Genomic DNA, 55,658 nt, shown 5'->3' on the forward strand with positions numbered 1-55,658 from the left:
GCGGACGCGAGCTGTGCGCAACTGCCCGAGGATGTCGACACGCTGCTTGTCAGCGGCGGCATGGGTGATGCGCTGGACCGGGCGCGCGCCGATCCTGCGCTGACGGACTGGCTGCGTGCCGCCGCACCCCGCGCCCGGCGCATCGGATCGATCTGCAACGGCGCGTTGCTGCTCGCCGAGACGGGCCTGCTCGACGGCTGCGAGGCGACGACGCACTGGAGCGACATCGCCGAACTGCAGCGGCGCTATCCATCGGTGCGGGTGGTTCCCGATGCGATCTACACCCGGAGCGACCGGATCTGGACCTCGGCCGGCATCACCGCGGGCATGGATCTCGCCCTTGCGATGGTGGCCGAGGACTGCGGCCTGCCGCTGGCCTGGAAAGTGGCCAGGCGGATGGTGCTGGCGACGCGGCGTTCCGGAGGCGACAGCCAACTCGGCCGCCTGCTGGCCGAGCTGGACCTGCCCGACCACTTCGCCGAACTGGCGCAGTGGATCCGTGCGCAGCTGCATGCCCGGCTCGACGTCGGACGCCTGGCCGAATGGGTGCACATGAGTCCGCGACAGTTCACCCGTCGTTTCCGTGCCGCGTTCGGGACGACACCGCAGAAGTACGTGGCCCGGTTGCGCATCGAGGCGGCGAGGGCACAGCTCGAACACACCGCCAAGGACCTCAAGCGGATCGCGGCCGACTGCGGCTTCTCCACGGAAGAGGCGATGCGCCGCAGCTTCGTGCGTGAGCTCGGCGTGCGCCCCGGCGAATATCGCCAGCGCCTCGCGCCGTCGCGGGTCTGATCTGTCCGGATTGGCGGGCGGAATGTCCGTATCCGCCGGCCCGCGCGTTTCAGACTGACGGCTCTCCGGTTATTGGAAACACCGCGATGGTGCGTGCATCGATCCGGGCGCTTGCGCTCGCGTTCCTGCTGTCTTCCCTCGGACTGGCCGCGACCGCGGATGCCGCGCATGCGGGGCGCGGCGCGGCCCCGGTGCGCGTAGGTATCGTGCTGTTCGATGGGGTCCAGATCATCGACTTCGCCGCGCCCTACGAGGTGTTCGGGCAGGCCGGTTTCAGCGTGGCGACGGTATCGCCCGACGGCAGGGCGGTGAGCACCGCGATGGAACTGTCCGTGTCCCCGGACCATGGCTTCGCCGATGCGCCCGCGTTCGATGTGCTGCTGGTGCCCGGTGGCGATGTCCACGCCGCGGCGGCGGACGAGGCCATCCTGGCTTTCGTCCGTGCGCGCAGTGCCGGGGCCAAGCACGTCCTGTCGGTATGCACCGGGTCGCACATCCTGGCAGCCGCCGGGATGCTCGATGGACTGACGGCCACGACGTTCTATCCCGCCGTCGGCCAGCTCGCCGCGGACTATCCGAAGATCCGAGTCGTCAGCGACCAGCGCTGGGTCGACAGCGGCAGGATCGTCACCTCGGCCGGACTGTCCTCCGGCATCGACGCCGCGCTGCACGTGGTCGCGCGCCTGCGCGGCGAGGATGCGGCACGAACCACCGCGTTGCACCTGGAATACGACTGGCGTCCGGACGACGGCTTCGTCCGCGGGCGCATGGCCGACCGCTACCTGCCCGGTCTGCGGGACGTGGCATGGCCGTCCGACATCGCCTTCGAGCGCCTCGTTGCGGTCGGCGACGAGGACAGGTGGCGCATGCGCTACCGCGTCGCCAGCCAGACGCCGCGGGAGAAACTGCTCTCGCGCATCGCCCACAGCATCGACGGCGACGGCGATGGCTGGCGGCGCGATCCGGACGAAGACGGTTACCGCTGGCAACGCAACGTCGATGGCCGGCGACTTGTCCTCACCGTTGCGACCTGGCCCGGGGAACGCGACGGCATGTTCGAACTGGAGTCCCGCCTCGTGATCGCTCAAGGCTTCGCGCAAGAAGGGCAGCCGGACAAGCCGGGCGCACGACGCTGACGCGCGTGCCACGAGCCGGCTGCCGGTGTGGTCATCGGATTCGCGTCGCCTGGCGCTCGCCACGCGCTTGAGCTATTCATCGCTGCCCTCGACCGGCGACGATGCCTGCTGGGAAGTCGACATCGCCACGCGTTCGGTCCGTCACTGGTCGGCGCTTTCGGTTGCCGACGCCGAGTACATCGCCGCGCTCGTTGCCGCGACACCGGCCGCGGACGTGGACGCGGTGGTGAATGGCCGGCAGGCGCTGGCGGATCCGCCCATGGGCATGGGCGGCGGCCAGGTGATGGCGCGCGCCTGGATGCTGGCACCCGGCTTGGTGTCCAGTTGGGCCGGCGAGACCCTGAGCCTGGCGCAGGGCTCCGAAGTGCGTGTGCTGAGCGACGCCTGCGCGACGGTCGCTTCGCCGGTGGCGATGCGCAATGGTGGTCAGTTGATCGTGGTCACGCGCAAGGACGGTCGCTTCGAGGCGATCCGCGTGCACGACGGACAGCATCGAGTGCATACGCTCGAGATGCCGGCGACGGCCAGCCTGCTGTCCGCGACCGTGGACGGACGCGTGTGGTGTCGGTTGGACGCGAACGATGGCAGTTGGCTCTACGTGGCCGGACGCGACGCATCCGACGTGACGTCACCGCTCGTGCTCAACCGGCATCTCGCTGAGATTCGCCGGCCACGTGCACGCGAAGTGGAACGGACCTCCTCGGACGGCAAGCGCCTGACCGGGGTGCTGATGACGCCTACCAGTACACCCGCGGGAACGCGGTCACCGGTGATCCTCTGGGCCTATCCCAATTCAGTGCCGCGTCTGGATGGCTGGTTGAGCCGGCTCAACGACGATTCAGCGATCACCTATCCGTTTCAGTATCTGCTGGCGCAGGGTTTCGCCGTGTTCCAGGCGCCGCTGCCGATGCTGGACCGGCCGGACGCTGCGGAACCGCTGGACTACGTCTCCGGCCTCATCCTGCCTTGGCTGGGCGTGCTGGACCAGCAACCGGAGGTGCAGGCCGGGCAGTACGGGTTCTGGGGGCATTCCGACGCCGGCTATGTCGCCCTGGCGTTGCTGGCGACGACCGACCGCTTCAAGGCGATCGCCGCGGCATCGACCTTTCCCGATCTTGCGGCAACACTGTATTCGGCGCGATTGCCATTCCAGACTTTGGACTGTGCGGCGCACCTGATCCAGACCGACCGCTGGTATTACGAGGCTGATACCCAGCGTTACCGCGTGGGCGGAAGCCTGTGGCGCAATACCGAGCGCTTCGTTCGCAACAGCGCGCTCTTTCGCTTGGAGCATGCGACCACGCCGACGTTATTGATGGTCGGCGAGTACGATGCCGTGCCGCGGTCGATGGAACAGGTCTACTCCGTCCTGCACGGGAAGGGCGTGCCGGTGGAGCTGGCCTACTACTGGGGTGAGGGGCACATGATCTCCAGTCCCGAGAACCTCCACGATCTTTGGACCCGCAGCGAGCAGTTCTTCCGGCGCAATCTCTGGCTGTCTTGACCCGATGCGGCCGCGTTCGCGTACCACTCGATACACGAGCACTCGAGGGAAGCAGCGACGGGTCCGTGCCCACCCTGACGATCTACCGACTGCGAGGCGAGATCGAAGGCGCAGAGCCGTGCATTTCATGACATATGTGGCCGCGCGGGTTCAGGTCGGCCACTTGCAGTGCATTAGGCATTAGGGCAAGAAGGGGCGGGAAGGTCGAGGTACCCACATTTCCCCATTGGACGCTCTTGTTGATCAGGAGCATCCTTGGGCGTGGCCGGCGCTGGTCGCGGCCAGGGATGACGGCCATCCACTCATCCATCCGCATGCCCCAGAGCTGGAAACACACGTTCCTGACTACGATGGCCTCCCTGCACGGGCGGCCGCTGCTGCGTTTCTTCGTTTCCCGGCTGCCCGACGCCGCGGAGGCCCCGGACATGGTGCAGGAGGTCTACCTGCGCCTGTTGCGTCTCAACCGGCCCGATCTGATCCAGTCCCCGGAGGCCTACCTGTACACCATCGCCGCCAACATCGCGCGGGAGCAGCGACTGAAGCTGGTGACTCGCCCGGCGAATATCGCGCTGGACGACGCCCCGGCCGAGGCATTGCCGGCCGATACGGATCCCTTCGCGGCCGCCACGCCGGAAAGCGCCGCCCTGAACGCGGATCGCCTGGAGCGGCTGCAAACCGTGCTGATGCAACTCTCGCCCAAGGCCCGCGCCTGCTTGGTCTGGCACCGCCGCGACGGCCTCACCTACAAGGAGATCGGCGCGCGGCTGGGCATTTCCACCAACATGGTCAAGAAGTACCTGTCCCAGGCGATGGCGCATTGCCACCAGCGCCTGGGCGCCGAGCAGGGAGGACCCGAGCGTGTCGCGTGACCCGCACGCCATCGCGCCGCAGATCAGCCAGGCTGCTGCCGAGTGGTTCATCATCATGCGTGAACCCGTGGTGTCCGAAGCCGACCGGGCCGCGTTCGCCGCCTGGCTGCAGGCTTCGCCCGTGCATGTGCGTGCCTACCTCGAAGTGACCCGGCTCTGGGGAGACGCCGCGCAGCTCGATCCGGAACTACCGGTAGCAGAGGATTTTGAACTAGCCGCCGCCAACGTGCTGCCGATGCGCGAAGCGGTGCAGCCACGCAAGGATGCCGCAACGGCCAGCCGCGAACCTGCATCCGCGGCGCCCCCGCGAAAGACACGCCGCCGACCCTTCGCTGTTGCCGCCTCCATCGCACTCATGGCTGGGTTGGTGGGCGCCGCCATTTGGTGGCAGTTCCATCAGCCGCCGACCTACATCACGGACGTCGGCGAACAGCGCGTCCTCACCTTGGAGGATGGTTCGATCATCCGGCTGAACTCCCGCTCCGAGGTCAAGGTGCGGATGCTCCCGACGCAGCGCCTGATCGAACTGGTCGACGGCCAGGCCCTGTTCGAAGTAGCCAAGGATGCACAGCGCCCGTTCATCGTGCGCAGCGGCAACGTCACCACGCGCGCAGTCGGCACCCAGTTCGACGTCTACCGCAAGCCGACCGGCACCGTGGTCACGGTGGTGGAAGGGCAGGTGGAAGTGCGCACCGAACCGGCCGTCCGGAAGGCCGATGCCGACATCGCAGGATTGGCATTGTCGGTATCCGTCAAGGCGGGCGAACAGGTGATCGTCGGCCGCGCCGGCGCCGTCGAGCAGCACAGGGACGCCAACGTCAACGCCGCCACCCGCTGGCTGCAGCAGGAACTGGTGTTCGAAGAGCAGCCGCTGAGCGCAGTGGTGGAGGAGTTCAATCGCTACCAGCGCATCCCCATCGTCCTCCACGATCCCGCGCTGGGCGAACTGCGCGTCAATGCCGTGTTCAACACCACCGGCCCCGAGCCCCTGCTGCGCTTCGTCGGTCGCATGGAGGATGTGCAGGTGGAACGCACTGCCCGGGAAATCCGAATCACCAGAAAACAATGAGGTACCCACTTTTGCCGCGCGAACGCTCTTACTCCAGGTGACAGATCAATGACACGCCTCGGGCGCCTGCCTGCGGCATCACTTGGGGAGAAAGGTTTCATGATCAAGCGTTCCTGTCTGTGCGCAGCCCTGCTGCTGGCGTTGGCCGGCACAACGCCCGTGTTGGCGCAATCCGAAGCCCGGCATGCTGTTGAGCTTCAGGCGCAGGATCTGGGGACGGCGCTCAAGCTGCTGGCGCAGCAGACGAAGCTCCAGATCGTGTACTCGGCCGATCTGGTGCAGGGGAAGCGAGCGCCGGCACTCGATGGTTCGCTGACGGCGACAGAAGCCTTGAGCGAGCTACTGAGGGGGACTGGCCTCAAGTACGAGTTTCTGGATCCGCAGACGGTGACGTTGTCGCCGCTCGGTGCCGCTGCCCAGCGGCTCTCGGGAGGGGCAGGACAAGCAAGCGCCTCGGGCTCCGCCGGCGACGCAGAGAGAGGCGCTTCCGCCACACCGCCTGCATCAGCCCAACAGGATCAGCTGCAGCCTGCGACAGGAGGAAGAGACCAAGCGCTGGATCTTGAAAAGGTCGTGGTCACGGGAACGCGTATCCGCGGAGGTGCTACACCATCCCCAGTGATCGCCATCGGTTCGGAGCGGATCCGGGAAGAAGGCTTCACCGATCTCGGCGAGGTGATTCGCAGCGTGCCACAGAACTCATCGGGCGGTCAGAACCCAGGTGTCCTGATGGGGAACGTGATCGGAGCCGGCGTTCAGAACCAGAATCTGACCGGAGGATCCGCATTGAACCTGCGAGGCCTCGGCCCGGACGCGTCGCTGACGCTGCTCAACGGGCGCCGCATGGTTTACAGCGGTTTCGTGCAGGCGATCGATATCAGCGCGATTCCGATCGAGGCGGTGGAGCAGATCGAGATAGTTGCCGATGGTGCTTCCGCCATCTATGGCTCCGATGCGGTGGGTGGCGTGGCCAACGTAATTCTTAAGCGAGACTTCGATGGCTTCGCTTTGGGCGCGTCATATGGTGGAGCGACGGATGGGGGGCTAACGACACGCGAGTACACCGCAACGGCCGGCAGTGTTTGGGCCAGCGGTGGGTTGATTGCAACCTTTAAGGACGTCTCCATCGATCCGGTTTACGCGCGTGAGCGCGAGTACACCGCTCATCTGATGGATCCGCAAATGCTTCTTCCAAGCAGCGATTTGCAAAGCGGCTTGCTTAGCGCCTATCAATCGCTCGGAGACAGCGCCGAACTACGTTTGGATGCGCTGCGAACCGCACGTGAGCAACTGTATTACTTCTACGGAACTAGTCCAGCCTTCTACAACGTACTGACTCCGGAAACGACCACTACCTTGGTGTCCTCCAGTCTTGACTTTTTTCTGTCGAACGACTGGACACTCTCGATTGCAGGAGCGTGGGGAAAGGATGACTTCATCGAGAATCAATCTAGGTTCACTTTCGCAACAGGGGCAATAACGCCGTTGGTTTTCGGCTGCTATTGCAATCGGAGTCGTGCTTACGAAGTTGGTGCGGAAGGTCCCTTGTTTGAAACACCAGCGGGTGACGCGCGCTTGGCGGTTGGTGTTGGCTATAGGGAAAACGAGATCACTCTACCAAGCTATCTGACAAGCGGAGTAAGTACTCCGAGAGGAGATGAGAGCAGTCGCTTTGCGTATGCCGAAATGTACCTTCCGCTGATCAGTTCTGACGCGAGTATCGGCGGTGTTCATCGATTTGATATCACTGCGGCGGTACGTGGTGAAGATTACGATAGTTTCGGCAGAGTACGCACACCAAAACTAGGCCTGATCTATGGGCCAAGCGCTGATTTGACGTTCAAGACGTCATGGGGAAGGTCCTTCAAGGCACCCACGCTTCTTCAGATACTGCGTCCACACGCAGTTCAGGTCCGCCTTGCATCTAGCGTAGGCGCCGTTGGGTATCCCGCAAACGCGTTGGTGCTTGCTTCATTTGGTGGAAAGCCGGATCTAGACCCGGAGCGGGCACGGGTCTGGACTACTTCCATGGCGATTCATCCCAACGCAATACCTGGCTTGGAAGCGGAGCTGACCTGGTTCGACATCGACTACACGGACCGTATCGTCGAGCCAATTACTAACATTGTGCAAGCAATGAGTAATCCTGCATTCGCTGAGTTCATTCAGTTGAATCCGACGGCCCAGGAGCAAGCAGCGCTAATTGCCAGCGACTATGACGGAGTAATCTTGAATAGTACGGGCTTGTCTTACGATCCGAGAAATGTGGTCGCGATCGTAAATGGCAGATACATCAATGCAGTGAGGCAACGCATTAGGGGCCTTGATCTATCCGGATCGTACGGCATCGAGCTTGGCGTGGGACGACTTACGATCCGTGGATCGACGAGTTGGCTCGACAGCGCGCAACAAAGTACTGATACAACTTTTGATCTCGCTGGAACGCTCCATAATCCGACGAAGATCTCCAGTCGCATCGGAGCCATCTGGAATCAGGGAGGTTTGATTGCATCGGTCTTCGCGAACTACAAGAGCGGCGTGAGGAATGTGGTCGAAGACGAAAAGCTCGCATCTTTCACGACCGTGGATGCAACGATTCGCTACGCAGCTGATCGCAACAGTGGCGCTTGGTCCGATCTGGAATTTGCGTTGTCCGCGCAGAACCTGTTCGATCGGCCTCCTTCCTTGTACACCATTGCAGCGAATCGCCAGCACGTTCCGCCATATGATTCGACGAACTATTCGCCAGTCGGCCGCTTCCTGAATTTCTCCATATCGAAGCGCTGGTAATCTTTACCCGATCTTGGCTTGCAGATATGCGCCGACGGTACTGGAACAGGTTCATGGTAGCGAACAGAATCTCGAAACGGCTTCTGGCTGGCAGCTTGCTGGTCGCGTTGACCTTCCTATGGCAGGCGCAAGCAACGTCTCCGCGTGCGATCGTCGAGATGGTCGACTTCAACAGTCCGCTGGTTTCGCCAGATGGCAGCATGGTCACCTTTCGGACAGAGCAAGCTTCCATTGAACACAATCGCTACGAGGCGAATTGGTACGTGCAATCATTGGATGGTGCGCTGCCGCCGCGTCGGGTGGCTAGTGGTGGCGTTCCCCTGTTCAGTTCTGCTGGATTGCCATTGCCGGCTCATGCCGCTTGGTCGCCAGATGGGCGCTGGATCTATTTTCGCGCCATGGTGGACGGCAAGATCGACGTATGGCGGGCAGCGACAGACGGATCGGGTGCCGAACCCGTGACACTTGATCCTGCGGATGTCCAGGGTTTTCTGTTGGGCGTGGATGGGCAGGTACTGAAGTACAGCGTTGGCGCCACCCGCGAAGAGGTCACTGCAGCAGAACTGGCTGAGTACGACCAAGGCATCCACATCGATGAATTGACGCCGTTTGGACAAAACCTGTTTCGATCCGGCTACACAGAGGGACGGCTAGCAACACAGCGGTTAGGAAACTGGTGGGACCGGGTTCCGTTGCGGGCCGATGTGCCGGATCGCTGGAGGGCGGTTGACTTGACAACATGGACGAACCGGGAACTCGACCCATCTGATGTTCCGCCAAAGCCGCTGGTTGCCTCCGATCTAACTGAGCGGCTGGGCGAAGAGCCTTGGAAGTTGTCACCCGACATACATGGCGGGCGGATCGCCGTTCTGACGCGAGTCGGGAACCGTGCCAACTTCCGGGATAAACCCTATGCTGAACTGGCCATGCTACCAAGCAAAGGGCACCACGATCCGGTTAGATGTCAGGCCGAGTTGTGCACGGACAAGGCAATCACTGACATTCAATGGAGACCCGATGGTGACGAGGTGCTGTTCACAGTGACCGACCCCGATGAGGGGCTGGCGCAGTCGATCTTCCGATGGAATGTCCGGACGGGTGAGGTGCATCCTGTCGCCTATTCCCGTGGCCTGATCAGTGGCGAGATGCGTTGGACGCCCGGCATCTGTGGCGCGTCATCTGCGGCATTGGTCTGTGTGGCCGCAGAGGCAGATGGACCGCCGCGGCTGGAGCGAATTGATCTGGAAACGGGTGATCGGCAGGTGTTGTTCGATCCAAATGCTGCGCTCGCCCGGGACATGGAAAATACCGTACGAGTGCGACTTCTCCGCTGGGCGGATGCGGAGGGTCGGCAGTTCACAGGTCAGTACTTTTCGGCGCATCGCACCGGCGCTGCTCCAGCGCCGCTGTTCGTTAACTACTACAGATGCCTGGGTTTTCTGCGCGGTGGCGTGGGTAATGAGTGGCCTTTGGCGGCAATGGCAAGGAACGGCATCTCCGCCCTCTGCATCAATTCGTTGCCACATGACAACAATGCATCAGCGCGCTACGACGCGGGCCGTTTGGCCGTAGAGAGTGTAGTGGAGCTGCTGGCTGCGGAGGGTGAGGTCGACCGCACCAAGGTAGGTATGGGAGGACTCAGCTTCGGTGCAGAGACGACGCTATGGACGGTCATCCACTCCGATTTGATCACCGTCGCTTCAGTGGCGACGCCAGTGATTTCACACCTGTACTACCTGCTGGGTAGCATCAGGGGCGACACTTGGTTTTTTTCGCAACTGCAGCGTAACTGGCAACTAGGTGCTCCTGATGAGACACCTGAGCAATGGCAGAAGATTTCCCCGGCTATGAACTTGGACAAGATAAAAGCGCCTGTCCTGATGCAGCTGTCGGAGCAGGAGCTCTTTTTCTCGCTTGACTACGCTATTCCGTTGATTCGGAATCGTCGCGCGGATGTGTATGTCTTCCCGCACGAGCCGCATCAGAAGTTCCAGCCGCGACACAAGTTTGCCGTGTATCAGAGAAACTTGGACTGGTTTCGATTCTGGCTGCAGGGATTCGAGGACAATGATCCTCGCAAAGCCGAACAGTACACGCATTGGCGCACCATGCGATCACATCAGTGCAAGGATGCTGCGAGCATGGGCAATATACCTTGGTACTGTCAATCCAGAGAGTAGTGCGGATTCAACTGATAGAGTTTTGGGACTTAGCTAAATAGATCGCCAATTAGCTGCGTCCCATGAGATTGGGTCGCCGAGGCGTACCGGCACGTTCTCATCCCAGGCATTGACCTCAGTGGCAGGTTCCTCCAGCCAACAAAGGGGACGTAGCCAATTAAACCGTGCGTGTAGAGGTTAGGGGTGGGGCGATCGCCCTTGAGGCCGCCAGCGAAACCTGAAGCCTTTGGAAATATTTGCGTTCGTATCATGGTGCGTAGACGCCCGACCGCAAGACTGTCCGACGTTCAGATGGTGCGACAGGACGCGGTGCCATGGCTTACAGGGAGATCGAAGTTGCCGGCATTCACGTGTTTGCTATGAAGCATTCGCCACAGTGTGGTCAAAATAGGGTGGGGGGTTTTCCCTTCTTGTGCGTCTTATAGGGAAGCGGCGGCAGTTCTCTCTCTATCGCCGCTATTGCCCCCTTGAGTTGAAATTTGCGATCCCCGGCGTACCCCCGCCGGGGCTCTTTTTTTCGGGTTGCGCCGATGGTGACAGGGTCAGCGAAATGCTTGTGCGGGTGTTGACCGAGGCCAACGGGAATCGTTACCACGGGCTGCGGCTGGTCATGGCCCAGGAATGGCTGGCGCTGTCGAGTCCAGAGATCGTGCACGAGTTGGCGTTCTTCGCGCGTTTTGGCAAAAGGGGTTTTGGGCAGGGGCCCGGGATCGCTGCCGGTGGGCAGCCGGATGGTACTCGCGAAAAGAGGACACCGCATCGTCGGCAGCAAAGCGGCATCCCGTTGACAGGTCACGTGAACAGAAGGGGCATGCATGCAGTCGCTACTGCAGATCAGGTGTTTATCGGAGGCGGATGCTTCTGTGTACTACGCGTTGCGCAGGCGATCGACGGAAGGGCTGGTGGCCGCTGTCGAGGCACAGGTCTTCCGTGAAATCGAGGCCGGTCCCAACGGCATCGCCGCGAAACTGTCCGGCTACGTGTCCGAAGGCACTCGGGTTTGGGGCGCGTACAGCGGCGATACATTGATCGCCGCGGCTGCGCTGACGCGGGAATATCATGCGACGCATTGCGGTCTCGGTGTGCTGTGGGGCGTGTACGTGTTGCCGCGCTACCGGGGTACACCAGCATCTCGCATGCTGATGGAGTCAATTATCGATGACTGCAGGAACGACGGCGATATCCGACAGATCCGGGCGTCATGCAGCTACGACAATGTGGCCGGGCAGAGATTCCTGCAGCGCCTCGGGTTCGAGGCGACGACCGCGACGAAGGGTGATGCCTTGTGCGACGGGCCGCTGGGCATGTACTACTTGCAACTGCAGCGCCATAGCGATGAATCATGATTCCGCCCCAGGAGCAACGACGCGAGGTGAGTCCGCAGAACAGTTGCTGCTGGCAACGCTGGAACAGCAGATCCACCTGCTGGCACGCGGTTTGGCGTCAGACGATCTACGGGTAGGTTTTACTCCGCGCGAGTGGAACGTCCTCACCCAGCTTGTCAACGACTCCGGGCTTTCGTTGACAGCGCTTGCGGAGCGGACGGAACTGAACATGAGTACGGCATCCAGAATCCTGCAGAAGCTGGCAAGCCATGGCCTGGTCGACTGGAACAGGCTGCCGGAGAGCCAGCGGACGTATGCCATCCGGATCACTCCGGCCGGCCGCCAGAGATACGCCGCCGCGAAGCCAAGGGCGAGTACCGGAACGCGTGCCGCTGTCGAACAGCTGTCACGGGAAGAACTTTCGACGATAGTCGGGATCCTGGGAAGGTGCCTTGAGCGGCGGGTTCCGGACAGGTAGCCGACAGCTGGCGGTTCAGGCTGAAGGGCGATTTTTGGTGCTATCAGAAGGCCGGATGGGGGGAATTCCCTGTTCGCGTGTCTTACTGAAAATGGCCATTGAAATCATGGGTTTGTCGCGACAATAAGTGCTGGCACAGCCGCTTGCGCTGAGGTCATCCGTCGGCGTACGGTGCTGAGAATTGTTCCGCGCCCATGACGATGCCAGACACCCCGCCCGATGGCTTCACCCGGTTCGTTGCAGAGACCTGCCAGTCCCTGCGGCGCTACGTGCAGCGCTTCGTCGGTTCCTCCGTAATGGTGGAGGACATCGTGCAGGAAGCTTATGTGCGAACCTACGAGCAGGGCCGGAAAGTCGAACAGCCCAAGGCGTTCCTGTTCGTGACGGCGCGTAACCTTGCGCACAATGCACACCGGCACGAGCGCATTGCGGCGACCGATCTGGTGGGGGATATCGACTCGACCGGGGCCTGCTTCGATGAGGGACGGTCGCCTGAGGATGGACTGATCGCGGATGAGGAGGCGCGGTTGCTGCAGCAGGCAGTGGAGCGCTTGCCGCCACAGTGTCGGGCGGCATTCGCGATGAAGGTTTTCCAGGGATGTGCTTACAAGGAAATCGCCGGAGAATTGGGCATCTCGACCAAGACCGTCGAGAAGCACATCGCCAAGGGGCTGCGCGAGACGCACGCATTCATGAGCCGCCGCTACCAGCTTTCCGGCAAGGACCCGAGGCGGTCGCATGAGTGACATCCATCGATTGCCGGATGTGGAAACCGCGATGAGCGAGGCCAGCGAGTGGATTGCGCGGTTGCAGGCTGAAGACGTCAGGGTCGAGGATCGCGTGCGCTTCGAAGCCTGGCGGACGGCGCATCCCCGCAATGGCCGTGCCTATGCTGAGCTGATGGGCACTTGGAGCCGGTTCACGGCGGCTGGCCGCACCGTGCGTGCGGTATCGTTCGGAAATGCGATGCAAGGCGCCACCCGTGCGCGGCGGCGTCGCGGATTCCTGAGCATGGCTGCGGCCGCCATTGTGGCCGTCGTAGCCCTGGGGTGGTGGTGGCAACATCAGCCGCCTTCCAGCTTCGAGACAGGCATCGGAGAACACGCATCAATCGCGCTCCCCGATGGTTCCCGGCTGGAACTCAACAGCAACAGTGCCGTGCGTGTGGACTACAGCGATGCGGCACGGGTAATCCACCTGGCGCGTGGCGAGGCGTTCTTCACCGTGGCACATGCACCGGAGCGCCCGTTCTGGGTCGTGGCCGATCGCACCTGGGTGCGAGCGGTTGGTACAGCCTTCAACGTCTATCGCCGCGAGGATGGCGTGCGCGTGACGGTCAGCGAGGGTCGGGTCAAGGTAGCCACCGTCGCCAGCCGTGGAGCGCCGTCGGACGCAGTGCTCGAACGAGTCCCCGCGTCGCTGCTTGGTGCAGGCCAGCAGGCAGAGATGCAGGGCACACACGCCAGCGTGCGCGCGTTGCCGGCACCGGAGGTCCACCGTGAAGTTTCCTGGCGCAGCGGCACCGTCTATTTCGAGGATCGCCCGCTCGATGAAGTCATCGACGAGATCAGTCGTTACACCCCCTTGCGGATCGAAGTCGGCCCGCGGGCGCGGACGATGACTGTCGGCGGCACGTTCCAGACCAATCCACAGGGTGCCGAGATGCTGCTTGCCATGCTGAAGGAAGGCTTGGGGCTGGAGGTGCGCCGCGACGGCAAACAGCGCGTCTACGTAGATTAGGGATGGAACGGATCCGGCTGGGGGATTCGTGCTGCTCGCGGTTCGTTGTCAACGGGGCCAGTTCACGCAGGCCGCGGACAACCATCACCGGGGAAGAGACCAATGACGCAGCAGGCATGCACCACCACCCTACATAGGAGCATCGTCAAAGCATTGCATGCAGGTGCGCTTGTCGCCGCATTCGGTCTTCTGGCATCCACCACCGCATTCGCACAGACAGCCGAACCCATCGGATTCGACATTCCGGAACAACCGCTTTCCGCCGCCCTGAAGGCGTTTGCCGAGCAGTCCGGGATGCAATTGCTTTATCGGCCGGAATCCATCAACGGTGAAACCTCCCGGCCGTTGAGGGGGCAACTCGACAAACGTCAGGCGTTGCGGCAACTCCTTGCAGATACCGATCTGGAAGTGGTGTACAGCGCCGAGAACGCGGCAACGATTCGCCCGCGGGGGAAAGAGCCCGTCACCAAGGAGGGAAACACAAGCGAAGCAGCCACGGAGGTTGGCTCTGGCGTCCAGGGCGCCAATGTGGGCGATGCCAGCGACGTAGGAAACGAACAGCCAACGGCTTCGGAAAGAAGCGGGCGGGCGCAGGATCTTGAAACGGTGGTCGTCACGGGCACGCGTATCCGTGGAGGCGAAACGCCATCCCCGGTCATCACGATCGGATCAGAACGGATTCAGGAGGAAGGCTTCATCGACCTTGGTGAAGTGATTCGGAGCGTGCCGCAAAACTTTACGGGCGGGCAGAACCCGGGTGTCCTGATGGGGAATGTGGCGGGAGGCGGTCTCGCTAATCAGAATGTCACCGGCGGCTCGAGCCTGAATCTACGCGGGCTCGGCCCCGATGCCTCGCTGACGTTGCTCAATGGCCGCCGCATGTCCTATGGCGGCTTCGTGCAAGCAGTCGATATCAGCGCGATCCCAGTGGAGGCCGTCGAACGGGTCGAGATCGTCGCAGATGGCGCCTCGGCTATCTATGGTTCCGATGCTGTGGGGGGCGTGGCTAACGTAATTCTCAAGCGCGACTTCGATGGGCTCGCGTTGGGCAGCCGCTACGGCACTGCGACTGTTGGCGGACTGACGACACGCGAGTACACCGCAACGGCGGGCGCAGCGTGGGCAAGTGGCGGACTGATCGCGACGTATAAGAATGTCTCCACCGACCCAATCTATGCGCGTCAGCGCGACTATACGGATCAGCTGTTCGAGCCATCGACGATCTATCCTGGCAGCGGCCTGCGCAGCGGCTTGCTAAGCGCGTATCAGTCAATCGGGACCATTGCGGAACTGCGCCTGGATGCATTAAGAACCGATCGCGAGCAAGACTACTATTACTACTACGGTAGTCCGTCGCCCTACAACGTACTCACGCCGGAGAGTACGACGTCCCTCGTGTCTCCGAGCATTGAATTCTCACTGCCAAACGATTGGCTGATGTCGATCGCCGGGGCTTGGGGGCGGGATAGGTATACCAACGACCACGCGATAGTTTCCAATGAGAACGGACTGTCTACGCCATACTTGTATGAATGCTGGTGCAACGAGAGCCGAGCGTACGATGTGGGTGCTGAAGGCCCATTGTTCGCGTTGGGCGGTGATGTCGCGCGGCTGGCGATCGGCGTGGGCTACAGGGAAAATGAGTATGTCCAGAACAACTTTCTGACAGGCAGCATCGCCATTCAGGCCGATGAAGGCGTTCGTTATGCCTATGCCGAAGTCCATCTACCATTTATGGGCGCTGGGTCGAATATCGCTGGGATGCGCCGGCTGGCACTGACTGCGGCAGTGCGCAGCGAGGACTACGAGAGTTTCGGTAGTGTCACCACGCCAAAGCTTGGCTTGGTCTACGGCCCAAGCGCCGACTTCACGATCAAGGCATCTTGGGGGGAGTCCTTCAAGGCACCCACGTTGTATCAGCGCTACAACGCCATGATCGGCGTCGCCATTCATCCAAGCGCTTTCGGTGGAAGCGGGTATGCCGAAGACGACACGTTGCTCTTCTTGAACGGCGGAAGTAGAGATCTGGACGCTGAACGGGCGCGAACTTGGACTGCTTCGCTGGCCTTCCACCCCGATTCACTACCGGGCTTGGATGCGGAATTGACCTGGTTCGACATTGACTACACTGACCGCGTGGTGCAACCGATCACCACTGCCTTCGGTGCGTTGGACAACCCGATTTATGCCGAGTTCGTCGATCATTCGCCGACAGCCGAACGGTTGGTCGCGATAGTGTCCCGCCTGGACGCGTTCTACAATTTCACGGGTGCGCCGTACGACTCGGACAACGTGGTTGCAATCCTCGATGCGCGGTACGTCAATGCGACCCGACAACGCATCAAAGGCTTGGACTTGTCCGGTTCGTACCGTTTCGACCTTGGCACCAGCCAACTGACGATCCGGGGGGCGGCAAGCTGGCTCGATAGTACGCAGCAGACTGCGGGAGTTCCAAGTCCTTACGATCTGGCTGGTACCCTGCACAACCCTGCAAAAGTCAATAGCCGCATTGGCGCCGTCTGGAGTCAAGGTGGCTTCTCCACTTCGACCTTCGCCAACTACACGAGCGGTGTAACCAACACCGCTGATGGAGAGAAAAGTGCTTCGTTCACGACGTTCGACGTCACTCTGCGCTATGTGACGAGGGAACGCGATGACACATGGTCTGGAATCGAGTTCGGATTGTCGGCCCAGAATCTGCTGGACCGGGCTCCACCATTGTACTTGCCGACATCTCCCATGTACGTACCGCCGTACGATTCGACCAACTACTCGGCTATTGGCCGCTTCCTGAGCTTCACCATCTCGAAGCGTTGGTAGTTCCGGCTGGTATCAGTCGGAATTGGCAGCGCCAGGACAGTGTTGGTATGAGTCCACGGAGCCGCAGTAGATGATGATCTTCTTGAGGAATTCACTGGTGGTTACGGCGCTGCTGGTTGTAGGCGCATGCCCATCCGTTGCGAAAGCGATCACTCCACGTGCACTTGTGGAGGTCGTCGACTTCAATCAACCGGTTTTGTCGCCAGACGGGCGTAGTGTCGCGTTCCGGCTGGAGCACGCATCTGTTGAACGCAATTCTTACGACACCGCCTGGTATGTGCAGAATATGGACGGTGCGACGCCGCCACGGCGGGTCGGGGAAGGCGGATTTCTGCTGCGGGACTCGGCAGGCAATGCTTTGCCGACACCTGTCGCGTGGTCTCCCGACGGCCAATGGATCTACTATCGTGCTCTGCACGAGGGCAAGGTCAGCATCTGGCGCGCTGCCGCCGACGGCTCCGGGACCGAAGCGGTGACGAACGATTCGGCGGATGTGAGAGCCTTTTATCTGAGCGACGATGGCACAACCCTGAGTTATAGCGTCGGCGCGACACGGGAAGAGGTCGTCGCTGCTGAGCTGAGCGAGTACGATCATGGGATTCGCATTGACGAGACCGTTCCTGTTGGTCAAGGGTTATTCCGTTCGAGCAGGGTGGATGGGCGATGGGCAACGCAGCGTTTTAACGGTCTGTGGTTTCAGCGAGTTCCGCTTTTGGCGGATACGCCAGATCGTTGGAAGACTATTGATCTGTTGAGCATGGTGACACGGGATCTTGCATCGTCGGATGTGCCTTTCAGGCCGATGGCGGCCTCCGATCTTCCCGATGGGCTTCCTGAGCCTTGGAAGCTGGCAAGTGAACCGGGGGGTGATCGTATCGCCCTGCTGGAGCGTCTCGACCGCAAGCCCAGTTTGCACCCCGTTGCGCAACTATCGATGCTGCCGAGCATACGTTCCCATCGCATGGTCAAATGCGACGCGGATCCATGCACGAACGAACAGATCACCAGTATCGCGTGGCGGCGGGACAGCGACGATGTGTTGTTTACGGTGACGCAGCCTGAATTGGGGCATGCGCAGTCGATCTTCCGATGGAATGTCCAGACCGGTCTTGTACATGCTGTGGCGCACTCCCGCGGTTACATCGCTGGCGGAGAGCGTTATGCGCCGAGCGCTTGCGGCGTATCGTCCATAGCGCTGGCGTGCGTGGTCGCCGAAGCGGATCTGCCGCCGCGATTGGAGCGAATCGATATTGAGACCGGAAAGCGACAGGTTTTGTACGATCCGAATGCAGGTCTAGCTGCGGACATCGCGAACAGCGCCCCTGCACGCTTGCTTTCCTGGGTCGACGCGAGAGGCCGGATGTTTACTGGTCAGTACTTCGCAGCACGACGATCCAACGCCGATCCAGCACCGCTGTTCGTTACTTATTACTCGTGCCCAGGTTTCCTGCGAGGCGGGGTGGGCGATGAATGGCCGTTGGCGTCGCTCGCGATCCATGGCATATCCGCACTTTGCATAAACCAGTCTACCGAGTACGCCACCGATGCCGTCGAGCGTTATGGCCAAGGGTTGTCCGCGGTCGAAAGTGTGATCGATCACCTTGCCTCCAAGGGTGAGATCGACCGCGCCAAGGTGGGGGTGGGTGGGCTCAGTTTTGGCGGTGAGGTGGCGCTTTGGGTTGCCGTCGAATCCAGACTGATTTCTGCCGCATCGGTCAGTTCACCTGCGATTTCACCACTTTACTACCTGCTTGGCAGCCTGAAAGGCCAGCCCTTCTTTGACGAGCTGCACGCGACGTGGCAGTTGGGTTCGATGGAGGAGACCCCGGACCGTTGGCAGACTATTTCTCCCTCATTCAATCTGAACAAGGTGACCGCGCCAACTCTGTTCCAGTTGCCAGAGCAGGAGTACATGCACGCACTTGACTACACCATTCCATTGATTCGGCAGCGCCGTGCAGATGTGTACGTCTTTCCGAACGAGCCCCACATCAAGTTTCAGCCCAAGCACAAGCTGGCCGCATACGAGCGAAACTTGGACTGGTTTCGCTTCTGGTTGCAGGGCTTCGAGGACAATGATCCACGCAAAGCCGACCAGTACAGGCACTGGCTCGTCATGCGAGCCGCGTTGCAAGCAAATGACTGACGATGGCCACCAAGGCATGGTGGCAACACAGTTTCTCACCTTTTTCTTCCCGCCATAAATCCGAGGTACGGTCCCGCCGCGCTGTATCGTCTCTAGATTGAATGAGCAGAAATGGCGGCCAGTCCCACACGCGCCTGGCAGCGAGAAACGCGCTTGTATCGAAACCGCGGATGCTCTACACATGGACCATCTTTAGGCGGCGGCGACCGGAATGACCAACGGGCGCGACAATCTGCTGGACCTGCCGCCGCGCGCTCCGGAAGCGCCGGATGAGGCCGTGCCCACCCACTTCGAAAGCTTTCTGCAGCAACATTACAAGGGGCTCGTGCAGTTCCTGCGCCAGCGCACCGTCACGGAACAGGATGCCGAGGACGCGGCGCAGGAAAGCCTGGCCAGGCTGTTGCGCTACCGCGAGTCAGAGCCGGCCCGCGCGTGGAAGCCGCTGCTGTTCCGCATCGCCACCAACGTGGCTAACGACCATATGCGGCAGACGCGGACGCAGCGCCAGAAGGCCCACGTGCCGCTGGAGGAGCAGGATCTTTCCGCCATCGGCGACAGCAACGAACCCACGCCCGAGCAGCGCCTGGCCGACCAGCGACAACTCAAGCGGGTGCTGGCAGCCATCCGCAACCTGCCCGACAAGTGCCGCCACGTCTTCCTGCTCAGCCGCTTCCATGGCATGAACAACCATGCCATTGCCCTGCGCTGCGGCATTTCCGTGCGCATGGTCGAGAAACAGATCACCAAGGCGCTGGCCGCCTGCCGGGACAGGGTACGGGATCACGGCGCATGAACGTCTCTGATGACATGACTTCCGTAGCTGCCGGCCCCGAGGTACTAGCCGAAGCCGAACGCTGGTTCGCACGGCTGAAGACTAGCAACTGTTCGGCCGACGACCGCGCCGCGTTCGAGCGCTGGCATGCCGACCCCGGGCATGCCGCCGCCTACGCGCAGACAGAACAGTTATGGGAGGGCATCGGCACCCTGGCCGGCAATGCGGAACTGGAGGCGATGTCCGCGCAGGCCTTGCGCGCCACCGACCCGCGCAGTCGGCAGCAGCGCGCCGGCTGGCATATGCCGTTGGCGCTGGCCGCTTCGGTGGCGATGTGCGCGCTGGTGCTGGTGTTCGCGCTCGGCGTGTTCGACCGCGTGCCGCCGCCCGTCGTCTATGCCACCGGCCCGGATCAGCGCGATACCGTGCGGCTAGCAGACGGCTCGCAGCTCACGCTTAACGCCGACACAGTCGTGGCGGTGCGCATGGGCAACGATCGGCGCGCGGTCGTGCTGGAGCAGGGCGAGGCCATGTTCGGCGTCGCCCACGATCCGCGGCGCCCGTTTCGCGTCGAGGCGGGCAACGGCACCGTAACGGCTCTTGGTACTCGCTTTCAGGTGCGCCATGACCAGGCGCAGGTCACCGTGACCCTGCTCGAAGGCAGTGTGGCGCTGGATCGACCGGACAGTGGCGAGCACTGGCAACTGTCGCCGGGCGACCAGGCTACTTACAGCGATTCCGGCACGCCCGTCGCTTTGCGCATGGTGGATACGGAAGTGATCAGCAGTTGGACGCGCGGGCGCCTGCTGTTTCGTTCCACGCCTCTGGCGGAGGTTGTGGCGGAAGTGAACCGTTATGCCGGCACGCAGTTGCGGTTGGAAGATCCGTTGCTCGGCGCGCTTCCCGTCAGCGGCACCTTCCCCATGGGCGACAGCGAGTCCGTCGCCTTGGCCCTGCAGGCGCTGTTGCCGGTGCGCGTTGAACAGGGGGGCGACGGGTCGATCTCCCTGCATCGAAAATAGTTCCGTGGCCACTTCCCGGAAATCGGGGTTCGGTTGTGGCCTGATATCCCGTCTTGTCCCATGACACCGTCGCGAAAGCGCGGTGAACGCAGTGACATCGCATGCGTATCCCAACCGCGCGCGTCGTCATCAATCGCACCATGGCCAAGTGAACGGGGATAGCCGCCGATGACCGCTTCTTCATTGCATAAGGGCAGGGCATTCAAGCCGCTGCTGCTCGCCTTTGCCCTTTCCACCGGATTGCACACGGGGACGGCACTGGCGCAAACCGCGTCCGCGGCGCAGACCATCGACATCCCGGCCGGAAACCTGTCGCAGGCGTTGGACAGGCTGGGCGAACTGACCGGCGTTTTGATTACGTATGAGCCCGGATTGGTGCAAGGGTTCAACGCGCCGCGCGTGTCCGGTCAGCTCACGCCGGGCGAGGCGCTGCGCCGCCTGCTGAGCGGCTCTGACATTCAGGTGGAAGCCGTCAACGACAGGACGTTCGTGTTGCGCCGGCTACCAGCAACGAACCAGGTGCCGCCGGCGAGGGCTCCGCAGCAAAGTGCGCCAAGGCGCGAAACGCCGGATGAGCCCGAAACCCAGGATCTGGGCAGGATGACCGTCACAGGTAGCCGCATTCGCGGCGGCAGCACGCCGTCGCCGGTCATCACCATCGGAAGCGAGCGGATCCAGGAAGAGGGCTTCACCGATCTTGGGGGGGTGATTCGAAGCATCCCGCAAAACTTTGCCGGCGGGCAGAACCCGGGAATAGCCACAGGCGCGACAGGGGGAGGGATCGCGAACCAGAACATCACGGGTGGCTCAGGGCTGAACCTGCGAGGCTTGGGGCAGGACGCATCGCTGACGCTGCTCAACGGTCGGCGAATGTCCTACAGCGGCTACGTGCAGATGGTCGATATCAGCGCGATTCCGGTCGAGGCGGTGGAGCGGATGGAAATCGTGCCGGACGGTGCCTCCGCCATCTACGGATCCGATGCCGTAGGTGGCGTAGCCAATGTGATCCTCAAGCGTGACTTCGACGGGTTGACGGTGGGGACCCGCTATGGAACAGCTGCTGATGGTGGGCTGACCACCCGGGACTACACCGCCACCGCTGGTACCGCTTGGTCCACGGGTGGTCTGATCGCCACGTGGAAGAAAACCTCCAACGATCCGATCTACTCCAATCAGCGCCACTACGCGCAAGACATGTACCAACCGGCGACGCTCTATCAGGGAGGGGACCTGCGTAGTGGCTTGCTCAGCGGCCACCAGTCATTGGGGAACCTTGCGGAAGTCCGCTTGGATGTGCTCAGGACAGAGCGCGAAATCCTTACGGATGCCGCGTACCCGACCAGCTACTACCGTTACGAGCCGGAGACTACGTCGACCCTCGTCTCGCCTAGCGTGGAGTTCAATCTTCTGAATGACTGGACGCTCAATGTAGGTGCAGTCGTGGGAAAGGATGAATCCTTCTACTATCAAAGGCTCGTAGCGAGCGCGACGGGGGTGACATCGGCGAACTACAGCGGTCTCTACCGCAATAAGGGCCGCACGTATGAAGTGGGTGCCGAAGGTCCGCTGTTTGCTTCGCCCGGCGGGGACGCCAGGCTCGCTATCGGGGCAGGCTACAGGCAGAACGATTTTCTATTTCAAAACATAAGCAGCAACCGAACCGACGCCGACGGTGACGAGCGCAGTCGCTTCGTCTATGCGGAACTGAACTTGCCCTTGATCGACCGGAATCACGTCATTCGTGGCCTGCACCGTCTCGCATTGACTGGTGCAATCCGTGCCGAGGACTACGACAGTTTTGGCGGAGTTGCCACGCCAAAGTTCGGCGTTACCTACTCTCCCGTCAGTGATCTCACGTTGAAGGCATCCTGGGGCGAGTCGTTCAAGGCGCCTACGTTGCTGCAGCGGTATCAGAGTCGGAATGCCTATCTCTATCCCACGACCACCTTCGGAGGCGCCGGCTACGGTCCTGACGCCACGGTGCTGTACCTGTCGGGCGGAAATCCAGACCTGGAACCCGAGCGCGCCCGCACCTGGAGTGCTTCTTTGGCCTTCCATCCTGAGGCTCTTCCCGGACTGGAGATGGAACTGACCTGGTTCGACATCGATTACACGGATCGCGTCCTGCAACCGCTCGTAACGAGCCAGGCACTGAGCAATCCGATCTTTGCCGAGTTCATTCGCTACTCTCCGACAGCGGCCGAGCAGGCCGAAGTTCTGGCAGGATCAAGACTGTTCTACAACTATGCCGGCGCGGCGTACGATGCCAGCAATGTAGTAGCGATCATTCCCAACCGATACGTCAACACATCCCGGCAGTGGGCCAAAGGTCTCGACCTTACGGGAGCGTACCGGTTCGACATGGACGCCAGCCAGCTCACGGTTCGTGGCTCGATCAGCTGGCTGGACAGTACGCAAGCCACTACCACGGCGCAGACTCCCTACGATTTGGCGGGGACATTGTTCTATCCGGCGAAAGTCAGCGGCCGCTTAGGCGTAGTGTGGCACCAGGGAGGCTTCTCCACCTCGCTCTTTGGCAACTACAAGAGCGGCGTCACCGATACGACGAGGGATGAGAGGGGATCCTCGTTCACGACCTTCGATACCACCCTGCGCTACGACACGGGTGAGCGAAAGGATGCGCTTTCTGGTCTGATGGTCGAGCTATCGGCGCAGAACGTGCTCAATCGGGCGCCACCCGTCTATATCGCAACCTCGCCCACCAACGCGCCCTACGACTCCACCAACTACTCGGCTATCGGCCGCTACCTGAGTCTTTCCGTGTCCAAGCACTGGTAACCACAGCTTCGCTGCCGGGTTAACCGACTTGCTGGGCCTGACTGGAGGTGACTTATGACGTCCGTTTCCTTCCAGGGGACGACGAGGCGCTTGATCGTACTGGGGTTCGTTCTGGGCGCTTTGACCAGCGTACATCATGCGAATGCGATTAACTCGCGGGAACTGGTGGAGATCATCGACTTCAGTAGCCCGATAGTCTCGCCGGCCGGTGACAAGGTTGCGTTCCGGACGGAGCAGGCCTCCATCGAACGCAACACTTACGACACCATCTGGTATGTGCAGGGCATGCACGGGGGGTCGTTCCCGCGCAGGGTGGCCGACGGCGGCGTCCCCCTGCGAGATTCGGCGGGGATCTCGCTGCCGGCAGTCGTTGTCTGGTCGCCCGACGGTCGCTGGATCTACTACCGCGCCCGCGTTGACGGCAGGATCGACGTATGGCGCGCGGCCACGGATGGCTCCGGAGCACAACCGATCACGCACGATCCGGCGGACATTCGCGATTTCGCGTTGGACCAGAATGGCAAGGTTCTCAAGTACAGCGTTGGAGCAACGCGTGAGGAGGTCGCCGCCGCAGAGCAAAGCGAATACGACCTCGGGATTCGCATGGACGAAACCGTGCCGATCGGTCAGGGGTTGTTTCGCTCAGGCAGTATCGAGGGCCGGCTGGCAACGCAGCGATACGACAAGATTTGGTTCGATCGTACCTCGCTGCTGGGAGGCACGCCCGATCGTTGGAAGGCGGTGGACCTTTCGACAGGCGCAATCCGGGATCCAAGCTCATCCATGGTTCGACCCAATCCGAACGCAGCCGATGGTCCTGATGCTGGCAGGTCCGACGCCTGGCGGATGGCGCGCTCCCCGCACAACGGCCAAGTGGCACTGTTGACCCGTGTTGGCGAACAAGGGGGGCTCCGTCAGAAGCCGGATATCGAGATGTCGGTGACGCGCGTCGGTCGCGGCGGCGTACGGGTGTGCACGGGAGAACCGTGCAAGCGTAAGGCAATCACCGGAATTCAGTGGCGCCCAAACAGCGACGAGGTTCTGTTCACGGTCACCGACCCAGATGCCGGAATGGCGCAATCGATCTATCGATGGAACGTCGAATCCGACGTGATATTCCCGGTGGTCGACTTCGATGGACTTGGCAATGGCGGGCGCGACATTTCCAGCAACTGTGGCGTGTCCTCGACGGCACTGGCATGCGTGACCGCGGGGGCGAACCAGCCACCTCGCCTGGAGCTGGTCCGCCTGACGACCGGGGAACGCCGGCCTCTGTTTGAACCTAATGCGGCATTGGCGCATTCCTCGGCGAGCTCGACGCGTGCCCGGACGCTGAGGTGGATGGATGCGAAGGGCCGGGTGTTCACTGGTCAGTTCTATCCGGCGCATAGGGTTGGCGATGTTCGTCCCCCGCTGTTCGTGAGCTACTACAGGTGTACTGGCTTCGTGCGCGGCGGCATGGGGGACGAGTGGCCGCTGGCGGTGCTCGCGGAGCACGGCATCTCCGCACTCTGCATCAATTCGGCGCCCTCCGCCTTCGACGCAGTCGAGCGCTATGGAAATGGCCTGGCAGCGCTCGACGGGGCAATCCGCTTCCTGTCGGCACAGGGAGAGATCGATTCTTCCCGCGTTGGAATGGGTGGCCTGAGTTTCGGCAGCGAGGTGGCGATATGGGTCGCAATGAATTCGTCACTGCTGTCTGCTGTGTCGGTGAGTTCGACCTCGGTTTCGCCCAACTACTATCTTCTTTCCAGCCTCAAGGGCGAAGCTTTCTTCAGGCTGCTGCAGGACATCTGGGGGCTGGGCGCGCCAGACGCAACGCCGGAACGGTGGCATGCGCTCTCCCCGGTACACAACCTGGACAAGATCGACGCACCGATCCTGTTCCAGATGCCTGAGCAGGAGTACATGCAAGCTCTGGACTATGCCATCCCGCTCATGCGAGATGGGCGTGCCGATATGTATGTCTTTCCGAACGAGCCGCACCAAAAGTTCCAGCCCAGGCACAAGCTGGCGGTGTACCAGCGGAACCTGGATTGGTTTCGTTTCTGGCTACAGGGAGTCGAGGACGACGACCCTCGCAAGGTGGAGCAGTACGAACACTGGCGCGTCATGCGCTCCCATCAATGCGAGCGGACCGCTGCGGCGGATGCTTCTTCGCCATGGTATTGCTGATGCCATCGCTGTAGATCAGGTTGCGGTCGCGTTGCCAGAGCATGCTCCACAGCACGATCAATCTTCAGGCGTCGAATTGCCTGGTCGGGATCCGACCAGGCATCATCGATCGCCTCAACGCCAATCGACAGATGGAGGAGGGATCCGGGCGTGATGCGGTTGGCGGCCTTCGTGCCATCGGCCACCGTCAGATGGATCAGTCCCGAGGGTGCCGGATGAGCGCGTCCGCCGACCCCGGGTAACTGCCGGTGTAATCATCAGGATGGGTGACATGGCTGCGTCGGGCCGGTAGCTCCCCGTTATTCTGAAGGCGACTAACACGCCCGGCCCAAGCATCCGGGGGCGAGGTTTCGAGCACGCCAATCCTATCGTGACGCATGCAAGGGCGGCGACCCCCAAACGATCTTCCGAAGCTGGAAAAAAAGTCCAGAAGTCGCGATTCTTCTTGCTCAATCGAGCTGTGAACAAGGTTATCGTCGCCACCATGGCCAATGATCTCGACGACTGGTTCGCACGCGAGATCCTCGCGCATGAGCCCGCACTGATGCGCTATCTACTGCGCTGGTGGCCGCATCGCGATGATGCAGCGGATCTTCGTCAGGAGATCTACATCCGCGTCTACGAGACGTCGGCCGCGGCCTTGCCGGCGCATCCCAAGTCGCTGCTGTTCACTACCGCCCGTAACCTGATGACCGATCGCTGGCGGCGCAGCCGGGTGGTGCCGCTGGAAGCCCTGGGGGAGATCGATGCGCCGCAACTCCCGGTGGACGAGATCACGCCGGATCGACGGCTGGCTGCACAGCGTGAGCTGCGCAGCCTGGTGCGGGCTTTCGATCGCCTGCCACCGCAGCGCCGCAAGGTGCTGTGGTTGCGTCGCGTGGAGGAGTTGTCGATCAAGCAGATCGCCGAGCGCATGGGCATTACCCCGAAGACCGCCGAGAACCACTTGGCGCTCGCCACCCGGGCGATCACCGCCATGGTGCTGGGCGGAAGCGATTGTCCGCTGCCGCCTGCGCTGGCGCACTACGAGGAAGGACATGGCGAACAACGCTGAAATCGAGCGAATCGCCGGCGAATGGCTGGCCCGGCGCGAGTCCGGCTGGGACGCTGCCGAGCAGGCGCGGTTCCAGTCGTGGCTGGAGGCGTCCACCGCGCATCGCGTGGCTTGGATTCGGCTGGAGGCGGGCTGGCAACGTGCCGCGCGGCTGAAGGCACTGGCCGCGGGACTGCCGGCCGGGGAGGTCCCCCCCGTCGGCGCCTGGCCCGAACTTCCGGGTGTGGAACCCCCGCAGGGGGACGCTGCCGATCCCGCGGCGGATCTGCATGCGTTCGTGTTTCGCGCGCCGGTGCCTCGGCGTGAGCGCAGGTGGGCACGCCGGTCCGCAACGGCCGCCTTGCTGTTGCTCAGCATCTGCATGGCAGGTTGGTGGTACGTCGGCGGGCTCGAACATGCCGCCTATGCCACCGCATTGGGCGAGACGCAACGGCTGCGGCTCAGCGACGGATCGGTGATCGTACTCAGCAGCGACAGCCGCGTGGAGCTCGCCTATGCCCGTCGCAAGCGCAGCCTGCGCCTCGAGCGAGGGGAGGTGTTTTTCGAAGTGGCGTCGGATCCGGATCGCCCGTTCTCGGTCGAGGCCGAAGGTCGTCGGGTAGTGGCCATCGGCACGCAGTTCTCGGTGCGGCGCGACGTCGGTGAACTACGCGTGGCGGTCACCGAAGGCCGCGTTCGCCTGGAGGATCAGGCGACAGGAGACTCCCCGACGCTGTTGATCGCGGGCATGGTCGCATCGGCCGGCAGCGAGGGGGTGCGGCTGCGGCAATCATCGCCGGAGCAGGTCGAGGATATGCTGCGTTGGCGCGAGGGCATGCTGGTCTTTCGCAGCACGCCGCTTGCCGAGGCGGTGGCCGAGTTCAATCGCTACAACGCGCACAAGCTATTAGTGGACGACCCGTCGATCGCCGATATTCCGGTCGGAGGCACTTTCCGCTGGGCCAATGCCGAAGCTTTCGTCCGCGTGCTGGAGCAGGGCTTCGGAATCAGTGCCGAGCGTGGGGACGCCGAGACTCGTCTGCATTCACGATGACCCAACCGCGTGCGGCCTGTCGGATCAATCCGATTGGGGGAGGGCTGCCCGCTTCGCGTCACGGCATGCACAGGGTCCCGGTGCGGGGCCTGCCGGGGAATGAGGCAACGATATTGAATACCAGACTGTTCCGTACGAGCCTGCTCGCAATCGCCTGCTCGCTGTCGCTGGCCGTGTCCGCACAGGACAGTGCGCGCACGCCGATCGACATTCCGTCCGGCGACCTGGTTTCGAGCCTGCAGTCGCTGACGCGGCAATCGGGTGCGGAGCTGGCCTATCGCGAGGACCTGTTGTCGGGGTTGAAGGCGAACGCCGTACGTGGATCGCTGACGGCGGAACAAGCGCTTGAAAAAATGCTGGAAGGCACGGGCTTCACCTCCAGGAAGGATCCTTCCGGCGCATTGATGATCATCCGACGCGATGGTCCTGCCCGCAGGACCGAACCGCAGACGAACGCGCCGCGCGCGTCGACGGCCGCGCCGCAACCGGAACCGCCGGTGGGCGAGCTGCAACGCCTCGTGGTCACGGGCACCCGCATCCGCGGCGGCAGTACGCCGTCGCCGGTCATCGTCATCGGCAGCGAGCGGATCCAGGAAGAAGGCTTCAGCGATCTGGGTGAAGTGATCCGCAGCATCCCGCAGAACTTCAGTGGCGGGCAGAATCCCGGCGTGCTGGAGTCTGGCGGCACGATTGCGAACCAGAACCTGACGGGCGGGTCGGGCCTCAACCTGCGCGGTCTGGGGCCGGATGCAACCCTGACCCTGCTGAACGGGCGACGCCTGAGCTACAGCAGCATCTTCCAGGCGGTCGATATCAGCGCAATTCCGGTCGAGGCGGTCGAACGGATCGAAATTCTGGCCGACGGCGCCTCCGCGATCTACGGTTCGGATGCCGTCGCTGGTGTGGGCAACGTCATTCTGAAGCGGGATTTCGAGGGCCTGCGCGTCGGGGCGCGTCACGGCGGTGCAACGGACGGTGGTTTGAGGAGCCGGGAGTACACCGCGACGGCGGGCGCGATGTGGATGAGCGGAGGCCTCATTGCCACCTACAGGGATCAGGATGCCGACCCTCTCTTTGCAAGCGACAGGGACTATGCCTCGTCGCTCTATGGTCCGCGATCGCTCTACCCGTCCAACGCGCTACGCAGTGGATTGCTCAGCGCCCATCAGTCCGTCGGCGAGGCAGTCGATCTTCAACTGGACGTCCTGCGGACGGAACGGAAGAGTGATCGATACTCTGCCAGTGCGGCGAACGTCACGCGTGTCCCGGCCGAAACGCGTTCAACCCTGATCGCACCCGGCATCGATGTGCACTTGCCTGCGGAATGGTCGCTGTCCTTGGGTGCAACCTGGGGCAAGGACGACTTTCACACGTGGTACGAAACGACCAACCGGGCCACCGATGCCGAGAGTTCCGCACTCGACGAGTCCTATGCGAACAGGACCCGATCTATCGAGGTCAGTGGCGAGGGGCCAGTGTTTTCCCTAGGTGGTGGCGAGGCGCGCGTAGCGATCGGCGCCGGGTCGCGGACGTACGAATTTCTCGGCGTCAACCATCTCGTGGGCTCGGTCAGCGTGCAGGGGGAGGAAAGCAACCGCTTTGCCTACGCCGAGCTCAGCCTGCCGTTTGTGGGTGCAGACAATCGTATCCCAGGTGTCGATCGACTGCTGCTGACGGCCGCGTTACGCGCAGAGGACTACGACGGATTCGACAGAGTGTCCACACCCAAGCTCGGCGTGGTTTACGGGCCGACTCCAGACTTCACCCTCCGGGCGTCGTGGGGCAGGTCATTCAAGGCGCCGACGCTGCTCCAACGCTACCAGACCACACTCGTCTACAACCTGCCGGTGATCTACGGCGGAGGCAGCGGATACCCGGCGGATGCAGCCTTCCTGATGACCTGGGGCGGCAATCCGGACCTCAAGCCGGAGCGGGCGAAGACGTGGACGGGAACGCTGGATTTCCATCCGCGCGCGCTTCCCGGGCTCAGGGCCGAGCTGACGTGGTTCGACATCGATTACGCGGACCGGGTCGTCCAGCCGATTGCCGGGTACTGGCTGGCGATGGACAACCCGATCTACGCCGCCCACATCCTGTACGCACCGACGGCCGCGGAAGTGGCCGCTGTCGCCGCGATCGCGCCGGTCATCGATCAGGGCGGGCAGGGCTACAACCCGGACAACATCGTCGCGGTGTTCTTCAATCAGTACACCAATGCGATGCGGCAACGGGCGAGGGGGGCGGACCTGTCGGCCTCCTATCGCATGGACATTGGCGACAGCCGCATGACGTTGCGTGGTTCGGCAAGCTGGTTGGACACTACGCAGCAAACGGGCGCAAGCCAGCCTGAGTTCGAACTGTCGGGAAACATCTTCAACCCTGCGGACCTCAGCGCCCGCCTTGGTGCGGTGTGGGAGAGAGGGGGCTTGATGGCCTCTGCCTTCGTCAACCACACGGCGGGGATATCCGTCAACGGATCCGTCGATGCAGGGCCTGACGGGAAGACGGGTTCCTTCAATACCTGGGATGCGACATTCCGATACCGGATCGGTGAAGGTGAGGGAATCTTCTCAGGCATCGACCTCACCATGTCGGCACAGAACCTGTTCAACCGGCCACCTCCCCTCTATGGGCCGGTGAACCTTACCGCCACGGCTCCTTATGACTCGCTCAACTATTCGGCGATCGGGCGCTTCCTGAGTCTTTCCGTCTCGAAGCACTTCTGAGCAGGCCGCCATGTCGTTCAGGCACCGCGGGTTCGGATGTCGCCCTCAAGGCAGCAAGATTTCCGGATTGGGGAAAGCAGTGGCGCTCGTTGCGGCGTTCTTGACGACGCCCACTTTTCTGCACGCGCAGGCAGGCGCGCCCGATGAGGCCTCGTTGGAGCGTGTCGTCACCTTCGAAGATCTCGATGGTGTGCGTGACCACAACGACACCCTGTTTGCCACCATCGACCTGTCGGGGGACGGCCGGTATCTGGCCGTCGCTCGGGGCCAGGTGCTGGAAGTGCTGGATGCCGACACCGGCAGGACCCTGCACGCATTGGGCGAGGGAAGCCGGCCGCGTTGGTCCCCGATCGGCGGCCAGCTTGCCTTCTACTCCATCCGGTCGGGGGAGATGCAGCTTTGGCTTTGGACCGCCGTCGATGGCCAGGTCCGCCAGCTCACGCGCTTTCCGGAAGGTGTCGACCCCGATCCGACAACCCGGATCTCCGGGTTCGCCATCGACGCCTTCGATTACTCGTGGTCGCCGGACGGAACACGCCTGGTGTTCGCGTCGCGCGTCTCTTTTCCGCTTGCCGGGCAGCCGGCTGGCGGACCTCTCATTCTGGATCGAACCACCGCGCCCGAACTGACACTGGCGGGAATCTTCGCCCATCCCAGCAGCCTGACGGGCGGGATCGCGGAATCTCCGGATGGAAAGCAGTGGCGATACCGGATGCAGCGTCCCGGCGAACGTCTGCTCAACCGTCTGTTCGTGATGGATATCCAAAGCAACGCGACTACGATGCTGGACACCGGAAGGGGAAACCTCTTCCATCCCCAATGGTCACCGGATGGCGGTCGCATCGCTTTCGCCTCCGTCGAAGAGGGGGCCGAGATCCTGACGTCTACTTCCGGTGAAATCCGCGTGCACGAACTCGCTGGCGGCGCCGAGATCGTGATCTCGACCAGCGACGGCATGAAGTACCAGCCGCGCTGGTCGAACGATGGCACACGTATTGCCTATCTGTTCGGCGGCATCAAGCCGGATATCGCGGTCGCATCCCTCGACGGTTCGAAACACGGGACCCATTCCTTTGGCCGGCACGTATGGAACTACCGTTGGGCGAGTGAAGGCGATGCGCTGCTTCTGTCCTATCCCGAAGGCGCCGCGGCGCGGTTGGGGCGGCTGGACCTGCAGGATTGGACTCTCGCGCCGTTGCTCGATGCGGATATCTGGTCGCTCTGGTCGCAAGCGCGTGACGGAAGCCTGGCCTGGATGGAAGGTGCGTCCGGTCCGGATGTCTGGGTCCGATCGGCCGAGAAGTCGGCCGCGGTGCGCCTGACCAACCTTGCATCCGAGGAGTCGTCCGCGCAGTTCCGGCTGGGGCAGACGGAAACCGTTTCCTATCGCACGCCTAACGGCGACGCCCTGCAGGGCGTTCTGCTCTATCCGCCGGACTACGATCCCGCGAGGAAGTATCCGATGATCGTCGATGTCTATCCGTTGAGCCGCGGCGACCGCTGGATGCATCCGATGTCCGGCAATCAGGCGTGGGCCGCGGCGGGCTACCTCGTCTTCAAGCCCTATGCGCGTGCCCCGCACGTGTGGGTGAACTGTTCCGGCGAGGTCGAATTCTGCCGGGCCAGTCGCGGCCCGAAAGCATGGGATGTCGCGGTCGATGACGTGGTGGCAGGCATTGACGAGGTGATTAGCCGGGGATTGGCAGACCCACGCAGGATTTGTGCCTACGGCTTTAGTAACGGCGGGGGCGCCGCCTCCCATCTGGTAACGCGTACGGACCGGTTCGCCTGCGCGGTTATCGTGGCGCCGGCGCTACCAAGCTGGATCGGCGCGCCGCTCCTGGCGGCGACCAGCTGGCAACTGCTGGCCGACTGGGCGGGCGTGGATGTGCTGACGGATCCGGCCGCGCATGTCGCCCTTTCGGCCACCTTCCGCGCCAGGCATGTCCGGACGCCGGTCCTACTGGCTGCCGGGGACCAGGATGGCATGTTCCTCCTGGGCGCCATAGAGATGTACAACGCGCTGCGGTTCGCGGACAAGGAAGTAACCCTGTTGCGCTATCCCGATCAAGGGCACGTTTTCACTGGTGAGGGACTTCGCGATCTGTGGGAACGCCAGATGTCATTCTTTGATCATTACTTGAATCCTGATCAAGAGTGACCGCATGTTCACTGGAGTCAACATAGCCTAGTCCGATATGTCCCCGTCTCACCCGACGGACGGTGATTTGGCAGGGTTAAAGGGGGCACGAGAACGCGCCGATTGGATCTCAGCCAAATCGACCTGCGCCGCCGAGCCGTACCAATTGAAGCTGCAAACTCGGTGGAATCCGAGAGGATGGACATGCGCAAGAGTCGCTTCTCCACCAAGCAGATCACCGGATCAACTGTTACGGTCAGTGGGGCAGGTCCGTCGGCGATTGCCAAGCGCCCGCCGAGGTCGGATTCTTTAAAGCTTCGCAAGCTGAGCACTGTGCGCACTTCACGGGACGGAGTGCGCGTCAGCGCGACTCGCCAACAAGTTTGGCGATCACGTCGAGGTAATCCTTGAAAGCTTTCCGGCCGGCCGGCGTGAGCCGCGCGCGCGTCAGGGGCTTCCGGTTCAAGAAGGTCTTCTCGATCCGGATGTAGCCCGCCTCTTCGAGCTTCCGGAGCTGGACTGAGAGGTTGCCCTGGGTGACTTCAAGTGCGTTCTTGAGCTCGGTGAAGTCTGCCACCTCGGCGTCCGCCAGATAGGCCATGACGCCAAGCCGCAGCCGGCCGTGGATGACGTCGTCGATCTTGCCGATATCAAAAGCGCTCATGGAAAAGTGTCAGGCGGCGTCACGCGCCAGTCGCATCATGTACACGCCTGGGACGATCATCAGCACAACAGCTACTACAGCGAGCGCGGCACCGAACAAGGAGGCGCCCACAAGCGGGGCGAGGGCGATCGGCGCGGCGAACCACCCCCCGGCCATCATCAAGTTGAAGGTCCCCCGGCGCATGGCGTGGACGACGAGCCACAGCGCGCCCTGCGAAGCGGCCAGCACGAGCGGGGCGAGCTCCAGGATGAAGCCGCTCTGCAGGCGCATGGCGACGATGACCAACACGGTGAGCATGACGAGATGTGCCGCGAACGCGCCCAAGAATGCGGCGCCGCCGACGCGGCTCTTGACCCCGCCAGTGACCCTGCCGCGCGGGAAGCGCCAAGAGATCCAGATCGTGATGACGCTGAGGGCGGAATAGAGGACCACGTAGGCGCCTATGACGAATGCGCCGCGCGGCACGAGTTCGGCGGACGCGGCCCACGAGATGGCGATGTGCAAACACAGGGCCATGCCGATGACGGCGTAGAGTGCCCCGAAGGCCCACATGCGCGGGCGCCAGTCGTCGTCGACGAGGCCGCGCAGGAAGGCGAGATCCTCGCGGGCTGATTGGATGTCATTGCTCATTGGGGGGTCTCCTGCGCTGTCCGCCCTGAGGATCCTACTGGAAGGCGCCGGACCCCTGCGTAGTACGCCGGAGCCCGGTCCGAGACAGAGCCTGCTTCCGCTCATTCCGCCGCCGCGGGGCTTGCCGTCGCGGCCGGCACCTGTGGCCGGCGCCCGGGGATACGTTTGCCGTTCAGCACCCACCCGACGAAGGTGTTGCGGACCAGGACTTGGTAGCTGACGAGCATAAGGGCCGTGGCCAGCGCCAGCATGACCGGGAACTTCACGAACCAGGCCAGCGCAACGTTCGCAAACAGCACTTGGAATGCCATCACCACCGGCAGGTGTATCAGATAGATCCAGTAGCTTGAGTCGGCGAGATAGCGGACCACCTTGTTCTCCTTGGTGAGGAAGGCGACCGCCAGGCCGATCAGTCCCAGGCTCCAGGTCCAGATCGCCAACGGATAGGCCGCCGACGACAGGAGTCGTTCCGCGAGACTCATGTCGGCCAAGGCAGCTGGGTTTTCAGCGAGCGCCGAGTAGCGTAAGCAGAGCGCGGACAATACGGCAGCGCTCAGCAGATGCAGTGGCCACCAGCGCCGCCACACGGAGAGCAGGTCGATCTGGCGGTGCAGCAGCCAGCCGAAGCCGAAGGCGGTTGCGTAAGCGATGCAGGCCGGCAAGTACGGCAGGAGTCCGATATCCGGCGTTCGCACGCCGCCCCATGGAATCCAGGACTCCTTGAACGCGAAGAAGACGAACAGGGGCAGGGCGAGGACGACCGGCGCGAGTTGCGTCTTGACGATCAAGCGCACAAAGCCGTCGACGGCGACCCCGATTCGGCCCTTTGGGTCGATGAGGTGGAAGAACCCGACGACCGCGAGCGTCCCGACGTAGAGCCAAAGCAGCAGGTAGAGGAACCATACGTGCAGCAGCGGAACCGTGCGCCAGCTGAGGCCCGGTTGCCCTTCGGGTGGTTGCAACGCGTCCCCCGCGCCGGCGCGAATCGCCGACCAGACGATGACCGCGATGAACGCTGCGAACAGAAGCGGCCAGCCAACGAAGAGCGGAATTCCGATCCGCTTGGCGCGGTCCGCGATGAAGCCGAGGGCCCCGCGTCGCAGGAACAGAAGCCGCGCGAAGAAGCCGGCGATCACGAAGAACAGGCTCATCCGGAAGATGTGCATGATCAGGAAGCTCGTCAGCAGCGTGCCGGACGGGTCGTTGTCGCGAATAGGCCATAACGGAATCGGCCAAAAGGACATGCTCATGTGCGCGACGATCCCGAGCAGCAGCGCGCCGCTCCTCACCGCATCCAGTGCATGCAGCCGCTCGATGTTCTGCGGTCCCATGGTTTCCCTCCTGTCGCCCCTTGTCGGGCATGAGCCGACAGCGGTCGGCGCTTGGAGGAAATTACGTAAACTAGTTTATAATGTCAACTACAGATTTCCCGCCCATCTTGGTCGCTGTCCCAGGCCTGTTCATGGCGACGGGCCGTGCCGGACGCCGCCGGGCGGACGAACGCACCCAGGGCGTGCATGGCCGCGGGGCAGGTCGCCCCGCGCCCGTCACCGCGCGGCACGCACACCAGAGCGGAAGCGCTGTTGCGCCCCGACCTAGGGATTTTCCGCTGCCCTCCGTCCTATAGTCCTGATAAGGCGGACAAGACATGGCCGAGCGTGACGCCCTGAAGGACTGGTTCCAGCGCGAAGTGCTGCCTTTGGAGGGAGCGCTGATGCGCTACCTGCGGCGCAACTGGCGGGTCGAGGCAGAGGTGCCGGACCTGCGCCAGGATATCTACGTGCGCATGTACGAGGCGGCCTGCCGGCAGGTGCCGCAAAATCCCCAATCATTTCTGTTCGTCACCGCGCGCAACCACCTGATCGACCGGGCGCGGCAGGCCAGCATCGTTTCGTTCGACCAGGTGGCGGATCTGGAGAACGCGCTGCCGCCGGAAGAGGCGCTGACGCCCCTGCGGGTGGCCAGTTCGCGCGAGGAACTGCGCCGCGTGCAGGCAGGCCTGGACACCCTGCCGCCGCGCTGCCGCGAGGTGATCGTGCTGCGCAAGGTGCAGGGACTGTCGCAGAAGGAGACCGCCATGCAACTCGGGGTCAGCATCAAGGCGGTCGAGCAGCAGACCACGCGCGGCATGCGCACGCTGATCGACTTCGTGCTCGGCGGCGGCGCGACCGACCGCCGAGCTGCGCACGACACCAGCGACAAGGAGGCCGAGCATGAGCGTTGAACGTATCGAACAGCAGGCCGTGCATTGGCTGGAGCGCCGCGAGCAGCCGGAATGGAGCGCCGTCGACCAGGCCGCGCTCGATGTCTGGCTGGACGAGGCTACCGAGCACAAGCTGGCCTACTGGCGGCTGGAACATGGCTGGGCCAAGGTGGGCCGACTGGCCGCGCTGCGCGAAGTGCCACCGGCGACCCGCACGCCCCGTCGCAGCCTCCGGTTGTGGAGACCGGCGGCGATCGCGGCCTCATTGGCCGCGGTGGTGGCCGTCGGGCTGCTGTTGCTCGATATCCTGCCGGATCAGGGCAGGGAACATTACGAAACCCCCGTCGGCGGCCGGCAGACGCTGCCGCTGAGGGACGGTTCGCGCGTCGAGCTCAGTACCGATACCCGGATGCGCGCGGCCGTCACCGAAGAGGTGCGCGAAATCTGGCTCGACCGCGGAGAGGCCTACTTCGAGGTGAGGCACGACGCGCAACGGCCCTTCGTGGTCTGGGCCGGCGATCGCAAGGTAACGGTGCTCGGCACTAAATTCTCGGTCCGCCGCGACGGCGATGCGGTGCGGGTGGCGGTCGCCGAAGGCCGCGTCCGGGTGGAGCCGGCGAAATCGGATGCGCCGATGCGCCCGGAAGTGCTCGGACAGGGCGACATCGTGGTTGCGAAGGGCGTATCGACGCTGGTCGCCAGTGCATCGGTGGAGCAGGTCGCCAACGCACTCAGTTGGCGTCGCGGCATGCTGAGCTTCGACCAGACAACGCTGGCCGAGGCTGCGGCGGAGTTCAACCGCTACAACGCCACCAAGCTTGTGCTGGGCGATCCGGGCGCCGCGCAGATCCGCATCGGCGGCACCTTCGAGGCGGAGAATGCGGATGCATTCGCGCGACTACTCGGCTCGGCCTATGGCCTGCGTGTGGAGCATCGCGACGGCGAGATCGAGATTTCCCGTTGAGGGGATCTAGGGGTTTTCCGTGCAGGTCCGTCTCCTGTTTCCTGACGGCAATCGCCAACGGGGAGAGGAAGGATGGGCCGCAACAGACTGATGAAATCACTGCTCGCCGGTGCCTGCGCGCTGGTGCTTGCCAGCGGCGCGGCGTATGCGCGATCGCGCGACTTCGACGTCCCGGCGGGTGACCTGAAGGTCGCGCTAGATGCCTATGCGCGCCAGTCCGGCTTGCAGCTCATCTACCGGGTGGAGGACATCCGCGGTATACGGTCGCAGGGCGTGCGCGGGGCACTCGCGTCGGAAGAGGCGCTGGAGCGCATCCTCGCGGGAACAGGATTTTCCGTGGTGCGCGACGCGAGTGGTGCGGCGGCGATCGTCAGGACTTCCGGCCAGCCGCGGCCGGAAAACGGCGCACGGCAGGAGCCGGCGCCGACGGGCCAATCGGCGGCCACCGAACCGCAGGAGGCGCCAGCTGCGGATGCGGTTTCCCGGAGCGCCCCCTCCGCCGAAGTCGGCGACTTGGACACGATCGTCGTTACCGGCACCCGCATCCGCGGCGAGGGGGGCGCGGCACCGGCCTATATCTTCTCTCAGGAGGATTTCATCGCCAGCGGGGCCAGCTCCGTCCAGCAGGTGCTGCGGACGCTGCCGCAGAACTTCACGGGCGGCAGTTCGGAGACGGCCAGCGCCGTTGTCTCGACGCGCAACGGCAACGAGAACAACGTCGCCTTCGGCGCCGGCGTCAATCTCCGCGGTCTCGGCACGGAGTCCACGCTGGTGCTGCTCAACGGCCGTCGCCTGGCGCCGGGCGGGTTCGGGAACCTCACCGACATGTCCATCGTGCCGCTCGGTGCGCTCAAGCGCATCGAGGTCGTGCCCGATGGCGCTTCGGCCATCTACGGATCGGACGCCGTCGGCGGAGTGGTGAACCTGATCCTGCGCGACGATTTCGAAGGTGCGGAAACGCGGCTGCGCTACGGCACGGTCACCGACGGCAGCTTGCGCCAGTACGGCGCCAGCCAGCTCTGGGGCACCGCCTGGGACACGGGCGCGGTGCTGTTCAACCTCGACTACAGCCGCAACGAGCCACTGTTCGCTAGCGAACGTCCTTACGCGACCGGCCTGCAGCAGGGCACCACCCATCTGAGCCCCGGCGACGAGCGCCGCAGCCTGTTCATCAACGGTCAGCAGGACCTGACCGCCGACATGACGTTGTCGGCAGTTTTCTACGACACGTCGCGCGATTTCGAAAGCATGATGTACGAGGCGGTCGCCGTTCGCCAGAGCAGGTACACCGGCACGACTGACCAGCGCGGCGGGACGCTCGCGCTGGATTGGCGTGCCGGCGACGATTGGACGTGGACGCTGGCGCATACGCGCAGCGGAACGGACGTCGAACGCAGGAATTTCTTCGGGGCTGGTCCTTCCGGGCCTGCGTTCGAGACCTGGGTGTTCTCGAGCCATGACGTCGCCGCGACGGAACTCGAGGCCGAGGGACGCGTCTTCGCTCTGCCGGGTGGCGAGGCGCGACTCGCCTTCGGTGCCGAACGACGCGCGGAGGAGCTCTCCGTTCATCGCATCACGGGCGACGCCAGACTCAGGCATGAGCGGAAGGTAGGCGCCGGGTACGCGGAACTCTTCCTGCCATTGGTGGGCGAGGCCAACGCCAACGCATTCGCGAAGCGCCTCAATCTCACGCTCGCCACGCGCTACGAAGACTACGACGATGTCGGCGCTGCCGACACCTACAAGATCGGCCTGCTCTGGTCGCCGGTCGACAGCGTGAACCTGCGCGCGACCTACGGCACGTCCTTTCGCGCGCCCTATCTCTACCAGTACGATGCGAGCCTGAGCGGTGGCCTGGTCATCGACCTGCCCGATCCTGCGTCGGCGACGGGAACGACGCGCACCGCGATCGTGCTCCAGATGCCGGATTCGGACCTGGGCCCGGAGAACGCGACGATCTGGACGACCGGCTTCGACATCGACCCGGACCTGTTCGGGCTCCGCGTATCAGCCACCTATTTCGACATCGACTACAAGGATCGCATCCGGGCGGCGCGCTTCACCGGAGCCGTCTTCACCGATCCGTCGCTGATGCCGCTGCTGAGCAGGCCGCCGGCTCCGGAACAGATGGCCCTGCTCGATGAAGTTGCCCAGTTCTTCAACCTCACGCCCGGCGACCTCAGCACGGTGGAGGCATTCTTCGACGGGCGCACGCGCAACCAGGCCAGCACCCGGATGCGTGGCATCGACGTCAACATCGGCAAGGATTTCGCCACGCGCCATGGCGCCTTCTCCGCCGCCCTCAACCTCAGCAGGCTGCTGGCCCACGACATCCGCGAAGTCGCCGCCCTGCCGCCCGTCGACATCCTCGACACCATCTACAATCCGCTCGACCTGCGTGCACGCGCGAGCCTGGTCTGGAGCAAGGGCGCCTGGTCCGCCTCGGCGTTCGTCAACTACGCCGACGACTACGTGGACAACCAGCTGCCGGAAACGCCCTCCGGCGTTTCCTCCTGGACCACCGTGGATCTCGGCCTCGGCTATGCGTTCAGTGGCCGGATCCCGTGGCTTCGCGGGCTGTCGCTGCAGCTCAACGCCCTCAATGCCTTCGACCGGGATCCGCCGCGGATCACCGACCTGCTGTCATCGTACGGCAGCCCGGGCTACGACACCGAGAACGCCAGTCCGTTCGGACGCATCGTGTCCCTCGAGGTCCGCAAGTCATGGTGACCGCGACCCGACGCGCGCGCACCGCTGCGCTCTGCCTGCTGACGCTGGTATCCGCGGACGCCTGGGCGGACCCGTCGCCGGCCGGGACTCCCGGCATACCCTCGGTTCCGATCCCCGCGCCGGCCCCGGCGGAGATGCGGCTGATCACCACGGACGATCTGGCGCGCATCCGCGACATCGATACATTGAGCATTTCCCCCGATGGCGCGCGCTTCGCCATCCTCGTACGCCAGGCCGATCCGGAAGCGAACACCTATCGCATGGCCTGGTATGTGGGGCAGTTGGACGGGGGCGCGCTCACCTACGTAGGCGACGGCGGCGAGGCGCGTCTCATGACGTCGCCCAACGGTATACAGACCGGCGATTTCGAAGCCAGCCCCGCGCGATGGTCGCCAGATGGAAGCTCGATCGCCTACACGGTGCGGCGGATCGGCGAAGTGCAGCTCTGGACGAGCCGGACCGATGGCAGCGGTCAGCGCCAGGTCACGCGCAACGCAGCCGATGTGCGCGATTTCGCCTGGAACGAGGATGGGCGTTCGCTCTTCTTCACTGTGGGTCAGGCTCGAGCGGCGCTGGCTGCGCGCCATGAGGCGGTGGAACGCAGCGGGCATCCGCTGCAGAGCTTCAGGACGCTTTACCACGCGGTCAATTCCGGCCCACCGCTGCCGTCGCTGGACGCGGCATTGGCCACCTGGATCGTGGACGCAGACGGGCGCGACGAACGCGCGGCGGCCGAGGCCGAGCAGGATGACTTCACCGCGATCCGCGAGCGCCAGTCGGGTGGCGGCGTGGCCGAGATCTCCGCGGCGCTTCGACCCCCGGTGATCGCCGCCGACGGTGCGATGGCGTGGCTGGAGCGCGACGATCCCGGGCAGACCGGCATGTTTCCCTTCGGCCGGCTTCGCGCGACCCTGGCGCCCGGCGGCGATCCCGTCGTGTGCGGGGATCCGCGCTGCGCAGGACAGATCATCCGCGAGATCTGGTGGCGCGACACTGCGGACGAGGTGGCGATCTGGAGCCTCGACGGGCCGACCGACCTGCGCCAGAGCCTCTATGCATGGTCGCCACGGTCGGGGGCGGTTCGTACGGTCTTCTCCAGCGCCGAGACGCTTCTCGAAGCCTGCGGTCTCTCGCGCCATCGCCTTGTCTGCCTACGGGAAACTCCGCTCGAACCGCGCCATGTGGCTGCCATCGACATCGCCAGCGGTGCGGTGACGAAGATCGCCGACGTCAATCCGGAGTTCGCGAACTTCCGCCTCGGGCGCGCCGAGCGGATCGAATGGGACACCGCAGCCGACATCGCGCGCATGGGCTATGCGCCGCGCGCGGGCGGCATCGTGCTCTATCCGCCGGATTACGATCCAGCCCGCGCGTACCCGCTGTTCGTCGCGCCCTACGCCTCGGGGCGCTTCCTGCGCGGGGACGTGGGCGACGAGCATCCGCTGCTGGTCTATGCGGCCAACGGATTCGTCGTGCTGAACTCCGCCTTCCCCCACGCCATTCGCGCGTTCGTCGAGGGCGACGCCAACGTACTCGCCCAGCGTGCCTACGATCCGGCGTTCGATTACCCGCATCTGACCATGCTCAGCGAGACGACGTTCGCTGGCATGGATACCGTCGCCGAACGCGCGAACATCGATGCCGCGCGGGCTGGGACGGGGGGCGTCAGCCACGGCGCCTTCGTGCCGCTGTACATGGTGCAGAAGCGCGACCGCTTCGCTGCGCTCTCCGTGGCGCATGGGAGCTGGCAGGACCTGGAGTATCACTTTGCCCGCCTTCCCTATCCTTATGGCGATCAGCCGCAGCCGATGTTTCCCAAGGACGATGCCTTCTGGAAGCCGATCGATCTGCGCTGGCATCTCGATGAGGTCGAAGCGCCGGTGCTGTTTCACGCCGCCGCGGTGGAACTCCTCGGCATGGTGCGCCTGATCCGTGCAATGAGCGACGCGCGCCTGCCGTTCGAGGCGTACAGCTTCAACGACGAAACGCACATGAAGTGGCAACCCGCGCATCGGCTCACGATCTACGACCGCAACCTCGACTGGTTCCGGTTCTGGCTGCAGGACATCGAGGATCCCGATCCGGCCAAGGCGGAGCAGTACGAACGCTGGCGCCAGCTTCGTGAGCTGCAGTGCAAGAACCCGCGTTCGGTCCGCGACTATTGCGGCGTCGTCAGCACCCATGTGCAGATCGAACACTGACGACGCCTCCGGAAAACGACGAGCGATGACATGGCCGGAAGTCCACAGCGCGACCACGTCTCGCAAGATGATAGAGTCGAAAACGTTGGCCCTGGTCGGTGAAACCGGGGATGAAGGACGGAACCATTGCTCCTTCATTCGCAAGCCAGGCGGCGCGGTTCAACAATCCGCTGAGGCCGGTGACGCTTCGCGGCACGGCTTGACTTGGCGTTAGGCAGGCGAAATTGAAGCAATTGATGCAGGGATCCACCGCGGTCGTGATCGCCATTGCGATCACTTTCACGATCATGGTGGGTTGTGTCCGCTCCAACGAGCGTGCCGGTCCCTTTGAGGAAACGCAGGACGTCGATACCGACCGGGATCTGAGCGGTTACTTCGCGGGGCTCAACGGCACCTTCGTCCTGCTCGACGCCGCTAGCGGCCGATACGTCCGCCACAACGCGGACCGCGCCGACGCACGGTTCGCACCCTGTTCGACGTTCAAGATCCCGAATACGGCGATCCTGCTCGAGAGCGGAACGGCCCGCGATTCCGCACACACGCTTGCATACGATTCGTCTTTCAACGAGCCAACCCACTGGGCACGTGACTTTGACCTCCAGTCGGCCTTCAAAGCCTCGGCGATGTGGTACTACCGGCAGATGGCACTGAGGCTCGGCCTTGAATCGGAGCGGCGGTTCCTGGAACAGTTTGGGTACGGGAATGCCGATGTCAGCGGGGGACTTCTGGTTCCCTTCTGGATTGATGGAAGCCTGCGGATCTCGCCGAACGAGCAAGTGGCGTTCCTTCGGGCGTTCTACGAAGAACGGCTCGGGCTGTCGGAGCGGACGACCCGATTGACCAAGGAGATCATGCTGGCCGAGGAAACGCCGGGGTGGCGATTGAGTGCAAAGACAGGCGCCTGCCAGCCCGACGGAGAGGAAACGTCGAACTGGTACGTGGGCTATGTTGAAAAAAATGCAAACGTCTACTACTTCGCCATCCAGCTCGGTGCCCCGGATTACGGTCGCGCCTACGATGAACGGATCCCAATCACCAAGCGGATACTGGTGGACCTCGGCATTCTTGATTGAGATACCTGACACGCAAGCCGACGCCGCTTCGGCGCGGGATGGTTCAAGCGTTTTGCCTGGAAACGAACCGATGATGAACGACTTCTATTGTGATGAAGTCTTGAGCGTGAGAACGCCCGTCACGATCGTGCGGGAGACGGACGACGTGCTGGCATTTCACCATACGCGCCCCTACTGGGCGGTTCATATCGTAGTTGTGCCGAGGGGGCGGCCGGTGTATCCGAAGCGATCGCGCCGCGTATCGAAGATTAACGGATCCGATGTCGCTACAGACAGGCCCATCAGAATGATAAAGGACACGATGGACTGCCCTGACCCCGTATGCCGCGTGCGCTACAGCTCACTACAAAACATCCTTGGATGTCCACTCGTGGCGCCGATGCGGACGTTATCCAAGTGGGAATAAGGGTCGGTTATCGAGGGTAGGGCTGCTCGACTTGGTTCAATCCCGGTTTCGACGCACCTGCGCGTGGAGCATGGATGACCGGCGATGACGTAACAGTAGCTCGCCGGAACAGTCCGTCTCCGGACGATGTCTTCAGAATCGATACTGCAGCGTGAGACTGATCAGGCTCAGCGCATCACCGGCGCCGGCCTCACGCAGGAACGCGCCCGGCTGCGCATGGGCGAGGGCCGTGCTCGAGGACCAGCCCGGTGCTGGTCTCCAGTTGAGCGCGAGCGATGCGATGGTCGCGACATACCGGGCGCGACTGTCTCCCGCAGGCACGATCAGCATGCCGTTGGGCGCGTAGACGCCATCGCGGGTGCTGTGGCGCCAGAAGAAGTCGAGGCTGGCGTCCAGCTCGACCTGTGGCGAAAGCTGCAGGGTCAGGGCGGGGTGGATGTTGAAGAAGTTGCGAGGTCCGAGCGTGGCTTCGTCGCCGAAGTAGTTGCCGCGCGGGTAGAGGGGATTGACGGTGCCGAGGCGGTCGTCATGGGAATCCTTGTCGCCGCTGGCGACGGCTACGAGCAGCGCCAGCCGGGGTTGGCCCGCCACATCCTCGAAGGTGTAGCCGGTATCGGTGGCGATCGACCAGGCGCGGATGCCGGCGTCGCCGAACTTGCCGCCCTGGATGATGGACTCCCAGTTCCAGTGCCAGGCTTTGCGGCTGCCGAACACGCGGGCACCGAGCGTCCAGCGGCGTTCGTGCGCCACGCCCTGGACGTAGCGGGCGACGGTGTCCTCGTAGTGCAGCGCGTAGACGTCCCAGGACGTGACGGCTGCGGTGCGGGTGGCATAGAGGCCACGCAGTGCCTGGGTCTGCGAGCGGGCGTCGTCGAAACTGCCGGGACGGTGGTCGCGCGGCGCCGCGGCGAATGCATCGACGCGCCAGGGGCCGCTGGTCGCGTAGGCGCGGACGGCTTCGAAGCTGCGCCGGACGTTGGGGCCCTCGCGTGCATCGATGCCGCGCCCCGACCCGAACTGCAGTTCCTGGATGCCGATGCGCATCCCGGTGCCGCCGTCGCCTGTCGTCGCCGAGCGCCATTCGACGAACAGGTTGGTGGGGTCGAGGCGGTTCTCGTCCACCGGCGAGGGACCTGCAGCGCGGCCGTCGGCATGCGAGCTGGCCAGCTGCGCAAAGCCGCGCAGATGCCTGCCTACCCGCAGATCGACGAGCGCGGAGTGACGCTGCATCCACACGCCCCAGCGGTCCTGGGGTTCCAGGCCATAGCGGGGATTGGCCGTGTGCTCGTAGCGCCAGCGCAAGTCGCCGCCGATGCTGACGCGGATGTGGTCGCCGACCTGGCGGTCCTTCCAGCATGCGCGTTGGTTGTCTTCGGCGCAGGCCTGGCGCTGAGCGCTGAAGTCGTCGTCGAATCGCAGCGGACGGAACTGCGCCAGCGCGGCATCGGCGGCCAGCAGCAGGAGGATGCCGAGCCGGGTGGTCCGCATCTTCATGCCGCCTGATTGCGACGGGCGTCGCGATCTCCGGCCGGCAGCCTTTCGAGCAAGTATTCCGGGCTCATCCCAGGACCTGGACGTTGGACGCGCGGACCTGCTGCAGCGGCGCGCCCGGCGCGCCGCCGACGAAGTGCCGCACCCTCGGCATGCGGGTAGGGTCGGCCAGCAATTGCAGGATCTGGCCCTGCAATACGCGTTCGCTTTCGGTCACCCGTTCGTGCTGGCGCAGGTGCTCCAGCCAGGAGCCGTCGAGGAAGTACTCCAGGTAGATGCCCGGCGCTTCGGTGTCTTCGGCCACACCCCACTGCACGGCGCCATCGCGACGACGGCTGCGGCCGAGGGGGTGCATCAGGCGCAGGAATTCATCGCGACGGTCCAGCGCGATCCTGTACTCGATCGTGATCAGCACCGGGCCGCGGTCGCCGGCGATGTCGTCCACCACGACCGGTTGGGGCCAATGGCCGGAGGGGGTGACATTGACGTTGGCCGCCTCGCCCAGGCGGAAGCGCAGCCCGAAGAACGCGGCCAGCACGGTGCCGGCGGCGGCGGCCAGCAGTGCCGCAGTGGTACTGGTCTGCTGGGCGAGAGTGCCCCAGCCCAGGCTGCCAATGGCCATCCCGCCGGAGAACACCACGATGTACAGCGCAAGCGCGCGGGCGCGCACCCATGCCGGTACCGAAGTCTGGGCGGCGATCTGCAACGACGACAGCACGGTGATCCAGGCGAAGCCGTTGACGAGCGACACGACGTACAGCACCGGGATATTGCGCAGCAGCGCCAGCGCCAGCATGCAGCCGGCGTAGACCAGGGTCGCGATCAGAACCAGACGGTCCGGCGCGACCTTGGCGCGCAACCTGGGCAGCAACACCGCCCCGCTGATCGCGCCGATGCCGATGAATCCGAGCAGCAGACCGTAGCTGCCGGCGCTGGCCTGCAGGTCACGATTGACGACGATCGGCAACAGCGCGGTCAGCGCGCTGGCGAACATGAAGAAGCTGGCGGCCTTGACCAGAACCGACTGCAATACCGAGGCCTGGGTGGCGTAGCGCAGGCCCGCGCGCAGGGCGACGCCGAACGATTCTGGCGGCAGCACCGATCGGGTGGGCGCACGCTTCCAGATCAGCAGCACGACCATGATGCAGAGGAAGCTCAGGGCATTGAGCGCGAAGGCCCATTCGATGCCGGCGCTGGCCACGATCAGGCCACCGAGCGCTGGACCGACGGCTCGCGCGATGTTCATGCTCAGCGACGACAGGGCCACCGCCGGGCTGAGCATGGCGCGCGGCACCAGCTCGGGCACAGTGGCCTGCTGCGCGGGCATCGCCATCGCCGCGCCGATGCCTAGCGCGAACGTCAATGCGATCAGGGTCCATGGCCCGAGCATGTCCAGGTGCGCGAGCAGGGCCAGCGTGCTGGCGACGATCAGCATCCACAGCTGGGCCAGGATCAGGTATTTGCGGCGATCGACGATGTCGGCGAGCGTGCCGGCGAACACGGCCAGCAGCACCACCGGCAGGGTGGTGGCCGACTGGACCGCGGCGACCATGAAGGGCGAGCCGGTGTTGTCGGCCATCACCCAGGCGGCGCTGACGTCGTGGATCCAGGTGCCGATGTTGCCGATCAGCACGGCCAGCCACATCATGCGGAACGTGGGCTGGGTCAATGGCGACCATGCGCCGGGTACGGATGCACTGGGCGGCGAAGAAGGTTGGCTCATCGTGATGTCCTGGGGTCGCGTCATGGCGGAGGTGGGTGCGAGGGCCGCGCTCAGAATGCGAAGCAGGAACAGCCCAGCGCGCCCCAGAACCCCTGATGGTCGTCGGTCGGTGCGGCGTGATGCGCGGCATGGCCGTGGCCGTGCACGCTGCAACCGGCGCCATGCGCGGCGGCGAACGCGGCCGAGGCCTGGGCCAGCGTGGCGCCCTGGTAGCCGCCGAAGTGCCGCACCGGCGACCAGTCGGGCATGGGCGCGGGCAGCGCCGGTGCCAGCGCCGTGTAGTCACCATCGCCGTGGACCACCTTGCCGCCGACCACGGTCAGCACGCTGGTAATGTCGAGGATCGCCTCGTCGGGCACGGCGAAGAAGTCGGCCGACAGCAGGCTGAAATCCGCGAACTGGCCGACGGCCAGCACGCCCTTGTCCGCCTGTTCGGTCGAGAACCACGCGCTGCCATGGGTCCACAGGCGCAGCGCTTCCTCGCGCTCGAGTCGGTTGTCTTCACCGTAGAGCTGCAGCCCGCCAATGGTGCGTCCGGTGCTCAGCCAATACAGCGCCACCCAAGGGTTGTAGCTCGCCACGCGGGTGGCGTCGGTGCCGGCGCCGACCGGCACGCCGGCATCGAGCATGCGCCGGATCGGCGGCGTGTGGCTCGCGGCCCGGGCGCCATAGCGTTCCACGAAATCCTCGCCTTGGTAGACCATGCGGTGCTGCACGGCGATGCCGCCGCCCAGCGCACGCACCCGCTCGATGCTGCGATCGGAGATGGTCTCGGCGTGGTCGACGATCCAGTGCAGGCCGTCGAACGGCACGTCGCGATTCACCATCTCGTACACGTCGAGAATGCGCGCGATGCTCTCGTCGTAGGTGGCATGGATGCGGAACGGCCAGCGGTGTTCGGCCAGCAGCCGCACCACCTGCTCCAGGCCCGGTTCCAGCCCCGCCTGCAGAACGGGGCGCGGTTCGCCGAAGAGTTCGAAATCCGCGGCCGAGAACACCAGCATCTCGCCGGCGCCGTTGTGACGCAGCATGTCGTCGCCTTCGCGCGCGGACAGCATCTGCGTCCAGCGCTGGAAGTCGGCAAGCTCGCCGCCGTTGTTCTGGGTGAACAGGTTGTAGGCGATGCGCACCGTGAGCTCGTCGTCGGCGTGCAGCTTGCGGATGATCGCGTAGTCGTCGGGATAGTTCTGGAAGCCGCCGCCGGCATCGATCACAGAGGTGATGCCCAGGCGGTTCAACTCGCGCATGAAGTGGCGCGTGGAGTTGATCTGGTACTCGGGCGGCAGTTTCGGCCCAGCGGCCAGCGTGGCGTAGAGGATCAGCGCGTTCGGCTTGGCCAGCAACAGACCGGTCGGATTGCCGGCCCTGTCGCGCTGGATCTCGCCGCCGGGCGGATTGGGCGTGTCCTTGTCGTAGCCGACGGCACGCAGCGCGGCGCGATTGAGTAGCGCGCGGTCGTACAGGCGCATGATGAAGACTGGCGTGTCCGGTGCGGCCGCGTTGATCTCGTCGAGCGTCGGCAGTCGCTTCTCGACGAACTGGTATTCGGTGAAGCCGCCGATCACGCGCACCCACTGCGGCGCCGGCGTGCGTGCGACCTGTGCCCGCAGCATGGCCATGGCGTCGGCCAGCGAGCGCACGCCGTCCCAGCGCAGCTCCAGGTTGTAGTTCAGACCACCGCGGATGAGGTGGGTATGGCTGTCGTTGAGGCCGGGGATGAGACGGCGGCCTTCGGCATCAACGACGCGAGTGGCGCTGCCGGCTTTCTCCATCACCGTCGCGTCGTCGCCCAATGCCACGACGACGCCGTTGGCTACGGCGATGGCGGTCGCCATGGGCCCCTTGGAATCTAGGGTAGTGATCCTGGCGTTGTGGACGATCAGGTCCGCCATGAAACGCTCCTGTGGACGGGTGAGTCCGTGGCCGGGCAGGCTGGCGACGGTGGCACCGGCGGCGAGCGCGCCGACGAAGCGGCGCCGGGAGGGGTCTTGGACAGGCGTGCTCATGGCGTGGCTCCCGTGTGATCGAACAGCAGCGCATCGAGCGACCAGTGCCCGCCGCCCAGCAGCGCCAACCCCAGCAGGGTCGCCGTCCACAGCAGCGGGTACTCCATTCCGCCGTGCATCCAGAACCAACCGCCCTCGCGGTTGAGCGCGGCGGTGAGGGCGAGGAAGGCGGCGCCCAGCGCTGCCGCGACGGGGGTGCACAGCCCGAGAACGACGCACAGCCCGACCAGGATCTGCATCGCCGCCAGCAGCAGTGGCAATGGCGTGGACGCAGGCAGGCCGAAACCGCGCAGCTCGGTGGCGAATCCGGCCAGGCCCGGCCCGCCGAACCAGCCGAAGAGCTTGCCCAGCCCATGCGGCAGCAGGAAGCCGCCGGCCGTCAGCCGCAACAGCAACAGGGCGAGGTCGCTGCGCGATGGATCGGCAATAGCGATGTGCATGGGCATCCGTGTGTCTCCACGGGGAAGGGGAGGAGCGGAACGACGGACCAGGCCTGCTCGACAGGGCGAAGAGCGAGCTCGTGCATGACGCGTGGCGTCGACTTGCGAAACGGATGACCCTTTCCGCGCCGGCGCGGACGCCATGTCCCTTGCGGGAGACACGGCATCTGTCATCCCGAAACGGTCAGTGCCCGCCTTCGCTGGCGTTGAACATCGTCTTGGCGTAGGTGATGCCGATGCCGTAGGCGCCACCGTTGACCCGGGCGATGCCGGTACTCAGTTCGTAAGTCGCGGTGCGCGCCCAGTCCCGCTGGAGTTCCAGCAGGTACTGCATGCTGGTCAATGGTCGCGCGCCAGCCTGGACCATGCGCTGCACCGCGCGCTCATGCGCCTCGTCGCTGATGTCGCCGCTGGCGTCGGTGATGACATAGGCCTCGAAGCCCTGTTCGAGCGCAGACAGCACGGGACCGACGATGCATACGCTGGTCCAGAGACCTGCGAAAACGATGCGATTCTTGCCGATGGCGTTGACCTTCTCGGCAATGCGCGAGTCCTCCCAGGTGTTCATCGAGGTGCGGTCGATCTTCGGCTCGCCGGGAAATGCCTCGGTGATCTCGTCGAAGATCGGACCGGAGAAGCTCTTCTCGGCGACCGTGGTCAGGATGGTGGAGACCTTGAATCCCGCCGCGCTCCTGGCGACCAGCGCGGTGTTGTTGCGCAACACTTCGGCGGCGATCGACCGGGTCGCGAAGGCCATCTGCGACTGGTGGTCGATCAGGATCAACGTATGGTCTTTCGGGGTCAGCAGGCTCTTGGCCGGGCTCGGGGTGGCGGTAGGCATCGGGCGTTCCGTTGTCGAGGGGTAGGGAGGATTGGCTTGCGATGACATCCGTGTGCCGATGCAATCGGAAGCTCTTCTTCAAGAGAACCGGCATCGCTTCGCGGCGACCCGACATGCGCGGGTGGGATGACCATCGGAAGGCGCGCCTGCCAATGGCGATCCGCGTGGCCTTGCATGACTCCTTCAGGAGGTCCCGCAGGTCCTGGTTGAGCGGGTCCTTGTGGGTAATCGTCTATCCCATCGCGGTGACCGGGATAGACGATCAGGCAGGCACCCTTGACCCGGCGCCATGAAGGCGCGTCCGCGGCGGTGGATGCAGCATCGCATCGCACCGACTAATGCCAGAACTGTCTCGAAGTCCGCTCTAGGCCGTTTGCGCCTGCTTCTTCTGGAAGGCGCGCCATGTCATTGCCCGCGTGGATGGATCGTCGATCATGCCTGGCTTCAGACGGTGGATCGCCTGGTTATGGGGTGAAGTCTTGACGAGCTCCGGATTGGAGTAGGCCTCGTCGGAGATGCGGCTGAGCACGGCGATCCATTGGTCCAGCGCTTCCTTGCCGTACATCTCGCCGGCTTCGGGCGTAAAGGGTTGGGGCAGGAGCCAAGGTTCGTGGCTTGCCCACAACGGATCAATCCCGAAATCTGACATCCGGTTCTGAACGTCGTGGATGTCGACGCCGGTCTCCTCCTTCATCGTCTGGAACGAGTAACGCGTCATTTCCATCCTGGGGGTCGTCTGCTCGGGATGGGAACGGGTCACGCCCCTGATCGCGAGCAGCCCCTTCTCCATGTAGTTGTTGGACATCACCGAAATGTCAGAGGCCTGGGAAATACCGTCGGCGCCCATGGAGCGGGCCCATGCATAGGCCTTCAGGACCACCTGGACGTTGCCCAGGAACTCCCGGATCTTGCCGACGCTCTGCGGTCGGTCAGCGTCGAGGCGATAGCGGTCACCATCACGCACCACCAGGGGGGATGGAAGGAAGGGCGCGAGTTCAGCCGAGCACCCATAGGCGCCGGTCGCCGGTCCGCCGACCCCGGTCTTCGGCGCGCCGAAGGTCTTGTGCAGCATGAACATGCAAGCGTCGAATCCGATCTCGCGAGCACGGAGTTTCGACATGGTGGCGTTGAAGTTGGCGGCGTCGTAGAAGGCCAGACCGCCCGCTTCGTGAACGATGCGCACCCATTCCTTCATGTCAGGGTTGTAGACGCCCATGTCATCGGGGTTGTTGACCATGATTGCGGCGGTGCGATTGGAGACCACCGCCTTCAGCGCGTCGAGCGACGGGTAGCCGTTCTCGTCGAGCATCAGGGTAATGACCTTGAAACCGGCCGCTGCGGCGGTGGCCGGATTGCAAGGGTGGGTCTGGATCGTCACGATGATTTCGTCGCGCTGTTCCAGCTCGCCCTTCGAGGCGTGATAGGCGCGTGTCACCGCGCAGTTCAAGTAGGCCGCCTCGGACCCGCCCCCCGCCTGGAACACGAACTGGTCCATCCCCGACATTTCGCGCAGCACCAGATCCATGTTGTGCACGATCTCAAGTGCGCCCTGCATGGTGTCCTCATGCTGGAGGGGGTGGAGTTCCGTGATCTCGGGACGCCAGGCCAACTGCTCGTTGATCTGGGGGTTGTACTTCATGGTGCAGGTGCCGAAGAGGCTGATGCCCATCATGCCCAGTGTCTGCTGGGAGAGACGCAGATAATGGTAGAGAACTTCGGGCTCCGACATCTCGGGCAAGGCCGGTTCGTCCTGCCTGCGCATGCCGGACGGGATCAAGTCCGACACGTCGCCGACACGCTGCCGGATCTCGGGTTCCGCGAGCGGAAAGAGCACGCCGCGGCGACCGGGATATCCCATCTCCATGATGACCGGCTCGTTCCAGACGGGGGCCTGGTATTGCTTGAGTTCGACGCTCATAGTGAGATCACCTTCTGAAGGGCGCCAGCCAGGCGCTCGATATCGGCATGGGTGTGGACCTCGGTGACGCAGTAGAGTGCGCTCTGGCCGAGTTCGGGGAAGTCGAAGGAGAGGTCGTGGCCGCCGAAGATGCCTTCGGCGCGCAGGGCGTCATTGATCTCGGAGACGCTCTTCCCGGCGTCGTCGAAGTTGACGACGAATTCCTTGAAAAAGCCCGAGGGGAAATTGATCCTGATGCCGTCGAGCTCGCCAAGGCGCTGCGCGGCATGGTGGGCGCGCTGCAGGATGATTTCACCGATCTCGGCGAAGCCCTGCGGCCCCATCATCGCCATGTAGGCGGTCGCGGCGACCGACCACAGGTAGACGGAGTGGCCGATCCAGTCCTTGCCTTTTTCGCGCAGGTCGTAGGAAGACTGGTGGAGCATGGCGCGCCCGAACCCGAACTCGCCTGACTTGATGGTCTCGGCGATACTGATGCACAGCGTCGGATACTCCCCGGCGTAGCGAGGTTCGTCGCGCGTAGCAATGAAACCGCCGACCCCGCCGCCGGCATGGAGGTGGACGCCCAGGGGCTGGATGGTGCCGACGACAATGTCGGCGCCGTAGGCGGACGGCGGGGACAGCACGCCCAAGGAGATCGGGTCGACGCCCACGATGGTCTCGGCGCCGGCCGCGCGGGCGATGGCGGCGATCTCCGCAGCCTGATGTTCGATCATGCCAAGGTAAGACGGCACTTCGAAATAGACGGCTGCTGTCTGATCGCCGACCGCGGTCCGCAGATCCTCGAGATCGATCAGTCCAGTCGCTGGATCGTAGTCTACGAGGCGGATGGCGATGTGGTTCGACATCTCCGGCGGCTCGCAATAGTTGCGGATGATCGAAAGCCGCTCCGGATCGATTGCCCGAACGACGGCAACTTCGTGACGGCCGGTCAGCCGGGCCGCCATTCGAAGGGCGTGGCCGGCGGCTGTGCCCCAACTACGCACGGGCATGCCGACCAGGTCGAGATTCAGCAACTCACCAAGCTGGCTGCAGAACTCGAACCAGGCCTGGTAGAGGCCATGGTCGGAACTGGGCTCGCCATAGATGGAGGTAAGCCATTCGTTGCGTCGGACGATCTCGTCGACGGCGGCGGGCACATGGTGCTGCCAGATGCCCGCACCGAGGAAGCTCAGGTTGTCCTCGGTGCTGCTGTTCTTGGCGAGGATCCCGACAATATGGCGGCGTAGTTCGCGCTCGCTCAGCGCCGGCGGCAGGTCGAGCGGACGGGTGAGGCGATGGTCCTGCGGGATCTGCACGAACAGGTCCTCGACAGTGTCGACACCGATCGATTGCAGCATCACCTGCTGGATTTCCGGCACCGAATTGGCCATGTAAGGATGGGGTGACACGTTTGTCATGATGAATGCTCCTTGGGTTTGGTCAGGCCCGGACCTTGACCAGCGTGATGCGGTGCGGACCGGTGATGACGGGGATGTGTCCGGTCAGCATCACGTCGATTTCGGAGTCGCCTGTGTCGACCTGCAGCGCCCCGGCGGGCAGATTGATCAGCTTCTCGACAGTCGAGATCACGTTGATCCTGTCGCGTCCCACCCTGCGGATGACCTCGGCGCTGATCTGCTGGTTGCCGCGCCCGAACAGGCTGCCCTGTCCGCCGAGCACGCTGACGATGATCTCGGCCTCACGCCCTTCGATGATCCGCAGGAGTGCCTGTTCATTGAGGTCCAGGCCAATGGCCTGACGATCCAGAACCGCATCGATACCCAACAGCGTGGACGGGATGCCGAGGGCGTCCGCCACACGCCGGGTGGTCGTTCCCGGCCCGAGGATGTAGATCCTGCCGGCGCGCATGCCCTCGGCTACTTGCCGCGCCACGGCGTCAAGTGTTTCGTTCTCGCCGGGGACCGAGCCCGCCTTTGCGTTCTGCACAAGGCGACGTTCGAACGGGCTGCGCGCGTGACCATACAGCTGCGCCGAGACCGTGCCCGCACGGACCGCATCCTCGTCCAGGTCCATGACTTCGGCATCGCGCAATAGCGCGCGCGGGCTGCCAGCCAGGAACAGCGCGGCGAGGTGACCGGCGTTGGCGGGTGTCGTACCAAAGACGGCCGAGTGCATCTTTACGCCGGCAGGCACGCCCAACATCGGCACCTGCTGGCCGCTCGCGCCAAGGATGTCGCGCGCGGTACCGTCGCCGCCTGCAAAGAGGATCAAGTCGACGCCCCGGTCCGCCATGGATTCTGCGGCCTCGCGCGTATCGATGCTGGTGGATGACCCGACGTGTGGAATATCCAGCACGCTGGGCTCGATCCCCGCTTCGCGCACTACCTGCTCGCCCATTGGTCCGGCGACGGTGATGACATTCACCTGCGGCAACGATGCGGTCAAACGGTCGATGGCTTTCGCCGCTCTTTCTCCTGCGACTGGGCGGGCGCCGCGACGCATGGCCTCGTTGACGGTCGCCTGACCATCCGTGCCCTTCAGGCCGACGCTCCCGCCCATTCCCGCGACCGGGTTGACGATGAACCCCAACAGAGGGGGGCTCCGGTCGGGAACACCTGTACGATCGGAATCAACCATCGTGCACCTCACTTGTCAGCGGCATCGGTCTCTCGGAGACATGCGCCACGTCGTCTGTCAATGCAGGTCGCTGTGCGTGATGCCATCGACCGCGGCCATTCCGCTGGCGTCTCTGTCGACGTGGGTCTTGGCGGTCATTCGCTCGCGCTCCTCATGGCTCTGGATCGGCGGGAGGATGAGCAGGTCAGCCTCCTTGACGTCAGTGTCGATCAGGAGGGCGCAAAGCGATTGTCGTTCTATACGGTGATTTGGATCGAACCACCGCTGGAAATGTATTCCGATTCACTTGAGAGAGTGTGGGCATGCGCTGTTCGGCGAACTGAAACTCACTCCAGACTCCAACGGCACGCATCCACTGCGGGAGCGGCGTGCGAATCGCCTGCTCTGTGAGCATCGCCGAGGCATCCACCAGGGGTGGCACGCCGATTAGCGCTCCGCGGGATCGTCCACACCTACGCTGCGCCCGCCGTCTGCGTGGTCGAATTGGTATCGGCTAGAATTGGAATTGACGACGACGCAATCTGAACCGGTGGACTCGATGCGGCCCCGCGCTGGCGCACCACGGTTGTCTCTGCTCGGACGGCGCACCGAGCGTTCGACGATCGAGCGGGTGCTGGCCCGGGCGCAGGACGGGCAGGGCGGTGTGCTCGTGGTGCGCGGGGAAGCAGGCATCGGGAAGACTGCGCTGCTCGAGTACGCCCGCGCCACCGCGACGACATCGGGGTTTCGGGCGGAGTACGCGGCCGGAGTGGAGTCCGAGACCCAGTTCGCGTTCGCGGGCCTCCACCAGTTGTGCGCGCCGCTGCTGGACAGGGCCGGCGCGCTGCCCGACCCGCAGCAGAGTGCCTTGGGCGTGGCGTTCGGCATGCGCGACGGCGCTGCGCCGGACCGGTTCCTGGTCGGGTTGGCGACCCTCAACCTGTTGGCCGAGGTGGCCGAGGACGGCCCGCTGCTGTGCCTTGTCGAGGATGCACAATGGTTGGATCAGGCGTCCGCGCAGGTCCTTGCGTTCGTGGCGCGGCGACTGGTGGCCGATCGGATCGCGTTGGTGTTCGCGCTGCGCGACCCGACCGATCGCGATGTCAGCGCCTTCGTCGACTTGCCCGAACTGCGGCTGGACGGGCTCGGACAGAAGGATGCACGGGCGCTGCTGGCCGCTGCCGTCGGCGCACCGCTCGACAACGCGGTGCGCGACCGGATCGTCGCCGAGGCGCG

General features: G+C 63.9%; 38 protein-coding genes (1 of these 38 only partly in view). 27 read left to right on the top strand and 11 right to left on the bottom strand.

The annotated features are described in order from the left end of the window. The 21 genes from JMO03_RS00480 to JMO03_RS00580 form a co-directional block, all read left to right on the top strand. On the top strand, positions 1-795 hold the 3' portion of the coding sequence (locus tag JMO03_RS00480) for a GlxA family transcriptional regulator (protein WP_202839116.1). It extends 192 nt beyond the left edge of the window; only the last 795 of its 987 coding nucleotides appear in the window; its start codon lies off the left edge, out of view; the stop codon is at positions 793-795. Positions 796-881: 86 nt separating this feature from the next. Then, complete coding sequence (locus tag JMO03_RS00485; RefSeq protein ID WP_202839118.1) at positions 882-1,931, top strand: DJ-1/PfpI family protein; 1,050 nt, start codon at positions 882-884, stop codon at positions 1,929-1,931. 67 nt (positions 1,932-1,998) lie between these two features. Further along, positions 1,999-3,435 carry an alpha/beta hydrolase family protein gene (locus JMO03_RS00490; protein ID WP_202839120.1) on the top strand — a complete coding sequence of 479 codons (1,437 nt, stop codon included), beginning with the start codon at positions 1,999-2,001 and terminating at the stop codon, positions 3,433-3,435. A 314-nt stretch (positions 3,436-3,749) separates the two neighbouring features. Next, complete coding sequence (locus tag JMO03_RS00495) at positions 3,750-4,304, top strand: RNA polymerase sigma factor (protein ID WP_202839122.1); 555 nt, start codon at positions 3,750-3,752, stop codon at positions 4,302-4,304. After that, a complete protein-coding gene (locus JMO03_RS00500) occupies positions 4,294-5,373 on the top strand; it encodes a FecR domain-containing protein (RefSeq protein ID WP_202839124.1) in 1,080 nt (359 codons plus the stop codon). The genes JMO03_RS00495 and JMO03_RS00500 overlap by 11 nt, the downstream gene beginning before the upstream one ends. 99 nt (positions 5,374-5,472) lie before the next feature. Continuing rightward, on the top strand, positions 5,473-8,163 hold the full coding sequence (locus tag JMO03_RS00505; RefSeq protein WP_202839126.1) for a TonB-dependent receptor: 2,691 nt from the start codon (positions 5,473-5,475) through the stop codon (positions 8,161-8,163). A 53-nt stretch (positions 8,164-8,216) separates the two neighbouring features. Beyond that, positions 8,217-10,343 (top strand): Atxe2 family lasso peptide isopeptidase, encoded by a 2,127-nt coding sequence (locus JMO03_RS00510; protein ID WP_238345751.1) that lies wholly within the window; start codon positions 8,217-8,219, stop codon positions 10,341-10,343. Between the two features lie 815 nt (positions 10,344-11,158). After that, the gene (locus tag JMO03_RS00515) at positions 11,159-11,689 is read left to right on the top strand and encodes a GNAT family N-acetyltransferase (RefSeq protein WP_202839133.1); all 531 of its coding nucleotides are present in this window, start codon (positions 11,159-11,161) and stop codon (positions 11,687-11,689) included. Further along, positions 11,679-12,146 (top strand): MarR family winged helix-turn-helix transcriptional regulator, encoded by a 468-nt coding sequence (locus tag JMO03_RS00520; protein WP_202839135.1) that lies wholly within the window; start codon positions 11,679-11,681, stop codon positions 12,144-12,146. The genes JMO03_RS00515 and JMO03_RS00520 overlap by 11 nt, the downstream gene beginning before the upstream one ends. A gap of 194 nt (positions 12,147-12,340) precedes the next feature. Then, entirely contained in the window at positions 12,341-12,892 is a 552-nt protein-coding gene (locus tag JMO03_RS00525) for an RNA polymerase sigma factor (protein ID WP_202839137.1), read from the top strand. Beyond that, positions 12,885-13,886 carry a FecR family protein gene (locus JMO03_RS00530; RefSeq protein ID WP_202839139.1) on the top strand — a complete coding sequence of 334 codons (1,002 nt, stop codon included), beginning with the start codon at positions 12,885-12,887 and terminating at the stop codon, positions 13,884-13,886. The genes JMO03_RS00525 and JMO03_RS00530 overlap by 8 nt, the downstream gene beginning before the upstream one ends. A 102-nt stretch (positions 13,887-13,988) precedes the next feature. After that, a complete protein-coding gene (locus JMO03_RS00535; protein WP_238345754.1) occupies positions 13,989-16,706 on the top strand; it encodes a TonB-dependent receptor in 2,718 nt (905 codons plus the stop codon). Positions 16,707-16,776: 70 nt separating this feature from the next. Beyond that, positions 16,777-18,852 carry an Atxe2 family lasso peptide isopeptidase gene (locus JMO03_RS00540; protein WP_202839140.1) on the top strand — a complete coding sequence of 692 codons (2,076 nt, stop codon included), beginning with the start codon at positions 16,777-16,779 and terminating at the stop codon, positions 18,850-18,852. Between the two features lie 211 nt (positions 18,853-19,063). After that, positions 19,064-19,645, top strand: coding sequence for an RNA polymerase sigma factor (locus JMO03_RS00545; protein ID WP_202839141.1), 582 nt, complete (start codon positions 19,064-19,066; stop codon positions 19,643-19,645). Next, positions 19,642-20,646, top strand: a complete 1,005-nt coding sequence (locus JMO03_RS00550; RefSeq protein ID WP_202839142.1) for a FecR family protein — start codon at positions 19,642-19,644, stop codon at positions 20,644-20,646. The genes JMO03_RS00545 and JMO03_RS00550 overlap by 4 nt, the downstream gene beginning before the upstream one ends. A gap of 168 nt (positions 20,647-20,814) precedes the next feature. Then, on the top strand, positions 20,815-23,445 hold the full coding sequence (locus JMO03_RS00555) for a TonB-dependent receptor (RefSeq protein ID WP_202839143.1): 2,631 nt from the start codon (positions 20,815-20,817) through the stop codon (positions 23,443-23,445). 54 nt (positions 23,446-23,499) lie between these two features. Continuing rightward, complete coding sequence (locus JMO03_RS00560; protein ID WP_202839144.1) at positions 23,500-25,620, top strand: Atxe2 family lasso peptide isopeptidase; 2,121 nt, start codon at positions 23,500-23,502, stop codon at positions 25,618-25,620. 370 nt (positions 25,621-25,990) lie between these two features. Then, positions 25,991-26,674: an RNA polymerase sigma factor gene (locus JMO03_RS00565; RefSeq protein ID WP_337926328.1), complete on the top strand. Its 684-nt coding sequence runs from the start codon at positions 25,991-25,993 to the stop codon at positions 26,672-26,674. Continuing rightward, positions 26,658-27,707, top strand: a complete 1,050-nt coding sequence (locus JMO03_RS00570; RefSeq protein ID WP_202839145.1) for a FecR family protein — start codon at positions 26,658-26,660, stop codon at positions 27,705-27,707. Before JMO03_RS00565 ends, JMO03_RS00570 begins: the two co-directional genes overlap by 17 nt. A gap of 113 nt (positions 27,708-27,820) precedes the next feature. Next, positions 27,821-30,433, top strand: coding sequence for a TonB-dependent receptor (locus JMO03_RS00575; RefSeq protein WP_238345756.1), 2,613 nt, complete (start codon positions 27,821-27,823; stop codon positions 30,431-30,433). Positions 30,434-30,443: 10 nt separating this feature from the next. Continuing rightward, positions 30,444-32,594, top strand: a complete 2,151-nt coding sequence (locus tag JMO03_RS00580) for a prolyl oligopeptidase family serine peptidase (RefSeq protein ID WP_202839146.1) — start codon at positions 30,444-30,446, stop codon at positions 32,592-32,594. A gap of 340 nt (positions 32,595-32,934) precedes the next feature. Here JMO03_RS00580 and JMO03_RS00585 read toward each other — a convergent pair whose 3' ends face one another. The 3 genes from JMO03_RS00585 to JMO03_RS00595 form a co-directional block, all read right to left on the bottom strand. Beyond that, the gene (locus JMO03_RS00585; protein ID WP_202839148.1) at positions 32,935-33,237 is read right to left on the bottom strand and encodes a winged helix-turn-helix domain-containing protein; all 303 of its coding nucleotides are present in this window, start codon (positions 33,235-33,237) and stop codon (positions 32,935-32,937) included. Between the two features lie 9 nt (positions 33,238-33,246). Next, positions 33,247-33,867, bottom strand: coding sequence for a hypothetical protein (locus JMO03_RS00590; RefSeq protein WP_202839149.1), 621 nt, complete (start codon positions 33,865-33,867; stop codon positions 33,247-33,249). A gap of 101 nt (positions 33,868-33,968) precedes the next feature. Then, complete coding sequence (locus tag JMO03_RS00595) at positions 33,969-35,198, bottom strand: acyltransferase family protein (RefSeq protein ID WP_202839150.1); 1,230 nt, start codon at positions 35,196-35,198, stop codon at positions 33,969-33,971. Between the two features lie 317 nt (positions 35,199-35,515). Here JMO03_RS00595 and JMO03_RS00600 point away from each other — a divergent pair, with 317 nt between their 5' ends. From JMO03_RS00600 to JMO03_RS00620, 5 genes are all read left to right on the top strand, one after another. After that, positions 35,516-36,091 carry an RNA polymerase sigma factor gene (locus JMO03_RS00600; protein ID WP_202839151.1) on the top strand — a complete coding sequence of 192 codons (576 nt, stop codon included), beginning with the start codon at positions 35,516-35,518 and terminating at the stop codon, positions 36,089-36,091. Beyond that, a complete protein-coding gene (locus JMO03_RS00605; RefSeq protein WP_202839152.1) occupies positions 36,081-37,034 on the top strand; it encodes a FecR family protein in 954 nt (317 codons plus the stop codon). The genes JMO03_RS00600 and JMO03_RS00605 overlap by 11 nt, the downstream gene beginning before the upstream one ends. 90 nt (positions 37,035-37,124) lie before the next feature. Further along, complete coding sequence (locus JMO03_RS00610) at positions 37,125-39,764, top strand: TonB-dependent receptor (protein ID WP_202839153.1); 2,640 nt, start codon at positions 37,125-37,127, stop codon at positions 39,762-39,764. Between the two features lie 134 nt (positions 39,765-39,898). Continuing rightward, on the top strand, positions 39,899-41,965 hold the full coding sequence (locus JMO03_RS00615; RefSeq protein ID WP_238345767.1) for an Atxe2 family lasso peptide isopeptidase: 2,067 nt from the start codon (positions 39,899-39,901) through the stop codon (positions 41,963-41,965). 236 nt (positions 41,966-42,201) lie between these two features. After that, the gene (locus JMO03_RS00620) at positions 42,202-43,038 is read left to right on the top strand and encodes a penicillin-binding transpeptidase domain-containing protein (protein ID WP_202839156.1); all 837 of its coding nucleotides are present in this window, start codon (positions 42,202-42,204) and stop codon (positions 43,036-43,038) included. A gap of 538 nt (positions 43,039-43,576) precedes the next feature. Here JMO03_RS00620 and JMO03_RS00625 read toward each other — a convergent pair. The 8 genes from JMO03_RS00625 to JMO03_RS00660 form a co-directional block, all read right to left on the bottom strand. Then, complete coding sequence (locus JMO03_RS00625) at positions 43,577-44,938, bottom strand: alginate export family protein (protein WP_202839158.1); 1,362 nt, start codon at positions 44,936-44,938, stop codon at positions 43,577-43,579. 64 nt (positions 44,939-45,002) lie between these two features. Continuing rightward, the gene (locus tag JMO03_RS00630; RefSeq protein ID WP_202839160.1) at positions 45,003-46,658 is read right to left on the bottom strand and encodes an MFS transporter; all 1,656 of its coding nucleotides are present in this window, start codon (positions 46,656-46,658) and stop codon (positions 45,003-45,005) included. A gap of 50 nt (positions 46,659-46,708) precedes the next feature. After that, positions 46,709-48,550: an amidohydrolase gene (locus JMO03_RS00635; protein WP_202839190.1), complete on the bottom strand. Its 1,842-nt coding sequence runs from the start codon at positions 48,548-48,550 to the stop codon at positions 46,709-46,711. Between the two features lie 110 nt (positions 48,551-48,660). Beyond that, positions 48,661-49,104 (bottom strand): DoxX family protein, encoded by a 444-nt coding sequence (locus JMO03_RS00640; protein ID WP_202839191.1) that lies wholly within the window; start codon positions 49,102-49,104, stop codon positions 48,661-48,663. 184 nt (positions 49,105-49,288) lie between these two features. Then, positions 49,289-49,945: a hydrolase gene (locus tag JMO03_RS00645; RefSeq protein ID WP_202839162.1), complete on the bottom strand. Its 657-nt coding sequence runs from the start codon at positions 49,943-49,945 to the stop codon at positions 49,289-49,291. Positions 49,946-50,309: 364 nt separating this feature from the next. Beyond that, a complete protein-coding gene (gene gcvPB, locus JMO03_RS00650; RefSeq protein ID WP_202839164.1) occupies positions 50,310-51,863 on the bottom strand; it encodes an aminomethyl-transferring glycine dehydrogenase subunit GcvPB in 1,554 nt (517 codons plus the stop codon). Further along, positions 51,860-53,236, bottom strand: a complete 1,377-nt coding sequence (gene gcvPA / locus JMO03_RS00655) for an aminomethyl-transferring glycine dehydrogenase subunit GcvPA (protein WP_202839166.1) — start codon at positions 53,234-53,236, stop codon at positions 51,860-51,862. The genes gcvPB and gcvPA overlap by 4 nt, the downstream gene beginning before the upstream one ends. A 49-nt stretch (positions 53,237-53,285) precedes the next feature. After that, positions 53,286-54,395 carry an ATP-NAD kinase family protein gene (locus JMO03_RS00660; RefSeq protein WP_202839168.1) on the bottom strand — a complete coding sequence of 370 codons (1,110 nt, stop codon included), beginning with the start codon at positions 54,393-54,395 and terminating at the stop codon, positions 53,286-53,288. Between the two features lie 553 nt (positions 54,396-54,948). Here JMO03_RS00660 and JMO03_RS00665 point away from each other — a divergent pair. After that, positions 54,949-55,658 (top strand): BREX system ATP-binding domain-containing protein (locus tag JMO03_RS00665; RefSeq protein WP_202839170.1); only part of this gene is annotated, 710 nt, incomplete at its 3' end.

The organism is Luteimonas saliphila (assembly GCF_016774335.1).
GTDB classification, from domain to species: domain Bacteria; phylum Pseudomonadota; class Gammaproteobacteria; order Xanthomonadales; family Xanthomonadaceae; genus Luteimonas; species Luteimonas saliphila.

Bases quoted from the DNA above. Each gene is read 5' to 3' on its own strand.
- JMO03_RS00625 (WP_202839158.1), bottom strand. From the start codon at position 44,938: ATGAAGATGCGGACCACCCGGCTCGGCATCCTCCTGCTGCTGGCCGCC.
- JMO03_RS00485 (WP_202839118.1), top strand. From the start codon at position 882: ATGGTGCGTGCATCGATCCGGGCGCTTGCGCTCGCGTTCCTGCTGTCT.
- JMO03_RS00555 (WP_202839143.1), top strand. From the start codon at position 20,815: ATGACCGCTTCTTCATTGCATAAGGGCAGGGCATTCAAGCCGCTGCTG.
- JMO03_RS00605 (WP_202839152.1), top strand. From the start codon at position 36,081: ATGAGCGTTGAACGTATCGAACAGCAGGCCGTGCATTGGCTGGAGCGC.
- JMO03_RS00495 (WP_202839122.1), top strand. From the start codon at position 3,750: ATGCCCCAGAGCTGGAAACACACGTTCCTGACTACGATGGCCTCCCTG.
- JMO03_RS00560 (WP_202839144.1), top strand. From the start codon at position 23,500: ATGACGTCCGTTTCCTTCCAGGGGACGACGAGGCGCTTGATCGTACTG.
- gcvPA (WP_202839166.1), bottom strand. From the start codon at position 53,236: ATGGCCAATTCGGTGCCGGAAATCCAGCAGGTGATGCTGCAATCGATC.
- JMO03_RS00525 (WP_202839137.1), top strand. From the start codon at position 12,341: ATGACGATGCCAGACACCCCGCCCGATGGCTTCACCCGGTTCGTTGCA.
- JMO03_RS00530 (WP_202839139.1), top strand. From the start codon at position 12,885: ATGAGTGACATCCATCGATTGCCGGATGTGGAAACCGCGATGAGCGAG.
- JMO03_RS00590 (WP_202839149.1), bottom strand. From the start codon at position 33,867: ATGAGCAATGACATCCAATCAGCCCGCGAGGATCTCGCCTTCCTGCGC.
- JMO03_RS00545 (WP_202839141.1), top strand. From the start codon at position 19,064: ATGACCAACGGGCGCGACAATCTGCTGGACCTGCCGCCGCGCGCTCCG.
- JMO03_RS00580 (WP_202839146.1), top strand. From the start codon at position 30,444: ATGTCGTTCAGGCACCGCGGGTTCGGATGTCGCCCTCAAGGCAGCAAG.
- JMO03_RS00615 (WP_238345767.1), top strand. From the start codon at position 39,899: ATGCGGCTGATCACCACGGACGATCTGGCGCGCATCCGCGACATCGAT.
- JMO03_RS00595 (WP_202839150.1), bottom strand. From the start codon at position 35,198: ATGGGACCGCAGAACATCGAGCGGCTGCATGCACTGGATGCGGTGAGG.
- JMO03_RS00535 (WP_238345754.1), top strand. From the start codon at position 13,989: ATGACGCAGCAGGCATGCACCACCACCCTACATAGGAGCATCGTCAAA.
- JMO03_RS00570 (WP_202839145.1), top strand. From the start codon at position 26,658: ATGGCGAACAACGCTGAAATCGAGCGAATCGCCGGCGAATGGCTGGCC.
- JMO03_RS00550 (WP_202839142.1), top strand. From the start codon at position 19,642: ATGAACGTCTCTGATGACATGACTTCCGTAGCTGCCGGCCCCGAGGTA.
- JMO03_RS00610 (WP_202839153.1), top strand. From the start codon at position 37,125: ATGAAATCACTGCTCGCCGGTGCCTGCGCGCTGGTGCTTGCCAGCGGC.
- JMO03_RS00515 (WP_202839133.1), top strand. From the start codon at position 11,159: ATGCAGTCGCTACTGCAGATCAGGTGTTTATCGGAGGCGGATGCTTCT.
- JMO03_RS00505 (WP_202839126.1), top strand. From the start codon at position 5,473: ATGATCAAGCGTTCCTGTCTGTGCGCAGCCCTGCTGCTGGCGTTGGCC.
- JMO03_RS00510 (WP_238345751.1), top strand. From the start codon at position 8,217: ATGGTAGCGAACAGAATCTCGAAACGGCTTCTGGCTGGCAGCTTGCTG.
- JMO03_RS00540 (WP_202839140.1), top strand. From the start codon at position 16,777: ATGATGATCTTCTTGAGGAATTCACTGGTGGTTACGGCGCTGCTGGTT.
- JMO03_RS00630 (WP_202839160.1), bottom strand. From the start codon at position 46,658: ATGAGCCAACCTTCTTCGCCGCCCAGTGCATCCGTACCCGGCGCATGG.
- JMO03_RS00520 (WP_202839135.1), top strand. From the start codon at position 11,679: ATGAATCATGATTCCGCCCCAGGAGCAACGACGCGAGGTGAGTCCGCA.
- JMO03_RS00620 (WP_202839156.1), top strand. From the start codon at position 42,202: ATGCAGGGATCCACCGCGGTCGTGATCGCCATTGCGATCACTTTCACG.
- JMO03_RS00645 (WP_202839162.1), bottom strand. From the start codon at position 49,945: ATGCCTACCGCCACCCCGAGCCCGGCCAAGAGCCTGCTGACCCCGAAA.
- JMO03_RS00640 (WP_202839191.1), bottom strand. From the start codon at position 49,104: ATGCACATCGCTATTGCCGATCCATCGCGCAGCGACCTCGCCCTGTTG.
- JMO03_RS00585 (WP_202839148.1), bottom strand. From the start codon at position 33,237: ATGAGCGCTTTTGATATCGGCAAGATCGACGACGTCATCCACGGCCGG.
- JMO03_RS00635 (WP_202839190.1), bottom strand. From the start codon at position 48,550: ATGGCGGACCTGATCGTCCACAACGCCAGGATCACTACCCTAGATTCC.
- JMO03_RS00600 (WP_202839151.1), top strand. From the start codon at position 35,516: ATGGCCGAGCGTGACGCCCTGAAGGACTGGTTCCAGCGCGAAGTGCTG.
- gcvPB (WP_202839164.1), bottom strand. From the start codon at position 51,863: ATGAGCGTCGAACTCAAGCAATACCAGGCCCCCGTCTGGAACGAGCCG.